Below are 53,345 nucleotides of genomic sequence, written 5' to 3' on the forward strand. Positions count from 1 at the left end.
GATATTTTCAAAGGATACCCTCTAACAATTAACGATGTCCAATCTGTTTTTAATTTTTCAAAAGAATATGAGCGAATGATCGAGGATAGTGTTAATAAAGATGTCGCCGTAAGAAATCAAGAAAGACAAACTCGCATTGCACAAGAACAAGCACGAGAGGCAGAAGTAAGAGCTGAATCTGAAGCAAGAATAAAAATCACTCAAGCAGAAGCATTAGCCAAAGAAAAAACATTACAAGCTGATGCCGAAGCTCATGCAATTCGCGTGAAAGGTGAAGCAGAAGCGGCTAGCGCAAGAGCATTAGCAGAAGCCTTATCCAAAAACCAAGATCTTGTTGCATTAAAAACAGCTGAAAAATGGAACGGAGTATTACCAACCTATATTCCACAAGGTACCGTTATGCCATTTGTGCAATTACCACAGAAATAAGAGGGATAATTATATAGTCGTTTCAATTAGAAATAAGATAAAAAAGTACGGTAAGACTTACTAACGTTAAAGAGAAACGACTATATTATTGAAATACAAAAAGATTAAGCGACACTTTGCTTCTTATATTCTAAGTATAATACCGTTGCGGCAACTCGAGAATGAACATTTAACTTACGTAACAAATTACGGATATGTACTTTTACTGTTTCTTCCGAAATAAATAATTGCCCAGCAATCTGTTTATTTGATAAACCTGTTGCAATTAACTGTAATACATCCATTTCTCGATCTGTAAGAGAATGGATAGGTTCTTTGTCCGGGTGATTTTCCAATAACAAACGTTTAACTGTATCACTTAATACGACTTCGCCTTTAGCAATTTTTTTCAACTGCTCAAGTAAAACATCAGGCTCAGTATCTTTGAGCAAATAACCATCAGCACCTGCTTCAATTAAAGCAAAGATATCCGCTTTCGCATCAGAAACCGTTAAAATAACAATGCGAGCATCAATATTTTCATTACGTAATGCTCTAAGTGTATCTAATCCTGATAATCCTTTCATATTGAGATCAAGGATAATAAGGTCAGGATCTTTTTGTAATGCTAATGTAATGCCTTCATTACCACTACTCGCTTCTCCTACAACACAAAATTCCTCTTCTAAGTTGACTAATTGTTTAACGCCTCGTCGCATAAGAGGATGATCATCAATAATAAGAATTTTTGTTTTATTAAGCATATACTCCACCCTAAATATGTTCTTATAATAGGTTAATCATTAAATATGACCATTAATTATCATCGTTTCAATTTAAGCAACACGCCGAAGACAGTACAAATAGTACGGAGAGGCGTGTCAACAATGTATTTTTTAAAATGGGACGACGATAATATTATAATTAAATTATGTAGATCTAAATTAAACTTAACTATTATATAGCAAATTGACTTAATTGCTATTATAGGACGAATATATTGTTTCAAAACAAAGCCCTCATAACGAGGGCTTTAATTAGTAAAATTTTTGCGATAATCACCGCACTTCTTATTATCGTTTAAAGTAAAACAACGATACTTTAATCAATGATTAAAATTCTTCACCATAATAGGCTTTTGTTAGAATTTCCTCCATATCTTCCACCACAGGTAAACGAGGGTTTGCTGGAGAGCATTGATCTTCAAAAGCAGCTAATGCAATAGTACGACGAGCTGCAAGCCATTCTTGTTCCTCAATTCCCTGCTGTTTAAAGGACATTTTAATTCCCACTTTAGCCGCTAAATCGTGGCAGGCTTTGGCATAAGAGGCAACCCCTTCTTCAGGCGTGGCACAAGGTAAACCCAGCATACGAGCGATTTCTTGATATTTAACGTCTGCTTTATAATAGTTATATTTCGGCCAAGTAGAGGTTTTGGTCGGTTTTGTGCCATTATAACGAATCACATAAGGCATTAAGATAGCATTGGTGCGTCCATGTGGTGTATGGAAACGTCCACCAATTTTATGGGCTAAAGAGTGATTCATACCTAAGAACGCATTAGCAAATGCCATACCAGCAATGGTTGAGGCATTGTGCATTTTTTCTCTCGCCTCAGGATCTTTGTGATTCACTGATAACTCAAGGTACTCAAAGACTAACTTAATGGCTTGTAATGCGAGACCGTCCGTAAAATCATTGGCTAATACTGAAACATAAGCCTCCGTTGCGTGGGTTAATACATCCAAGCCTGTATCCGCCGCCACATGAGCTGGTACGCTCATCACTAAAGCAGGATCAACAATGGCAATGGTTGGCGTTAAAGAATAATCCGCAATTGGATATTTTTTGTCGCCCTCAGTAATTACCGCAAATGGCGTTACCTCTGATCCTGTACCCGATGTAGTTGGAATACCAATAAATTTGGCTTTACGTCCTAATTGTGGGAATTTAAAGGCACGTTTACGAATATCCATAAATTTCTGTACAAGATCGCGGAAATCTACTTCAGGTTGTTCATAGAATAACCACATCACTTTTGCTGCGTCCATGGCGGAACCGCCCCCTAAAGCAATAATGGTGTCAGGTTGATAACTGCGTAATAATTCTACCCCTCGACGTACTGTGGCAATAGAGGGATCTGGCTCAACATCGGCAAAGAGCTGGTAAGTAACATGATTACCTCGTGCGGTAATTTGTTTCGCAATTTTCTCCACAAAACCTAAATCAACCATTGTTCTATCAGTAACAATTACAACCCTTTCTAGCCCTTTCATAGATTGTAAATATTGAATTGAATCACGTTCAAAATAGATTTTTGACGGGACTTTGAACCATTGCATATTATTTCTCCGTCTGCCCACTCGTTTAATATTTAATAAATTCACCGCACTAACATTATTGCCCACTGAGTTTTTACCATAAGAACCACAACCTAGGGTCAATGAAGGTAGGAAAGAATTATAAACATCACCAATCCCCCCGAAAGTAGAAGGCGAATTCCAAATTACCCGAATGGCTTTTACTCGTTCGCCATAAGCCTTTGCGATCTCGGCATCATTGGTATGAATTGCCGCAGAATGCCCTAAACCATGGAAATTCACCATTGCCTCAGATAAAGCAAAGCCTTGCTCTATAGAATGGGATTTTAATAAAGCTAAAACAGGGGATAATTTTTCACGGGTAAGTGGTTCTTTTTCGCCCACTTCAGCACATTCCGCTACCAAAATATTGGTTTTAGCTGGTACAGTAAAACCTGCTTGTTCCGCAATCCACGCAGCAGGTTTGCCCACTACATTGGCATTTAATTTCGCACCAGCACAATTTTTGCTATTTGCTTTAACACCGAAAATAAATTCTTCTAATAGTGCCTTTTCTTTTTTGTTCACAAAATAAACACCATAAGACTTCATTTCTGCTACAAATTCTTGATAAACTTCTTGATCCACGATCGCCGCTTGTTCTGAAGCACAAATCATACCGTTATCAAAGGATTTAGACATCACAATATCATGCACAGCTTGCTTGATATTGGCAGTTTTTTCCACATAAGCAGGCACATTCCCTGCACCAACCCCTAACGCAGGTTTACCACAAGAATATGCCGCCTCAACCATCGCATTGCCACCCGTAGCCAGAATCGTTGCAATACCCGGGTGCTTCATTAATGCGGAAGTTCCTTCCATTGAAGGCTTTTCAATCCATTGAATACAATCTACAGGTGCGCCTGCGGCAACAGCCGCCTCATAAACCACACGAGCCGCATGAGCAGAAGATTGTTGAGCGGAAGGATGAAAAGCAAAAATAATAGGGTTACGGGTTTTTAATGCGATAAGAGATTTAAAAATGGCGGTGGAGGTTGGGTTGGTGGTTGGTGTAATACCGCAAATTACGCCAACAGGATCAGCGATTTCTGTAATGCCTGTTACATCGTCCTCGCTAATAATTCCTACGGTTTTGAGATGCCGCATATTATTGACAACATACTCACAAGCAAACAGGTTTTTGGTCGCTTTATCCTCAAACACCCCTCGTCCTGTTTCTTCATAAGCATGCATAGCTAATACACCATGTTGATCAAGGGCTGCTACTGAAGCCTTAGCCACAATATAATCCACCTGCTCTTGATTAAGCTGGCGAAATGCCTCTAAAGCCACTAAGCCTTTTTCAACCAAAGTATTCACTTCAGCCTGTGCAGGCGAAGGGTTATGATCTAGATTACCCATAGTAATTTCTCCTAAAGTTGTTTAATTTTTAAATTATTTTACTAAGAAAAATTATACCTATTTGGTGTTATAGGTAAAATCATTTTACGGATCAGTGCGAGATAAGATTGATCTAGATCAAAAGTCTAAAAGGCATTCGCATAGGGATTTTATCTTCGTCTTTGCATTATTAAATTAAAAATATTTTTCGTAAAATATCCAAATCACAAAAATCGCCCTTAAGATAGTCCAAAATAGATTGCCGAACTAATGGGCTTCGGGCGGCTTGATTTGGCTTGGAGCAGTATTCATCAAATTCTGCTAGGCTAAGCCATTTACCACCTACTATGTCAGGATCCTGTGGCTTAATTGGCTGGTATTGCGGTAATTCAAGTGCGAAAGTAAATCGTAAAAAATCAAGCCCTGTACGTGGAGCATGCCATTGATAAATTTTGATCAATTTTTGAGGTACTGCTTGAATACCTGTTTCTTCAAATAGCTCTCGACTTGCCCCTTGTAATAAACTTTCTTCTTTTTCTAAATGTCCTGCGGGTTGATTAAGGGTGAGTTTTCCCGCTTCATACTCTTCAACCAATAAAAATTTGCCATGACAATGTACTACGCAAGCTAGGGTGATATTAGGTTTATGCACATTTATATCCTTATTTGCAGAAATTGATATAAGGCTGTCAGTTCTTGTTCTGATAAAAGCCGATACTCACCGCAAGCTAATCCATCTAAACTAAAACACGCCATTTGATAACGTACTAAACGTAAAGTTGGATAACCAATATGGGCAGTCATACGGCGTACTTGCCGATTTTTTCCCTGTTTGATTTTTAGCTCTAACCAGGCGGTGGGGATATTTTTTCTTTGTCGAATAGGAGGAATACGTTGCCATAAATTTGGCGGAGAAATCGACCGCACTTTAGCTGGTAGGGTCATTCCATCTTTTAATTGCACGCCATTCTTGAGCTGGCGTAAGTCTTGTTCTGTCGGAATATTTTCAACCTGTACCCAATATGTTTTCTCTGTTTTAAACTGTGGATCAGCCAATCTGTGCTGGATTTCACCGTTATTCGTTAGAATTAATAGCCCTTCACTATCACGATCTAGTCGTCCCGCAGGATAAATATTCGGGATAGGAATGAAATCTTTTAAGGTCAAGCGTCCAGCTTCATCAGTAAACTGACTTAATACATCAAAAGGTTTGTTAAATAATACGACTTTTGTTTGTTGCCTATTCAGAATATGAGGCTTAATTTGGGTATTTTGTTTTTTGTATCCCTTTGCTCGCCTTGTTTTATTAACAAGATGATGAAATGATTTTTTTGGTATCATTCTCATTCCCTATTGGTTAAACCCACGCCAAATAAAAAACCCAGCAAAGGTAAATAAAACGCCACCGAAAAGGTGTAACACAATAACCAGAAGTGCAGCTCCATATTTTTGATTCAGCAAATCTTGCACTATTTCCGCAGAAAAAGAAGAAAAGGTTGTAAAACTGCCTAAAAACCCTGTCAGAAAAAAGAATTTCCATTCTGAAGATAATTGAGGGAATTGTATCATTACAGCAAGCATGATCCCCATCAATAAACAACCAAGATAATTCACTGATAATGTGCCAAGTTGTAAAATATGAACAATGGGGTTTAGTAATAAAGTTAATCCCCAACGTCCTGTGGCACCAAGAATTGCTCCTAGGCATAGATACACAAAATTCATCATTATCTCATTGCCGATAAAAGAGAAGGGTACCTTTCGATACCCTTCTTACATTGCTTGTTACAATCAATTATTTGATAATTTTAGCAACAACACCCGCACCTACTGTACGACCACCTTCACGAATCGCAAAGCGTAAACCTTGGTCCATCGCGATTGGGTGAATTAGACTTACTGTCATTTTGATGTTATCGCCTGGCATTACCATTTCCACGCCTTCTGGTAACTCGATTGTACCTGTTACGTCAGTAGTACGGAAATAGAATTGTGGACGGTAACCTTTGAAGAATGGAGTATGACGACCACCTTCTTCTTTTGATAATACGTAAACTTCTGATTCGAAGTCTGTGTGTGGTGTGATTGAACCTGGTTTCGCTAATACTTGACCACGTTCGATCTCTTCACGTTTAGTACCACGTAATAACGCACCAATGTTCTCACCCGCACGACCTTCGTCTAATAATTTACGGAACATTTCAACACCTGTTACGGTTGTTTTGGTGGTTGGTTTGATACCAACGATTTCCACTTCATCACCAGTGCGGATAATACCACGCTCTACACGACCTGTTACTACGGTACCACGACCTGAAATTGAGAACACGTCTTCAATTGGTAATAAGAATGGTTGATCGATTGCACGCTCTGGCTCTGGGATATAGCTGTCTAAGTGACCTGCTAATTCAAGAATTTTTTCTTCCCACGCTGCATCGCCTTCTAAGGCTTTTAATGCTGAACCGCGTACGATTGGGGTATCATCACCTGGGAAATCATATTGAGAAAGAAGCTCACGCACTTCCATTTCAACTAATTCTAATAATTCTTCATCATCAACCATATCACATTTGTTTAAGAATACGATGATGTATGGTACACCTACTTGGCGACCTAAAAGGATATGCTCACGAGTTTGTGGCATAGGACCGTCTGTTGCTGCTACCACTAAGATAGCGCCGTCCATTTGTGCCGCACCAGTGATCATGTTTTTAACATAGTCCGCGTGTCCTGGGCAGTCAACGTGTGCATAGTGACGAGTTGGGGTATCATATTCTACGTGTGAAGTATTGATAGTAATACCACGTGCTTTTTCTTCTGGTGCATTATCAATTTGATCGAATGCACGAGCAGCACCACCATAATGTTTCGCTAATACTGTGGTAATTGCTGCGGTTAAAGTTGTTTTACCATGGTCAACGTGGCCGATTGTACCAACGTTTACATGGGGTTTGGTACGTTCAAATTTTTCTTTAGACATTGCTAAATTCCTTTGTAAGATAACCATAGCATAAATAATGCTATGGTTTTGTTAAAAAATTATTTTTTACGTGCTTCAATAACTGCTGCCGCTACATTAGCTGGCGCTTCAGCATACTTCAATGGTTCCATTGAGTATGATGCACGACCTTGAGTTTGTGAACGTAAATCAGTAGCATAACCAAACATTTCTGATAATGGCACTTCAGCACTGATCATAGTAACAAACTCATTACTTTCTTGACCGTTCACGATAGCACGACGACGGCTCAAGTCACCAATTACATCACCTACATATTCAGGTGGCGTTTCTACTTCAACTTTCATAATTGGCTCAAGTAACACTGGGTTTGCTTTCGCAAAGGCAGCTTTAAAGGCGATAGAAGCTGCTAATTTAAACGCTAACTCAGAAGAGTCAACATCATGGTAAGAACCGAAGTGTAAACGAATACCGATATCAACCACTGGATAACCTGCTAAAGGACCAGATTTAAGTTGTTCTTGGATACCTTTATCTACCGCAGGGATATATTCACCAGGGATAACACCACCTTTAATTTCGTTCACAAACTCATAGCCTGGACCTTCTGGATCTAATGGATACATATCAATAACCACATGACCATATTGACCACGACCACCTGATTGTTTAGCGTGTTTACCTTCAACATCTTTAACGGTACTACGGATAGTTTCACGATAAGATACTTGTGGTTTACCGATGTTCGCTTCTACTTTAAATTCACGTTTCATACGGTCAACGATAATATCTAAGTGTAACTCACCCATACCAGAGATAATGGTTTCTCCAGACTCTTCGTCAGTATGTACACGGAATGAAGGGTCTTCCTGAGCTAAACGACCTAATGCAAGACCCATTTTCTCTTGGTCTGCTTTAGTTTTAGGTTCTACCGCAACAGAAATTACTGGCTCAGGGAATTCCATACGCTCAAGAATGATTGGTGCATCTACTGCACATAATGAATCACCTGTACCTACATCTTTCAAACCAATAGCTGCCGCAATATCACCCGCACGAACTTCTTTGATTTCTTCACGTTTATTCGCGTGCATTTGTACAATACGACCAAAACGTTCACGTTTTTGTTTGGTTGAGTTAACTACGGTATCACCAGAATTAATCACCCCAGAATAAACACGGAAGAAGGTTAAGTTACCCACAAACGGGTCAGTAGCAATTTTAAATGCTAATGCAGCAAATGGCTCATCATCACTTGCATGACGCTCACCTTCTGTTTCATCTGGTAAAATACCTTTAATCGCAGGAATATCTGTTGGTGCTGGTAAATATTCGATAACCGCATCAAGCATTGCTTGTACACCTTTATTTTTGAAAGCTGAACCGCAAGTCACCAGAATGATTTCATTTTCTAATACACGTTGACGTAAGGCTGATTTAATTTCTTCTTCGGTTAACTCTTCGCCACCTAAGTATTTTTCCATTAATTCTTCAGAAGATTCCGCTGCTGCTTCGATCAGGTTATTACGCCATTCTTCACAGGCTTCAAGCATATCTGCTGGAATATCTTCATAAGTAAATGTCATACCTTGATCAGCTTCATTCCAGTTGATTGCTTTCATTTTAATTAAATCAACAACACCTTTGAAATTTTCTTCCGCACCAATTGGTAATTGTAAAGGTACAGCATTACCCCCTAAACGTGTTTTAATTTGTTCAACAACACGTAAGAAGTTTGCACCAGTACGGTCCATTTTATTAACAAAAGCGATACGAGGTACTTTATATTTATTTGCTTGACGCCATACAGTTTCAGATTGCGGTTGAACGCCACCTACCGCACAATAAACCATTACGGCACCATCAAGTACACGCATTGAACGCTCTACTTCAATAGTAAAGTCAACGTGTCCCGGGGTATCAATCACGTTAATACGGTGTTGTTCAAATTGTTGCGACATACCGCTCCAGAAAGCCGTTGTTGCCGCAGAAGTAATTGTAATACCACGCTCTTGCTCTTGTTCCATCCAGTCCATAGTGGCGGCACCATCATGCACCTCACCAATTTTATGACTTACACCAGTATAGAACAAGATACGCTCAGTAGTAGTGGTTTTACCCGCATCAATATGCGCACTAATACCGATATTACGATAGCGTGAAATAGGAGTTGTACGAGCCATTATTATTTCCTTGTTTGGAATCTAAATGTGAAATTTTAATATGCGTAAGGCTTTATCCATTTTGTTCACACAAAGATGAGATAAAGCCTATAAAACGTTGCTAAAAGCTGATTACCAACGGTAGTGAGCAAACGCTTTGTTAGCTTCAGCCATACGGTGAACGTCTTCACGTTTTTTCACCGCTGCACCTTTGTTATCTACTGCATCAGATAATTCGTTAGCTAAACGTAATGCCATAGATTTGTCACCACGCTTACGCGCAGCTTCCACAATCCAACGCATACCTAACGCATTACGACGTACTGGGCGTACTTCAACAGGTACTTGGTAAGTAGAACCACCAACACGACGAGATTTAACCTCTACGGTTGGACGAACATTTTCTAATGCCGCTTCAAAGGCATCTAAATGCTCTTTACCTGTACGTTGTGCTAACGTATCTAAAGCGTTATAAACGATTTTTTCAGCGATAGATTTTTTACCATCTACCATTAAAACATTGATAAATTTAGCAAGTAACTCTGATCCGAACTTTGGATCTGGAAGGATCTTGCGTTGACCAACAACACGACGACGTGGCATGGTATTTCTCCGTATATAAAAATAATCTTCAGGATATCCAAAACTCTTGTATAACATACCGCACTTTGGGCGGTATTGATTTTTTACTGGAGTTTATGGTTAATTAATTTACTAATTAGCGTTTGGCCTTACTTAACGGAGTTCCATTAAGCTTTAGGACGTTTAACGCCGTATTTAGAACGGCCTTGTTTACGATCTTTCACGCCTGCACAGTCAAGTGCACCACGAACGGTGTGATAACGCACACCCGGTAAATCTTTAACACGACCACCACGGATAAGCACAACACTGTGCTCTTGAAGGTTATGACCTTCGCCGCCGATATAAGAGGTTACTTCGTAACCATTAGTTAAACGAATACGGCATACTTTACGTAATGCTGAGTTCGGTTTTTTAGGTGTAGTTGTGTACACACGAGTACACACGCCACGTTTCTGCGGGCAAGCCTCTAATGCAGGAACGTTGCTTTTTACAACCTTTTTAACACGCGGTTTGCGTACTAGCTGGTTGATAGTTGCCATTAAATAAGCTCCAGTTTTTAATGATTATATAAAACACATATTTCTTGTTTACTATCCGATATACAGATAGACACGCAATTCTAGACCTCAAAATGCAAGCTGTCAAGAAATAAGCAGAGATCTTCGTCATTTAAGTAAGGAAATTTATCGTTGTTTCAATTTAAAACTAAGACAACAATAAAAAATTATAAACTCAGTTGTGGATAATATTGTTCTGTTAAGTGAACAAGATCCATCAGCGAAACCAACCGCACTTTTGGGGGTAATAACTCAAGGATATTGCGTGCTTGAGCGTCAATATCCAATACATAACAATCCGCCAATAACTGAGGATATTTGAGTGCCAATAAAACACCGTCTTGCCACAATAATACGGCATCTTTTTCGCCACATTGTGCCAAATAATATTGAAGTTGTTGGGCAGAATAATCTGCCTTTGCAAAGGTATAAAGCATGATATTTAAAAAGTTAAAATTTTTTCAGCTTGAGCCAATGTTTGAAAAATGTCATTTTCATTTAGCCTTATCACAGGTAAACTTGGTGATAAATGGCTTAATCCCAGGGTTTGCCAAGAGTGCTGGCAGAGATAACATTGCTCAATATCATATAATGTTAGTAATTTTAAACTGGCGGCAACATCTTTTTGTAAAATAAGCGCTGACTGTTGATTGGGTAATAAATTGAGTACCCCATCTTCAAGAAAAAAAACTGCAATCTGATCTTCTTCACAAAAAGCACTCGCCGCTAATAATGCGTCAAGCCCTTCTCGTATCGCGGCGGATCCATAAGGTGCCGAGCGAAAAACAAAAGCCAATTTAATCATAATGTGATCACCCTATCGGCAGTGAGCAAGGCTTGACTAAACTCGCCTAAGCCCGCTAATTGAAAACCTGTTGCAAGATTAGCTTGTTGAGTATTCCATGCACTATTTTCATCAACCACACCTCGCCGTTGGGCGGCGGCAATACACAAATGTAGCGGAACTTGATATTGTTGGCTTAATTGCTGCCAAGCCTGGGTTAAATTAAATTCATCATTGGCAGGATAAACGAAACCATTGCCATGACTCACGCCCTCTTGATAAAAAAAGATTTGGCTAATTTGATGTTTCGCAAGTAATAAGGCTTGAGCAAATTGATAGGCAAGAAATGCCCCCTGAGATCCATATACTGGCTGTCTGACGACTAAAACATATTTCATTATTTTGCCTCGTCTTGTTTAATTTGACGAATATACAAATAAACCGTATGACGAGAGATATTTAAACGCTCAGCCACTTGATTAATGGCATCTTTAATATCAAAAATCCCTTTTTCAAACAGGGACACTACAATTTGCCGATTTTTATTATTATTGGCGACAAATCGATCGGTTGTCACTTCTTCAATAGTATGTTCTAAGGTTTGTGAAACCAATTCCTCAACAGAACTTGCAAAATTCACTGGAGAGGTTTCTTGTTGTTGCACGGTTGGCATAAAACTCTGCAAAAACTGTGAAACAGGCACATCTAAGTTAATATTAATACATAATAAACCAATAATACGTTGTTGCGGATTACGGATAGCAATGGTAATAGACTTCATTAAACCACTGCCCTTTGCTCTGGTAAAATAAGGCTTAGACACATTCTCTGATCTCATATTATGCAAAGATTTTAAGGCAAAATCAGTAATGGGTGAGCCAACATTACGCTTGGTATTATGCCCATTGGCAATGCAAATCGCAGAATGTTCAATATCCGCCAAAGAATGTAACACGATTTCACAATGTTCACCAATAAGCAAAGCGAGTCCCTCTACAACCGCTTGATAAGATTTTAGAATATTGTGATCTTGCTCAGTAAAAGGACGTTTATCCGTTAACATAGTTATACTCATTATTTATTTAAAACGCACCGCACTTCTCTATACAAAAGTGCGGTCGTATTTTTCATTATTTTTCAGCAGGTTTCACATCTAACAATTCAATATCAAAAATTAACGTAGAATTTGGTGGAAGCTGCCAGCCCGCTTGATCGCCATAACCTAATTCAGGCGGTAGCACTAATTCAATTTTTCCTCCTTTCTTGATTAATTGTAATCCTTCAATCCACCCAGGGATTAGTTGATCCAATTTAAATTCAACAGGTTGTCCACGTTTTACTGAACTATCAAATTCTGTGCCATCCACTAATTTACCAACATAATGTACTTCAACTGTATCTTCTGGTTTTGGTGATACTCCTTCACCTTCTTTTTCAATTTTATATAAAAGACCAGAAGATGTTTGTTTTACCCCTGCCTGTTTCGCATAATTCGCACGAAACTCATCGCCTTGTTTTTTCGCTTCTTCGCCAGCTTTTTCCAATTCCGCTTTCTCAATTTCAGCCAATTTTGTGCTTAAGGCTTGTAAACGCTCACCAATTTCTTGATCAGATAAAGTCACCTTACCTTGCAAGCTATCCTCTACCCCGGCTAAAATGCGTGATGTGTTAAATTGAATCACCTCTTTTTGTGAAGCAACCATATCTTCAAGCTGTTTGCCCATAGCAACCCCTAAAGCATAAGAGGTGTCATCAATAAAGGTCTTGTCAGTAATTTGCTCTGCCATAACATGAGCAGAAAATAAAGAGGTAACGAGTAAAGCGACTGATGATAATTTTTTCATAAAAATATCCTTGTTATAGTTAATAAAAAAGAAATCTCCCCTTTCCTATTTATCATAGAATAGGTTAAAGTGTCTTAGCAACAATTTATAACACTTATTTGGAATAATATATGGACAATATGCAAAATTTTAAACGGCAGATCCAAGAATTAGAAATGAAAGTGACTTTTCAAGAAGGTATCATTGAAGATCTCAATCAATCTTTAGTGGAACAACAATTTCTTTTAGATAAAATTCAACGTCAATTACGCCATCTCGCTAATAAACTCAAGGATTTACAACCAACCAATATCGCAAGCCAAAGCGAAGAAACACCACCGCCCCATTATTAATCAATCAACAGAGGTTCATTATGCAAGCGTATCAACTCGCACAATATATCGATCATACGGCACTGAGTGCAGAAAAAACTGAACAAGATATTCTCACCCTCTGCGATGAAGCCATAGATTATGGCTTTTACGCCATTTGTATTAATCCTTGCCATATTCCTTTAGCCAAAGAGAAATTAAAAGGCAGTCATATTAAAATTTGTACCGTTATCGGCTTTCCTTTAGGGGCAAATGCAACAGCTGTTAAAGCCTTTGAAGCTCAACAAGCCATTGAGGCGGGGGCTAATGAAATTGATATGGTAATCAATATTGGTTGGCTCAAATCAGGACTTTGGGCAAAGGTTGAACAAGATATAGCTCAAGTGAAACAGATCTGTGATAATATTCCTTTAAAAGTGATATTAGAAACTTGCCTATTAAGCCCCGAAGAAATTACACAAGCCTGTGAGATTTGCAAACAGTTAAAGGTCGCTTTTGTTAAAACCTCAACGGGATTCAACAAAGGTGGAGCAACCCTTGAAGATGTCAAACTTATGCATTCTTTGGTCGCCAATAGCACAGAAGTAAAAGCCTCTGGAGGGATAAGAGATACCGATACAGCACTCGCAATGATTAATGCGGGAGCAACAAGAATAGGAACAAGCTCTGGCGTTGCCATTATTCATAATTTAGTTTCTCAAACACAAGAATATTAAAACTTTTTTATTTCTGACCGCACTTTATTGGTGTAATGAACATAATCTTTATTATGTCCATTACACCTATTTTGAAGTAATCATTTAAACTATCGGGCGTTGTCGATAAAACAACAAGCCTGGTAACGCTAAACCAAATACTAAAGCCCCTAAAATAAAACCCGTTTTCACGAAATTTTCTAATACTTGCGAAAGTAATTCTTGGCTATATCCATAATAATTAATTTGCACGATTGCAATCATCGCTTTATAGGCATATATGCCAGGAATCATGGGAATGATCGCCGCCACAGTAAATACTTTAGGATGAGCAAGATAATGATGAGAAAGTTTTACACCAATAAATCCAACGAATGCAGCAGCAACAAAGGTGGCGGGGACAAGATTAAGACCAAAGAAAGTCAATAATAACGTACGAGAAAGATGACCTAACGCCCCAAGTACCGCACAATACTTTAATGCCGTCACTGGAACATTAAATAATAATGCAAATCCTACCGCCGGCAAGGCTGAAAGTATTGCATCTTCCAACAAACTGAAGAATATCATCAATACCCTCCCCATTGATGAATATTGAGCAAAGATAAAGCTGCAACAATCCCTATACAAGCACCAAGGGTTAAAACAGTAGCCATCGCCCAACGTCCAATTCCCATATTAACGTGTCCCTTTAACACATCGGCAAGTGCATTAATTAGTTGTTACCAACCACCTAAAATGAGAAATTAGGGATTATGTGGGAATAAACGGAATTAAGTGGGATAAAACCAATAAAATCAAGGGTTAGAAAAAATTTTAGGGTTTTGTTTTTCTCAAAGTAAGTGAATGAGAAAAAATAGAAGAATGGGGAAAATTGCGGGTTTTAACCGCTTAAAATGAGAAAGTTAGAAAGCCGTTTAAATGTTGTTTAAATGGCTTTTTAATATTTGTGAACTAGCTAACAAAAAATAATTTAATTTATTGACATTAGTTTGATAACTTTAATATTATCAACGTATTAGGGGGCGATTTAAGGAAAAAACGCCCCTTAGATTGCTATTGCCTTTTGAAAGGTTAAGCTACTTTATAATCCTCAAGTGGCTCGGAGCTCTCTTTTTGTTTATTTATAGCCCTAACAACTAAATCTTCTGCAGTTGATATTAAACTATTTTGTTGTTGTTTATTGCAAAGCCTAAATAAACTAATTAAACGGCTTTCATCGTCATTTAAACCGTTTAATGAGGTTTGTGAATGGGGATTCAGAACAGCAAGCAAATTATTTACTGATTCTTTAACCTGTTTTATTTCTTTCTCTAATTCATCTGTTGACTTCTGTTTGTTTTGTGTATTGGTTGTTGTAGTATCAAAGCCTAATGCTTGCTGGACATCTAGTGGAAGTGATGTGTAGTGATACTCATAAGCAACCCCCTTTTTACCTTGAATTTGTCTTTTTTTCCAATTTTCCTTAGTTGCCTTCCTTGTTACATTAGTCGCTTTATTTGGTAATTTCCCTAAACCTTCTAGCTCAAAAGCCGAGAACCATTCATTTTTCATTTTGGAATTCATAAATCACCTTTGAAATTCACTAAGTGAATTCAAAAAGAATAAAAAATATTTTCAATAAAATCATAAAGATAATATCTATAAAGAAAATTAATTAAAATTCTTTTGAATTCTATTATTGATTTCTGAAAGAGTTCACTATAAGATAAAAATATAGTTAATTAGATTACTTTCATAACGTACTTAAAAAACCAACTTCAAAGGATCGCACATAATGGCAAGAAAAAAAAGAGCTAAAGATATGAGTAACTACGAAATTCGTGGCGAGCTTATGAAAAAGGGGCTTAGTTTGTCTAAATTGAGTACTAATAATGGATTAGCAAAAACGACTTTACGCAATGCATTAGATAAGTCTTACCCAAAAGGAGAACGTATTATTGCTGATGCTCTAGGTTTAGAACCTAAGGATATATGGCCATCACGTTACTAAGGAAACGAGTATGAAAGAATGGTTTACAGCAAAAGAATTATCAGGAATTCAGTCTTTGCCAACTTCACCATCAAATATTACGCGTTTAGCTACAAGTAAAAATTGGGAAAAAAGGCAAGTACAAGGGGTTAGAGGTGTAACTTACCAATACGCTTTCACTTCCCTTCCCCAAGAAGTCCAAACCGAGCTGTTACTAAAACACGCCCAAACCACAGCGGTTGAGCTAGCTGATAAGGGGAAATCCTCAAAAAAAGCCAAAGCATTAAATTATCTGCCTGATGTAATTTGGGCGGGATTTGATAAAGCAACCGAGCAACAACGGCAAAAAGCCAAAGAAAAGTTGGCATTAATTGTTGCGGTGGCGGACTTGGTGGAGAACGGTGCTGCCATTATGGACGCCATCAATTTGGTGGCAAAACAGCATAACGAAGCCGTTGGTTCGTTGAAACGGTGGTACTACAAAGTGCGGTCGTTTGAGCGTTCGGATTGGCTTCCTTTGTTGCTAGGTAAACAGGGCAAAAATCGTCAAGCCTATTGTGCGGAATTTACCCCCGCCGCATGGGAATTTTTTAAAGCGGATTATTTTCGCAATGAAGAGCCTCAATTTGCGGTGTGTTATCAGCGGTTAAAACGGGCTGCGGTCAAAAATAATTGGCAGATCCCAAGCCCTTCCAGCGTAAAACGCAAAATACAGCGGGAAATTCCGATGGTGCAACAGGTGTATTTACGCAAAGGCGAACACGCTTTAAGTCAATATTACCCAAGCCAACGCCGTAGTGTGGCGGATTTAGAGGCGTTTGAATGGGTAAATGGAGACGGTTATCAACATAACGTGTTTGTGAAGTGGCATAACGGCGAGATTGTGCGACCTAAGACGTGGATTTGGCAAGATGTTCGCACTAGAAAGATCCTTGCTTATCGCACTGATATTAGCGAAAACAGCGACAGTATTCGCCTTTCCTTAATGGACTTGGTTTACAAATACGGTATACCAAGAAACATCACGCTCGACAATACCCGAGCGGCAGCTAACAAATGGCTAACGGGCGGTGTGCCGAACCGTTATCGCTTTAAGGTAAAAGAGGATGATGTAAAAGGGATTATTCCGCTTTTAGGGATAAAACTGCACTGGACGAGCATTCAATTTGGCAAGGGGCATGGACAAGCTAAACCCATTGAGCGCGCCTTTTCCCATGGTGGTTTAGGCGAGTTAGTGGATAAGCACCCAAGTTTAGCGGGTTTTTATACGGGCGACAATGTGTATAACAAGCCTGATAACTATAACGGCGGACAAGCTGGGGTCGATTATGCCACCTTTATTTTAGCCCTAGAGCAAGGTATTCAAACCTTTAATGCCAAACAAAAACGGCATACCGAGCTTTGTCAAGGGGTTTACAGCTTTGATCAGGTGTTTGAACGAGATTATCAACAAACGGCAATCCGCCAAGCCAGTATGGAACAACTGCGTATTTTAATGCTAATGAGTGAAGCGGTATCCATTAAGAAAGACGGCACCTTTGAGCTGTCTTGTGGCGGTAAGGTGAATGGGCGTCAGAATCGTTATTTAGCCATCGATTTGATCGGCTCACATTATAAAAAAGTGGTTGTGAGATTTGATCCTCAACAACTGCATAGCGACGTATGGGTATATAGCCTTGAGGGCGAATTTTTAGCTCAAGCTATTTGCCAAGAAGCTATCGCCTTTGGAGATAAAGCAACGGGACGGGAACACGACAGATTGCGTAAGCAATTTACCAGAGAGAATAAAAAGGCAGCACAATCACAAATTAAGATGGATACATTAGAAGTCAGTCGGTTGATGCCAGAGGTGGAGTTAGAGGAAGAGCCGACAGAGCCGAAAATTATTGAGCTGGTCAAAATGGGCAATACGGTGCGGAAAGTAACCGTTGATAAAGAGGAAGAAACAATGAATGAATTTGAGCAAAGTCTGCAAAGAGGGCTTACCCGAATTAAATAACAGGAGCTAATTATGACATTAATTCAACAAATACAAAGCATTATTGATCGTGGCGAAATGAGCCAAGTGGAAATCGCCAAAAAGATGGGGTTCACTGCCAGCGTATTAAGTACCTATCTAAAGGGAAAATATAAGGGCAATAATCAAGCGGTAGAACAGGCTATTATCAATTTCTTGCAATCGCGTGAGAAAAAAGCCAAGCAATTTATTGAAGGACCGAGCTTTATTGAAACCGCCACCGCCCAAAAAGTCTTTAATTCATTAGATATGGCAAAAATCCTTGGCACGATGGTAACGGTTTATGGGGCAAGTGGCGTGGGGAAAACCAAAGCCTGCCAAGAATATAAACGGGTAAATGCCAATGTATGGCTTATCACAGCAAGCCCTGCTCGGGCAACCTTATCCAGTATTTTATATGAGTTAGCCCTTGAATTAGGTATTAACGATGCCCCTAGACGTAAAGATCGTTTATCACGCTTAATCACGAAGAAATTACTGAATACACAGGGTTTAGTGATTATTGATGAAAGTGATCATCTGCCTTATGACGCCCTTGAAGAAATTCGCATTATTCAAGAGGAAGCCAATGTGGGGTTTGCGTTAATTGGGAATGACAAGGTTTATACCCGTTTACAAGGTGGCGTCAACCAAGCCCATGAATATGCCAGACTTTGGTCAAGAATAGGTAATCATTGCCACGTCAAAGCCTCAACAAAAAAAGATATTCAGGCGATTGCACAGGCTTGGGACATCAATATTGAAGATAAAGATTTTATGACGGTTCTATACGATATTGGCACGAAAGCAGGCGGTTTACGCGCCTTAACCCAGTATTTGCGTTTAGCAGGTATTGCCGCCAAAGGTAACGGCACGTTGATTACCTTGGATTTAGTGTTACAAGCCCAAGCACAAATGCGAGGGGCTTAAGATGAAAAAATATTTAACTCTAATCATACCGCTTTTGTTATCAGCCTGTCAGCAAGCGGAACAAGACGTCTGCGATCAATCCTGCTGGCAAGAAAAGGCAAGGCAAGAATGGAAAGCCGAACACGGTAAATTTCAGCCGAATTTAACACCCGAGCAGGAAGAATATATCCAAGACTGGCTGATTAAGCATTACCCGAATACGGATTTTTATAACTACATAGGAGAATAAAACGTGCTGGAAATAGGAAAAATATATCTGATTACCCGAAAAGACCCTTTATTTATTAAATATTGTGTTTTATGGGGAGAAGAAAACCGCAACAACCCTAATCAACTTATTGATGTGCTGGTACATGGGATTAGCCATTTTGAAGTTTTAGTGAAAAAAAGATCAATAAAAGTTGTCGCAATTTTAAATGAAAACAAGGAGTCATTATGAGCAAAACTGTCATTGAAGGCAAAACTTACTGGAAAGACGCGAAAGGGCATTTAACCCCCGATGAGTTAGTGCGGGAAATAGATAAAGAGCGTGATGCCCTAGTGCGTGATTTTGTTGAAAAGGCAATGAATGTACAACAGGCAATGAAAGCCTTTAAGCAACAAGTTTTTAATGATGTTGGGGCATTTGTTGACCTGTCTTCCGAAAAATACGGGGTAAAAATGGGTGGGCGTAAAGGGAATTTAACCCTATTTACCTATGACGGTAAATATAAATTACAGGTGGCGGTATCTGACCATATTCGGTTTGATGAGCGTATTCACGCCGCCAAAACCTTGATTGATGAATGTTTGCATGAATGGTCAGTTGAAGCACGTCCTGAACTGCGCTCATTAATTGATAACGCTTTCCAAGTGGATAAGGAAGGTAACTTAAGTACTGCTCGCATTTTCTCATTAAGAAAGGTGGATATTCAAGATGAACGTTGGCTAAAAGCGATGCAAGCCATTTCGGACAGTATGCAGGTGATCAGCAGTAAAGATTATATCCGTTTTTATGAACGCGATGAGCAAGGTAAATATCAGCCAGTGAGTTTGGATATGGCGGGGGTTTAAATGGAAATCTTACTTTACATTGTTATGGGCGCATTTTTAATTCCTCTTGCATTTGGTTTAGGTTGTATATGCATTATATGTATTCTTAACTTAATAGGATAAATAGTTTAAAGCCCATTTAAACGCCTTTTAACGTGCTTTTAAGAGGCGTTTGGAATGTGTTTTAACCACGCAAATAAGGAGAAAAGATGAAACACAATTTTAAACAATTAAGCCAACTGGCGGCGGAAGTAGAAAAGGCTGGCGACTTGAGTTATGCCGCAGAGTTATGGCGAAAATCGGCAAGTTTAGCAAGAAATCCGCAAAACCAAGACTATTGCTTAAACCGTATGGCGTTTTGTTTGCATTATAAAAAAGGAGCGGAGAATGGACGTTAATAGCAAGTTGGATTTAAAAGAGCAGATGAATATCAGTATTAACCTAATGATTGATAGCCTGCATATGCTGGATTGTGATGATATTGGGGCGGCGTTGCAGATGTGGCAGGTTGCGATTAATAAAGCAAAAGAAACGAAAATTAGAATGGTAAGCGTGGCGAATAGCCTTAATCAATAAGGAGTAAATTATGGAGCTTGAGCTTGGAAAAGTATTACTAACCCTTGAAATTGAGTTAGACGAAAATAGCGCCAGTGAGTTGGTCTTTTCAAAGAATACAGAGGTATTAGGCGGCAAAGTCTTACAAGTTAATTGGGAAGGTAGCTTATTTGGAGAAGTTAATTGGTACCGAGCGTTGTTAGATGGCAAAACTATGGCTTTTTTGGCTATGAGAGATATTCCTGATGAACGATTAAAGCGTGCTTTCTCTAAGGCATTAAATGAATTAGTGGCGGAAATCAAAGAGGAAGAAGCTGAACAAGATAAGGACGAGTTGCCGTATTAACCTTTATTTAGGACATTTTGATAACAAATTTTATTTATAACAAGGTAAAAAATAATGGAAAAAAGAGAGGATAAGCTATTAGCTAAGATTCATAAATTACTTGCATTATCAAAATCAGCTAATCCCTATGAAGCGGCAAAAGCCTTAGAAATGGCACAAAAATTGATGGAAAAACACAATATACATCAAGACGATGTGGAAATGAGTGAACATCAGTCTGAGGTATTATTTGCCAAGCGTACGCCTGTTTATGTGCATAATTTGGCATCTATTATCCAAAAATGTTTTGGTGTTGAATGTTATTTCAATGAAGGTATCAAAACAAAAGCGGTATTTTTAGGCGAAAATGAGCGTCCTAAAATTGCCAGCTATTGCTTTGATGTTCTCTATCGGCAATTAGCAAAAGCACGCAAAGAATTTACGGCAACACAAAGTAAACGATTAAAACGTAGTACGTTAATTGCACGAGCAGATGCTTTTTGTGAGGGCTGGACTGCAGGGGTATATCAGAATGTTAAAGATTTCGCAATGCCCCCTGAAGAAAAAGAAAAACTTGAACGCCATTATAATCGGATTCAGCAACAAAAAAACTTCATTCAAGGTAGTACAAGAAAAGTTGGAAATACCAGAGAAAGTGAGGGTAATAATGCGAGATATAAAGGCTTTCAAGTGGGTAAAAAAGTGACTTTAAACCATGGCGTTAATGGTAAAGAGTCTTTGAAATTAGGGCATGGGAATTAAAGTCTATTTACAGCCCATTAGTTAATGTTAGTCAGTAGACTGGATAATGAATACTTAACCGATATGCTGAAAAAACAATTAAGTGAGGACAGGAAAAATGATTGAACTAAACACAATAGGAAAACAATTAATAACAATCAGCACTGATGATTGGTGCGATGTTGAAGCTGAAATTAAAGTCGTGATTGATTTTGAACATCCAAAATTTAAAGAGGCTTTAATTACTATGTCAGCCTTTTGGTATGGTTGCCCATCCGAAAATGCGAGTATAGAAGAACATTTAGAATTTTTCCTGCCAATATTAGGTAGCCGTATTTATTATCTCGCACAAGATTATGGACAAAATCAAATTATAGACCAAATGAAAGGCGAAGAAGGATATTATCCTCTTGATGGTTCTTACGGTATTTTATTTCATAGTTATTCTGTTCCTGATATTGATTCAGATGATTTTGAAATAGTTGAAATGAAGCCTTTTCTGGATAAGGATTAAATCAAAATCAATATTAAAGCCTATTTACAGCCCATTGATAGTGGGCTGAATAATGGGTTTTAAGGAGTAACACAATGAAATGCAAATGCCCTGCTTGTGGTGCGGTGAATTCTTTAGATAGCTTAGTGGCAAATGAAAAAGCCCGCGAGGCGTTACAGTTAGCCTTAGCAGTGAGTGGTGAGCTAGGTAAAGGCTTAATCGGCTATTTAGGCTTATTTCGCCCAGCTAAAACCTCGCTCTCTTTTGACCGAGTATCCACCTTATTAAGCGAGCTTTTGCCCTATATTGAACAAGGGGAAATCCAACGTGATGGACAAGGTTATCCTGCACCAGTGGAAGCGTGGATTTATGCTATTAACCAGACCTTAGCAAATCGGCATAATCTTAAATTGCCGATGAAAAGCCATGGCTATTTGTTTGAAATTATTAGCCGTTGGAAACCGCAAGCCAGTACACAGGTTGCCGTTTTCGCCGATAAACCAACAGTCAAACAAGGGCAATCAAAAACCTTAGGGGCATTACAACGCTTACAACAAATGAAAGGGGGCTAAATGTGGTTGCAAGATACCATTATTAACGGTTTATCAAGGTTAATTGTGCTACGCCTACAAAATTGCCCGCCTGAAGATGCAGTGGAATTAACGGTAAAAGTGTGGTTAGAGGCGATAACCTTTAAATTCCCCCACCTTGAGGAGAAACTGGATAGAAAACGGATTGAGCAAGCCTTTTTAAAGCTGTGCTGTGAATGTGAACGCTTTCCTACCCCCTCAATGCTTATTGAGCGAATGCCACCAAGAGAGATTATAGCACTGCCTGAACAGGAGTGGACGGAACAAGATAGACAAAAAGCTATTGAAAATATACAAAAATTACAGGGGATTTTAAAAAAATGTACAAAAGCAACCAACGTCAAGCGTTAATCGCGAAGATTCATATCGCCAAACATCAACTAAATATTGATGAAATTACCTATCGGCAAATGTTGATGGAGGCGGTAAAGAAAAATAGCTGTAAAGTGATGACCGTACCAGAGCTTACAAGAGTATTACATCATTTAGAACAACGGGGCTTTAAAGCGCGTCGGGGACGGGCAGGGAAATTTTATTCGCCATCATCAAGCAACGCTAAGGTAAATTCCAATATTGCCTTAAAAATTCGAGCGATTTGGATTGAGATGTATAAACAGGGAATTATTAGAGAGGGGTCAGAACAGGCATTAAATGCTTTTGTAAGAAATATCATTAATCCGTTAAGAGCAAAAGCTGGGTCAAATCTTTTAGTGTTTTCGGTGGCTTCTTTGAAAGATGCGGAAGCCACATTGGTGTTAGAACGGTTGAAAAAATGGCAAGGGAGGTACAATAATGGGTAATGATATTAGTACATTTGAAAATAAAGCGCCAGAAATCTTAGTTGATTTAGCCGAGCATATTAAAATGGCGTTGATGGATAAGCATAAGATGAGCAACGAGCAAGCCATGCAAACGGGGATTGATATTGCGCAAAAAATTGCGAAAGATTGGGGCGGAGAGGTAATTTATATTCCACGTGCCATTTTATTTACCTTAAATGAGCGAGATCTAAAAATCTGGCGGGAGTTTAATGGTTTTAATCATCGTGAACTTGCCCGTAAATATGGCGTATCCATGCAATGGGTTTATCAAATTGTGAAACGGATACAAAAAGAAGAAATAGCTAAACGGCAAGTAGATATGTTTGCTGATGAAGAAAACGCCTGATAAGGCGTTTTTTTATAGCTAACTTAATTCAGTTGGCGTATTATTTATAATGATCTATCAACTATTTAAGGAGAAACTAATGAAAAAAATATTGACTTTAACATTAATATCCTTATTCCTATTAGGATGTAATGAGCAAGATCAAGACGCTCCAAAACAACAAGAAATGGATTCACTCAAACTGGCATTCATACATATTACACCCCAAAATTCAGGCTTAGCCGCACAGTGTGAACAAAAAAAAGTAGGGGAACGTTATTTTGCAGCTTGTAATTTTATGGGGGTAGGAAAACGCTCACAATTAAATTTATTTCTTTATGATAAAACTAAAGATCAAATAAAGCGTTTTTATGCGTTAAACGGAACAGCAATGCAAACTTATGATAGTCACTTAACTCAAGAGCCATTATTAGGAAATTATAAAGATACTTTTGGCTTACCAATGGAAAATGATATTGATTTTGGTAAGCTTCATCAAGCATTTGAAAATATGACAAAATAATGGTTTACATACAATAGTTTCTTTAAACCCCTTTAAAATCAAATTATTTAAATCCCCTTTAAACTCCCTTTAAAGCTATTTTAAAGGGAGTTTTTTATGACCCAAATCAACAAAATTGTGATCCACTGCTCTGCCACGCAAAATGGCAAGCTATTACGCAATAAAACCCTTACTGCCGCACAACGCATTGATGAATGGCACGCCAAAAGAGGCTTTAAACGTCAAACATGGCGAGCGAGTCAATTTAATCCCCATTTAAAACATATCGGCTACCACTATGTGATTGATACCGACGGCACAGTGGAAACAGGTCGAAAAGTAGGCGAAACAGGCGCACACATTAAAGGACACAATCAAGGCTCTATCGGCATTTGTCTGGTAGGCGGTATTAGCATTGACGGTAAAAACTATGGTCGCTATACCGCCAAACAGTGGCAGGCTTTACATCGTTTATTGTGTGAACTGGAAGCCAGTTATCCTCATGCTCGTATTTATGGACACCGTGATTTATCGCCTGATTTAAACGGTGATGGCACTATTACCCCCAATGAATGGGTTAAGGCTTGCCCTTGTTTTGATGTTTGGAGTTGGCTGGATAGTGGCGAAGTGATTAATGTTGATCATTTATTTAAGGATTAAGTATGGAATATTTATTTGCATCCGTTTGTGTTGCCTGCTCGGCTTATTTATTAGGAATGGAAAGTGCTTATTGGGGTTGGTTCTTATTTATGGCATTTCTTGCGGTGGTTTTTTGAGGTATGTATGAAATTATCTGAATTATTTACCAATGATAACGGACGTTTATCAACCACAGGTTTTATCCAGTTTTTCGGTGCCTTGTTAATGGCAGGGATTTTAGTGTTTTGTGTTTGGCTTGATCGGGCTTATGTGCCAGAACTGTTTATGACTTTTGCCATTTTCTGCGGCGGAGGTGTTGCTACTAAAGGCTTTGCTAATGCCTTAAATAAAGGAGCAAAACAATGACAATGTTATTAACAGGAATTTTACTGCTGGGCGGTTTAGCAGGCTTTGCCTATTGGAAAATAGGATCGCTTACTCGCCAACTGCAAAAGCAACAACAAGCCTTAAACCAAATTAAAGCGGAGGCTGCCGCACTCAATAAGGAGTTAAAAAATGCCAAACTTGCGAAAAAAATTGCTCAAACGCACCGCACTTTGTCTGATGACGATATTAATCGCCAGTTGCGAAAGCAAGGTGCATTACGTGATTAGCGGTTGTAGTGCCTTTGGTTTGATTTATGCCAGTGCAAAAGACACGACGGAAACCAAACGGCAGGTATTAAGTCATAACCAACTATACCAAACACTTTGCCAACAGGAGCAAACAGAAAAATGATAGAAATCTGGGAATTTATTCGTAGCCATTTTGCGATTATCTCAACGGTCATTGGCTTGGTGGGGGCGACATTTTGGCTAAAAATGGACAGCAAATATGCCAAAAAAGGTGATGTGGGGGCGTTATCGGACACCATTGAGCATTATGATAAACGCTTAAATCAACTGGAAACCAAGGTAGATAATTTACCCACCGCACAAGATGTAGCACGCCTTGAATTATTGATGACCGAGATCAAAGGCGAAACCAAATCGACCAATGCCCAGATGAAAGCCATTAATCATCAAGTAGGCTTATTAATTGAAGATAAAGTATTAAGAAAGGATTAAGCTATGCGAACCATTTTTACCGAAGACCAACGATTAGTGATATTACGTTCATTGCTTGAGGCGGGCTATGACGCCAATGAGAGTATTTTAGATGATTGCTTAGAGATTTATGGGCATAACGTTAGCCGAGATGTGGTGCGTAATCATTTGCTGTGGTTAGAAGAGCAAGGCTTAGTAACCATTAAACGGCTTACCAATGATTACTTTGTCGCCAGCTTGACCCAACGTGGCGCAGATGTGGCACGTGGGCAAGCCATTGTGGCAGGGGTCAAACGCCCAACGCCACGAGCCTAAGGGGGCGAGAATGGATAAAGCAAAACGTGGGCGTGCCAGCAAAATTGATTTATTGCCACCGAATATCAAAACCCAACTCGCAATGATGTTGCGTGATAAGCAGTTTTCGCAAAGTGAAATTTTAGCCGAAATTAACGATTTAATCCGTGATTGTGGACTGCCTGACAGTGCTTTACTCAGCAAAACAGGGCTAAACCGTTATGCCAACCGTATGGAGCAAATGGCAAGCAAAATCCGCAATGCCCGTGAAGTGGCGGAGATTTGGACAAAGCAGTTTGGCGAAGCGCCCCAGTCCGATATTGGTAAGTTGCTAATGGAGATGGTAAAAAATATCGCCTTTGAAACCTCTATCGGTATGAGCGAAAACGGCACCGATGCGAAAGATTTAGCCTTGCTTGCCAGTGCGGTACAACGATTAGAGCAAGCAGAAAGTTTAAGTTTTAAACGTGAGCAGGCGATTCGCCAAGAAACCATTAAGCGTGCGGCGGAAGCAGTAGAAAATGCAGGCAAGCAAATGGGGGCGAATATGGACGATGTGGCGAAAATGGTTAAGGCAGTCTATGGCATTGAATAATACCCTTCTTTACCCCTATCAGAAACGTTGGCTAAATGATAAAAGCCGTTTTAAAGTGGCTATGTTTGCTCGCCAAACAGGTAAAACCTTTACCACTACCTTGGAAATTGTGTTGGATTGTTTAGAAGCGGAAATGCGTGGCGAGAAAACACGTTGGGTGATTTTATCGCGGGGTGAGCGTCAAGCTAAAGAGGCAATGAATGAGGGAATAAAACGTCATCTTGAGGCAATGGGCGTAGTGTGTGAAGTGCTTGAAGTCCCTTTTAAAGAGGATACCACCATTAATGCCCTTGAGGTGGTTTTTCCTAAGGGGTCAAAAATTACCGCTTTGCCTGCCAATCCTGATACGGCTAGGGGCTTTTCTGCCAATGTGTTTTTAGATGAGTTTGCCTTTCATCAAAATAGCCGAGAGATTTGGAAAGCGCTGTTTCCTGTGATTTCAGCAGGTTGGAAGTTGCGGGTGGTATCTACGCCCAACGGCAAAGGCAATAAGTTTTATGAGCTGATGACGGATGTGAATAACCGTCAATGGTCTCGCCATGAAGTAGATATTTATCAATCGGTGGCAGAGGGTTTGCCTCGTGATATTGAGCAATTACGCCAAGGGCTAAATGATGAAGACGCTTGGGCGCAAGAGTTTGAATTGCAATGGTTAGACGAGGCAAGCAGCTGGCTATCTTATGACTTAATTGATGGGGTGGAACACCCTCAAGCAGGCATTGCCGAGTATTACACAGGCAACCCTTGTTTTGTGGGTATGGATATTGCGGTGCGCGGCGATTTAACGGTGATTTGGGTATTAGAGCTGGTGGGCGATATTTATTGGACGAGGGAAATTCTCTGTCTAAAACGGGTTTCTTTACGGGAACAATTAGCCGAACTAGAGCGAGTATTTGCCTCATATCGGGTTATTCGCTGTTGCCTTGACCAAACAGGTATGGGCGAGAAAATGGTGGAAGATGCCAAGTATCAACACGGCAATAATCGGGTGCAAGGGGTGCTATTTAATCTTGCTACTAAACTCAATATGGCAACCCTTGGTAAGCAAGCCTTTGAAGACCGTCAAATTCGTATTCCTCAAGGGGATCAAGCCCTCAGAGAAGATTTGCATAAATTAAAGAAAGTCACCAGTGCCACAGGGCAAGCCCGTTTTATCGCTGAAAGCGATAGTCAGGGACACGCCGATAGAACTTGGGCGTGCTTTTTAGCCTTATTGGCGGCAGAAGAGTCGGTATTAGTGCCAAGCAAAGCCAGCAGTCGGCGAGAACGTACCAGCCGTGCATTAACAAAAGGATATTAATATGGCAAAAAAACAAGATTTAGTCAGCCTTATCGCCAGTCGAGCCAAAGCCTTTGATTTTTGGTCATTTATGCATTATTTGCCTAATCCTGATCCTGTGTTGAAAAAAATGGGGCGGGATATTTCGGTTTATCGGGAAATTTTAGCCGATAGCCACGTGGGCGGTTGCATTAAACGGCGTAAAGCAGCGATTAAGGGCTTGGAGTGGCGATTAACCACCACAGGCAATGAGCAGGTTGATGAAGCCTTAATGGCATGGTTTGAAACCTTGCCATTAAATACCCTGATCACCCAGATTCTTGATGCGGGCTTATTTGGTTATCAAGTCATGGAAGTGATGTGGCAGAACCAGCAAGGGATTTGGTTGCCTACTGACATTGTGGGTAAACCACAGGAATGGTTTGTCTTTGATGAAGATAATCAGCTTAAATTACGCACTAAAGACAATATTTGGGGCGAGCCTTTACCTGAAATGAAGTTTTTATTAACCACTAACCAAGCTGACTATACCAACCCTTATGGCAAAGCTGATTTAGCTTTATGCTTTTGGGCGGCAACCTTTAAAAAGGGCGGGCTTAAATTTTGGCTAGAGTTTGTGGAAAAATATGCCACGCCGTTTTTAGTGGGAAAACACCCTCGCCAAGCTCAGTATAATGAAATTGATGAGCTACTGGATAGCCTTGAAGCGATGGTGGGTAATGCGGTAGCGGCTATTCCTGATGACAGCAGCATTAGTATTTTGGAAAGTGGCAGTAAAAGCGGTTCTTCTGAAGTCTTTGATGCCTTTTTACGCTATTGTAAATCTGAAATTTCGGTGGCTTTACTGGGGCAAGACCAAACCACAGAAGCAGACAGCAATCGTGCCAGTGCCACTATTGGTTTAGAGGTCACTCGCGCCATTCGTGATGATGATGCCCGTTTGGTGGAGACCACCTTTAACCAGTTATTACAGTGGATTTGCCAACTGAATTATTCTGTCAACCAATTACCAAAATTTGAGTTATATGAGCAAGAAAGCATTGATACCGCCCAAGTAGAGCGTGATGAAAAGCTCTATCAAATGGGGGTACGCTTTAGCCCTCAATATCTGGTGCGAACCTATGGCTTTGAGCAGGGGGATATTGAGCTAGCAAAGGCGGATAAAGAACCAAATCAACAAAGTGCGGTGCTAAAAAGCAGTGATTTTAGTGAGGCTCAGAAGCCGTTATCCATTGCAGATCAACTGGTGGATCAGTTAGCCAATACGGGCGAACCTATGATAGATCAATGGTTGCAGGGGGTTAGGGACAAATTAAGCCAAGCAGAAAGCCTTGAGGATTTTCGTAGCCAATTAGACAGCCTGATTCCCGAGCTTTCCTTTGCCGAGTATTCACAACTATTAGCTCAAACCGCCACCTTAGCGCAATTAGCAGGGCGTGAGTCTGTGCAAGCGGAACAACAAGCCAAAGGCAAAAAATCGGAGCAAAGCAATGGATAACTTTGTTTTTGAAAATCAAGCTCGCTATTTTGCCAAAAAGCTGAATTTACCCACCCATAGCTATTTAGATATTTTAGGCAAAGAGCATGATTATTTTTTTGTGGTGGCAGGGGCGCATCGTAATGAGGTGTTAGGAGCCCTTCGGCAAGCAGTAGATGATGCCATTGAGCAAGGGGAAACCTTAGAAGCCTTTCGCCAACGCTTTGATGAGATTGTGGCAAAAACAGGTTGGCAATACCAAGGCGGTCGCAACTGGCGGACAAGGATTATTTATGACACTAATGTTTATGCCTCTTATAACCGCGGACGGCTTGAGCAGCATTTAGCGTTGGCGGAGGTGTTGCCTTATTGGGAGTATCAACATAATGATAACGCTCACCCACGCCAAGCGCATATTGATTTAGATGGTACCATTTTGCCCGCCACCGATCCCTTTTGGCGGTACTACTACCCCATTAAGGCTTATGGTTGCCATTGTACGGTAGTCGCACACGATGAAGCGGATTTAAAAGCCATGGGCAAAACCTTAAGTGCTTCTCCGCCGATTGAATATGTGGATAAACGGGTGGGCGTTCGTTCTGGCAATCCTCGCTGGGTCAGTGTGCCGAAAGGCTATGATGTGGGCTTTAGCCCCTATGATTTTAATCAGCTCACGGCTAGCCGTGATGCCGATATTGATAAAGTGTTGATGCAAAAGCTAGTAAGCAGTGAGCCTAGATTTGCCGATTTATTATTGCGTGATGTGCTAAAAACCACGTCAGCCACTACTATGCTTAATCAGTCAATGCGGACAATGGTACAACAGGTGTCAACGGAAAAAGTGGCTCGTGGGCAATTAAAATATGTGGGGACGTTACCCCATCAAGTGACAGAGCGTTTAACTCGCTTAGATAGAACCCCACAAACCGCAGTGATTGCGGTGCGTGATCAGGATATTCTGCACGCCCTGCGAGAAAGCAAACAAGCCAAGCAGTTAAGTTTGCCCGAAGCCTTTTGGTATAACCTGCCTGAAAAACTGCAACAGCCCAAAGCGATTTTATTGCAGACCGATCGCTCAGGCAAAGACAATTTACTGTATATTTTTGAGACGGAGCAAGGCAAGGTGGCAGTGAAATTGGATTATGAAGTGAAATTAAAAGATCCATTATCAGGGAAAAAGCTGACACATAAATTGAATTTAGTTAGGACAGGTTCAATAATCAACTCCGATTTAGATTGGATAAACTTGAAAAAATCTTATCAATTATTATGGGGAAGTTTAGATTAGCCACAGTTTGCCTGATTCGAACAGGATAATACGGGCGACAAACCAATCGTAACCTTTCCAGTAGGAAACCCCTGTGGCTGACTAAATCATACGCTTTTATTGTTTTTTAATCAATCATAAACGAGCTAAACCAATGATAAAAATTACCCTTGATGATAAACAAGCTAATCAGCAACTACGGCGTATTGCTAATCAATTAAAAAAACCTCGTTTACTTTATGGTGTATTAGGCGAAACCTTAAAGAAACTGCATAAAGAACGCTTTAAGCAAGAGATCAGCCCCGAGGGTAAAAAGTGGCGAGCCTTATCGCCTGCCACGCTGGCGCAAAAAGGCAAACGAGGCAAAAGCCTGAAAATCCTACGCCAAGATGGTTATTTAAGTGATAAAACCGCCTATAACTATGATGATAAACGCTTGGAGTTTGGTAGCTCTGCCAAATATGCTCGCTTGCATCAATTTGGCGGCAAAGCGGGCAGAGGGCGGAAAGTGCTTATTCCTGCCCGTCCTTGGTTGGGGGTAACTGAACAAGATAAGCAAAGATTATTGCAGAAAGCCACCGCACTTTTACGCCGTCAGTTAAGTCAAAAATGACGCTAATACATAGTGCATTGGCAATGTTGTATCATTGCGATTTTAATCAAATAGCCTAAGCGTTTAGGCTGCCTGAAAAGCCTTGATGACTTTTTGCCGTTTTAAGCTGTTTTTAGCCGTTTTTTGCTTTCAGGTAGCCTTAGGTATTCGTCAAAAAATTTAAACAATCCTTGAGCAATTTAAACGGCATTTAAACGGGTCAGAGGACAGAAGACGGAAGACAGAGGACTGATGTTGACAGTAGTCAGTTAACAGTAATCAGTCTGGATACTGTTTTCAGGTTACTGTTCACTTCTGTCCTCTGTCTTCCGTCCTCTGTCTTCTGCCCTCTGAAATCTTTAAAGCCCTTTAAAAGCCTTTTCTTTTCCCTTTCGCCATAATGTTCCGCATTAAGGAGAACATTATGCCGTTAATTGACATTTTTAGAGCAGGTAAACGCCCTGACCGTTTTGGGCAGGAATACCATTTTACCTGTGCGGATTTGCAGCAGGTCGCTGACAACTATGATCCTGATTTTCACGAAGCCCCTTTGGTAATCGGACATCCTAGCCATAATCACCCTGCTTGGGGCTGGGTCAAAGCCTTGCAAGTAGAGGGCGATATTTTAAAAGCCCAAGTAGCGCAATTAGATCCTGATTTTGCCGAGATGGTGCAAGCGGGACGTTTTAAGAAAGTCTCTGCATCGTTCTATTTGCCTGATAGCCCAGCCAATCCCAAACAAGGGGTATTGATGTTACGCCACGTGGGCTTTTTGGGGGCAATGCCGCCTGCGGTGAAAGGCTTAAAACAAGTGGAATTTAGTGATGATGAGCAAGGGATTGTGGATTTTTGTGATAGCGAGCAAGCCCCTTGTACTCAAGTCCACTCCGAGCAACCTATTTCAACTCAACCCCAACAAGGAGAACCTTTAATGACAGAAGAAGAAATTAAGGCAATGCAAGCGGAAAATGCTTTGTTAAAAGCAGAAAAGCAACGCCTTGAGCAAGAAAAAGCCGAGCAGGCTTTAAACGCCGTCAAACAAGCCAATGCTGATTTTGCCGAAGGCTTAGTGAAAGAAGGCAAACTTGCCCCTGTGGTCAAAGCGCCATTGCTTTCGGCGTTAAATAACTTGGCGGAAATCAGCGCAGGGCGTGAGCCTGAGTTTAATGAGGGCGAAGATATTTTAAGCCAATTTAAAACCGCACTGGCGGCAAGCCCTGTGCTTTTAGAGTTTGGCGAAGTGGCGGACAAAGAGAAAGTCGCAAGCCAACAAACGGATTGTGTGGAATATGCAGAAGGCACTGATCCTGCGTCTATTGAGGCAGATAAGGCTATTCGTCAGTATATGACCGAACACAATGTTGATTACACCACAGCGTTTAATGCGTTATACCATTAAGGAGACATTATGACTAAAACCCACGACCTTGCCAAATTACGTGTGCAAGACCCTGTTTTAACCCAATTAGCTCAAGGCTATCGCAACAATGAACTGATTTGTGAAACCTTAATGCCTGTGGTGGAAATTGACAAAGAGGCAGGCAAAATCCCGCAGTTTGGACGTTTAGCTTTCAGGCTGCCTAATACGGTGCGTAGCTTACGTGGTTCCTCAAACCGTTTAGATCCTGAAGATATTAGCGCCATTGATGTGGCATTAGAAGAGCATGATGTGGAATATGCCATTGACTATCGTGAAGAAAATGAAGCCATTTTCTCCTTACGCCAATATGCCTTACAGACCACGCAAGATGTGATTGCCTTAGGGCGTGAAGTGGAAGTCGCCACCTTAGCGCAAAATGACAACAGTTATGATATGACCAATAAAATCGCTTTAAGCGGCACGTCACAATTTAGTGATCCCCAATCTGATCCCTTTAAAGTGATTGCGGATGGGGTGCGAACCATTAAACGTACCATTGGGCGTAAGCCGAATGTTTGTGTGATTGCAGGCGATGTCTGGCAGGTACTTAAAGAGCATCCAAAAGTCATCGAGAAAATCAAATATGTGCAAGTGGGCATTATTACCCCTGAAATCTTTGCCAAATTAATCAATGTGGAACAAGTGAAAATTGGTGAGGCAGTGAAAGAGGAAAGCAATGTGCTCAAAGATATTTGGAGCAAAACCATTGTACTGGCTTATGTGGCACCTCGCTCCACAGAGAAAAAAGGCACAGTCTATGAGCCTTCTTATGGTTACACCGTACGCCGTAAACAAGGCTTGTTTGTGGATACCTATAAAGAGCAAGGCGGTAAATTAGAGGTGATTCGTTGTACCGATATTCATAAACCGCATTTAGTGGGCAAAGCGGCAGGCTATTTGATTAAGGACTGTATTGCCTGATTTAAAGGTGCATTAAACCGCATTTAAAGCCCCTTTAAGTGCGGTCAAATTGACGAAAAATTTTTAAGGAGTAAACAATGAAAAACTATATTGTGACCGCTTCAATGGCCATTTTACATAATGGCAAACGCTATGAGCAAGGCGATCAGATTGAGCTTACCCCGCAACAGGCTGACAAGCTGGCGTTATATGTTGAGCTTGATCAGGAAGCAGAAAAAGCGCAACAAGCGGAAGCTAAACGTCTTGAAGCAGAGCGTAAAGCCAAAGAAAAAGTGGAAAAACAAGCTCAAACAAAGAAAAATGCCACAAAACAGGCGAATGCCACAGAGGATAAACAATAATGTATATCTCGGTACAGGATATAAAGGAAATCGTTAGCGAACCCACTTTAATTAGTCTCTCTAATGATACGTCACGCGCGACGGCGGTGGATGAAAGCGTGGTTGAACGAGCTTGTCAATATGCCAGTGAAATGGTGGATGGCTATTTACGTTCACGTTATCCCTTACCTTTAGTCCAAGTACCGACGATTGTGCGCCATATTTGCTTGTACTTAGCCCGATTTTGGCTTTATTCACGCCGTCCTGATGGCAAAGGCTTTCCAGACAATGTCAAGCAAACCTATGAGCAAGCCTTAAAAGATTTAGAGCGTATTCAAGCGGGTAAGTTGCATTTGGGCATTGCCGAGCAAAGGGAAGCTAGCCAGCCTACTAGCCTAAAATTTAAAGCCAAAGCCCCAGCCAAACTGGATTTATCAGGATATTAACCATGAGCCAAACCTTAACCATTTTAGACAGTATCAGGCAACGGCTATGGGATAAAACCCAATCCTTTAGCGTAGAGCTCTTTCCTGATGATTTAGCCCATTATCATTTAACCGATGAATATGGGGCGATTTTGGTGCAATACGCAGGCTCTGAGTTCGATAGCCTTGATAGTAGCGATATTATTCAGCAACGGCGAAAAATACAGGTGGCATTAACGGTCATTGCCCGTAGTCAACATCAAGATAATGGTGCATTAGCGGTATTAGATCAGATTAGGCTTGCCATTGTGGGCTTTAAGCCAACCCATTGCACCCCTTGTCATTTAATTAGCGAAGCCTTTGCGGGCGAGGAAGATGGGCTATGGCAATATCAACTGATGATCCAAACAGAAACCTGGCAAGTGGAGCAAATAGAGCAAGCCAGTTTAACCGCATTAAATACCATTCATATTCAGAAAAAAACATAGGAGACAACTTATGGCATTTCATCATGGCACCAAAACGGTGCGCGAAACAGGGGGCTCTGTCGCGGTAGAAACCGTTGATGGGGCAATTATTGGCATTGTTGGAACGGCACCCCTTGGGGCAGTCAATGAATTAACCTTATGCCAGACCAGCAAAGATTTTGCCCAATTTGGCACGATTATCAATCAAGGCTTTAGCTTGCCCGATGCTTTTGATATTTTAGCCCGTTATGCAGCAGGTAAGGTTTATGTGGTGAATGTGCTTGATCCCACCAAGCATAAAACGGAAATTACCGATGAAGTATTGACACAAGATAATGCCACATTGACCGCTTATACTACACAAAAAGCCTTGTTATCATTAACATTAAAGTCAGGAAGTGATGCACTCGTTGAAAATACTGACTATGTTGTGAACTTGCTGACGGGCGAAATTCAATTCAATAAAATTCATAACGATTTAAAAGCGACTTATCATTATGCTGATGCAAATAAAGTCACTGAGGACGAAATCAAGGGCGGAATTGACTCGGTAACAGGTAAGCGTAAAGGCTTTGAATTATTACGAGATGGTTTTAACTTATTTGGAGCAGACGCTAAGATCTTGCTTTGTCCTGATTATGATAATACCGCCAGTTGTGCGGCAGCCCTTGCGACCCTTGCCGAACAATTAAAAGCGGTGGCTTATATTCAGTTACCTAAAGGCACGAGCTTATCACAAGCGATTTCTGGACGGGGTCCACTCGGCACCATTAACGCTTCTGCCAGTTCAGAGCGGGTTCGCCACTTTTTCCCTTATGTGCAGGGTTCCCACAATACCCTTGAGAATTTAGCGGTACACGCCGCAGGTTTGCGGATGAAAGTGGATACCGAGCAAGGCTATTGGTTCTCTACTTCTAACCGTGCGTTACAAGGGGTGATTGGCTTAGAGATTCCGTTAACCGCCCGAGTAGATGATGAGCAATCAGAAACGAATTTACTCAATGCGGTGGGTATTACTACGGTGTTTAATAGCTTTGGTACAGGCTTTAGATTATGGGGTAACCGCTCTTCTAACTACCCTACAGTTACCCATATTATTAACTTTGAAACGGCATTGCGTACAGGGGATTTAATTGATGAAAGCATTCGTCGTTCGGAGTTGCAATATATTGACCGCCCAATTGATGAGGCGTTAATTGACAGCCTGATTGAAACGGTAGATACCTATTTACGTGCCTTGCCTTCTATTGTGGGTTATTCAGTCAGCCTTGATTATGACTACGATTTAGTCGATGCCTTTAGTAAAGGACAGGTGCCATTAAAATACGACTATACCCCGAAAATCCCTGCGGAGTTGATTACCAATAAATCGGTGATGACCCGTAAATATTTAGCCAATTTAGTCTCAAGTCGCTAGGAGGAAAAATGAGTACACAGATTAATCAGATTGTGAATGCCAATGTGTATATTGATGGCAATTCGCTATTGGGTAAGGCGAAAGAGTTTAAATTGCCTGATATTGAATTTGAATTTATTGAGCATAAAGGCTTAGGTTTACATGGTACCTTAAAACTGCCCGCGGGGATTAATGCACTTGAGGGAGAAGTGACTTGGGATAGTTTCTATCCTGAAGTGCGGATTAAAACCACGAATCCTTATAAGAATGTGCAGTTAATGGCACGTTCTAATTTACAGGTGTTTGATGCCCGTGGTTTGGTGGCAGAAGAGCCAATGGTTACCATTATGAATGTGAGTTTTAGCAAAACCACAGGCGGTAGCTTAAAGAACAAGGAAGCCACCGAGCATAATGATGCTTTCCAGATTTATTCTATTAAGCAAAGCGTGGCAGGCAGAGAAGTGTTCTTTGTGGATGTGTTTGCCAATATCTTCCGTATCAATGGCGAAGATGTGTTAGCCAAATACCGCACCAATATTGGGCAATAATCTTTAAAGTCCTTTAAAAGCCTTTTTTAAGCTGTTTGAGTAAACTCCTTGATGATGTTAATGATTAACCTATTCAAGGAGTTTTTTTATGGCAAATACCGCTCAACAAGTATTAAACAACCTACGTGTTCAAACCACTTATCAGTTGAAATACCCTATCCATCAGCCTGATGGTTCAGTCATTGAATCTTTACAAATCCGCCGTATAAAAGGCAGAGATTTACGAGATTTTGAAAGCCAACAATTTGATACAGAAAAAGACAACATTAAAATGGCGAATTTCTATATTTGCCGATTAACCAATATTTTACCTGAAGATTTAGATGAAATGGATAATGAAGATATACAGGCAATGACCGAAATTATCACTAAATTATTAACGGCGGGAAAGTCGGAAAATTAGCCGATTTGCAAGAAATCTTTGCGGATTTAGCATGGTGGTTCGGCTGGTCGCCCACAGAACTGATGGAATTAGATTTAGAGGATATTCCTAATTGGGTAGAACAGATGAACCGCCAAGTGAAAGCGGGTTATGTACGTTTATAAAGTCCGTAACCCCATTCCATAATTATTGCAAAGAGAAAAGATAAGGCGGCAACCACATAGCCAAGGGTTACGCCAAGTAATCCCACAACCAATGCCCAAATAAAGGTATAAATAAAGGCAAAAATGGACAGAGTCAGCATAGAGGCATCTACGGGTAATGCGGTCATAAGATAAAAAGCAAACCACAGAGCAAAGCCACCTACTGCACAGAAATATGTGGTTTTTGCAATAAGTTGAATGCGATCCATGTTCATTTTTTTCATCTGAATTTTCCCACCTTTATGAATTTCCTTTACTTTAACCTGAGAACGAATAAATGGCAAATGAATTAGCAATTGGATTAGTCATTGGCGCAGCAATTCAAGGTTCATTCCAAGCTGCTTTTGGTAAAGCCCAACAAACTGTGGAGCGGTTAGGGAAGTCCTTGCATTCTGCCCATCAGCGTAATAATAAATTAAATAACCAAATAGAACGCTCACAACGTCGTCAGCGTGAGTTATGGCTAAAAATTTATCAGGCACAGCGTAATAATGCTCCAAATTTAGACCAATTAAAACGTCGTTATGAGCAAATTAAAAAGTCTTTAGCTGCGGCTCGGCAAGAACAGTTACGATTTAATGCGGCAATTGTTCAATCAGAAAAAAGTCAACAACGCTTAAGTAAAGCCATTTCTCGTCAACAAGAACATTTACAAAAACGTCAGGCGCTACGTGGCAGTATGGTTGAAACAGGTGCGCATGGTATGGCGGTGGCAATGCCAATTTGGAAGTCTGTGAAAACCTTTATTGAGCAAGAAGAAAGTGCTAATAACTTAAAAATTGCCATGATGAAAGCCGATGGTACTTTTGGTGAGTTTGAACAAATAGCAAAAATTGCGGGGGATTTAGGGCGTGATTTGCCTGGGACGAGAAAAGATTTTTATGATTTAGCACGAGCATTAAAAAATCAAGGTATTCGTGATGACACCTTACTTAATGGCGGATTACAGACTTCAGCTAAGCTCAATGTATTACTGGATATGGATCAAGCCTCTGGTGGGGAGTTTTTTGCCAAGATGCTTGAAGCTCATGATTTATCGGAAAAAGATATTGACTTGGTAGCTGATGATTTGCAAAAAGCCATGTTTGCGGCTGGTATGAATAAAGAGCAAATGTATGGGGCAATGTCTTATTATGCCTCTAATGTGCGTTCAATGAAGCTTACTGGACGAGAGAATACGCAAAAAATCTTTGCCATTGAAGGCTTAGCTGCCCAACAAGGTATGGAGGGGACTTCATTCGGTACGGGCTTTTCTACCATGTTAGATCGTATGAATAAAGGTCCTAAAATGTTAGCTGAAGCGAAAAAGGGAATGAAAGCGGAAGCCGCAGATATTATGGACAAAAGTGGGGTCGCCTTTGAGTTTTGGGATAAAAAAGGCAACTTCAAAGGCATCAATGGCATGATGGCGGAGTTAGAAAAGTTAGATATTATCCGCCAAAAATTTGGCGATGAAGGGGCTGGCTTAGTCGCTGAAGGGCTATTTGGGGTTGAAGGAAAACGGCTGGCATTGCTTTTAGCTGAAAAAGGACAAAAAGGGCTTGATGAATTTTTAGCAAAAATGCAAGAACAAGCCACTTTAGAAGAGCGTATCGCCCAAAAAACCTCAACCTTAGCTTCTGCATTAGAACAACTCGGAGGGGTATGGGAAAGTACCGTTGGTAGTTTTGGCTCAGCTTTTGCCCAGGATATTAAACGCTTTGCTAATGAAGCACAGGTATTTATTGAAAACCGTCTTACACCTTGGATAGAACAAAATAAAGGGCTGATTAAAACTGTTGCTGGCGTTATTGGGGGCTTGCTGGCAATGAAATTGGGCATTTTAGGTATTGGCTATGCTGTCAATTTAGCCATATCACCGTTTATTTCATTATGGACCATTGGCTCTAAAATTAATGCAGTGTTTAATTTAATGCGTTTAGCTCATGCTTCAGGGCAATTTGCTAAAGTAAGTAAAGCCGCACTATTTTTATCAAAGGGAATTGGTTTAGTTAAAGTCGCTGTTGTGGCGTTAGGACGTGCGTTAATGACGAACCCCATTGGCTTAGTAATCACCGCCATTGGTATTGCCGCTTTTGTTATCTACCAATACTGGGAACCCATTAAAGGCTTTTTTAGCCAACTGTGGGAAAAAGTAAAAAATATCTTTAGCCAATTCTGGCAGTTTGCTTGCAATCTTTGGAATGGGATTACAGGCATCTGGTCGGCAGTTTGGGATGGGGTCAGCAATTATTTTTCAGGCATTTGGCAAACTATTCAGGCGTTATTTAGTGGCAATTTCTCGGTGTTAGGGGATTTGATTTTAGCCTTTAATCCCTTGAGTTTGTTTACTACGGTTTTTTCCAGTGTGTTGTCCTATTTTGGCATTAATTTACCCAATGAATTTACCAACTTTGGTAAAAACATTATTGATGGTTTAGTGAATGGGATTAAAAATACTTGGGAATCCGCAAAAAATGTTGTTGCTGAATTGGGTTCTGGCATTAAAAACTGGTTTGCCGAAAAGCTCGGCATTCATTCGCCAAGTCGAGTATTTATGGGCTTTGGGGAAAATACGGTGCAGGGGCTTGCGATTGGGCTTAGCCAAACAGCAGGACAGGCAATAGGTGTGGTTGATAAGCTCAGTGATAATATGCAATCGGCAATCAGTACACCAATCATTGCCCCAGCTTTGGAGATGACACAACTTGCGAGTAAAGCCATTGAGCCAGCCTTAAAACCTATGCCGCCAACGGTACCCGCTAAAATCACACAGACGCGTCCGTCTAAAGCCACGAAGCGCTTACCGCAGGTCGTGGAGGCTCAACCTGTATTTAGTACCAATATGGCAATGACGGCTCCACAATCAGGCGGTTTTTGGTCAAACCTTTGGCAAAAAACCAAAGACTTTGGCAAGTCATTGGTAGATTGGTTTCGCCCAACACAAACTTTAGCAAGAACACAAGATTGGCGAACGCCGAGTTTTAATCCTAAAGGCAGTGAAACTTCACAAGGGCATTATCGTTCCTTACGCCAGCAATATCAGCAACGGCAAGCCAATTCTGCAGGGCAACAAGGGATTACTATTCATTTTAACCCCACTATTCAGCTGAATGGCAATCAGGATAAGGCAGGGATTTTAAACGACCTTCAACAGGGCTTAAATTTGAGTTTAAGGGAGCTTGAAGAGCTGATTATCCGTACCATGAACCATTATCAAGATGGACGCAGACGGAGGGCATATTAATGTATTGTCTATTAGGTAACATTGCCTTTGAACCCATTGATCTCACAGAGTTTAGCGAAACCCATGGGGCAAATTTTGCAGAACATCAAGTGCTGGAGGGAAAGCCCCGTCTGCAAGCCATGGGTGAGCAATTAATTGAATTAAGTTTTGCTTTGCGGCTACATTATAAAATTGGCGGGGTGGAAAGCCGTTATCAAGCCTTGTTGAAAGCACAAAGCCAACAGCAAGCCCTCGCGTTAATTTGGGGGCGAGGCAAATATAAGGGCAACTTTGTGATCACCAGCATTACCTCCACTACCCTTTATACTGACGCACGAGGCAATGCCTTATGCCGTGAGTTAAAAATTCAGCTTAAAGAATTTGTTGGTGACCCTCAACAGAGCCTGTTAGGCGAGGCATTAAATTTGGGCGGAAAATCCTTGCTAGGGTCTATTTTACCTGAAAGCGTGACCAATGCGTTATCAGAGGTAAAAAGTGCGGTCAATAAAGGGGTAGAAATTTATCAGCAAGGCAAACGCTTAGTCAATGAAGCACAGAATACCTTAGCCATCGCCAAACAAATGGTCAATGATCCAAGTTTAGCTTTGGCTTATTTGCCCAGTGCATTAAATAGTCTGGGTGGTGCCTTGGGGGGCTTTGGCGAGGTAACAGGTATGGGCGGTATTTTTGAGGGGATTGCAGAGGTTTTACCTGCGGTGAGCGGTTTTGTGCAAGAGGTGGGCGAGATTTATAGCGACGTTTCCCAAGTTTATCAAGAAGTCAATCAGGTGGTGAGCAGTGCAAAGCAAGATTGGCATCGCCTATTTGATAGCACTGAAACTCACTTTAATCAGATCAACCATCGTTTTGAGGTTATCGCCCCTAAAGTGGCGGAGATGACCGCTTGGATAGTCATTCGTGCTGATGAGGAAGATGATGACACAACAAACCTTACTTAAACATATTGTCAAACAAGGCGAGCGTTGGGATTTACTCAGTTATCAATATTATGGCAATGCCTTTGATTATAACCGTATTATTGATGCCAATCCGCATATTAGCTTTTGTGAAGTGTTGCCCACAGGGGCGGTGATTTATATTCCTGTGTTAAATGTGAAACCGACCCATAATGCGAATATGCCCCCTTGGTTACGAGGAGTAAACCATGATTAAGGTCGCCAAACCTGATTTTTCGTTATTTTATGAAAAAACCAATATTACCGCAGAGATTGAGCCTTATTTGATTGAGCTGAGTTATACCGATTATTTAGAGGGGCAATCTGATGAATTAACGGTCAAATTTGAAGATATTGCAGGTAAATGGATTCGTGCTTGGTTTCCGACCCAAGGGGATAAATTGCTGGCAGCAATTGGCTATCAAGGACAGCAGCTTGTGGAGATTGGGGCGTTTGAAATTGATGAGGTGGAATATTATTACAAGCCTACTTATCTTTGCTTGAAGGCGTTAAGTACAGGGATTAGTCGGGCTAATCGCACCTTAAAACCGAAAGCCTATGAGAACACGACCCTTGCACAGATTGTGGCAAAGGTGGCGGCAAATTTAAAGCTCAAGGTGGTGGGAACCATTAAGCCTATTCCGATTAAACGCATTACCCAATATCAAGAGCGTGATGTGGAATTTTTAACCCGTCTTGCCCGAGAATATCATCATAGCTTTAAAATTGTCGGCGATCAGTTAGTGTTTACCGATAAAAATGCGTTGGGGCAAAGTGAAGCGGTGCTGATTTTAGAAGAGCAGGATACGATTTCTCTGCGTTTGCGTGATCGGATTAAAGATACCGCGAAAAGCGTGAATATTAGTGGTTTTGATACAAATGGTAAAAAATTATTGAAAAAAACGCAAAAAACCACCGCACTTCGTCCTGATATGCCCCAAGCCACGCCCGCCAGTGGCGATGAGTTAGTGGTAGTAGCTCGTGGCGAGAGTGTAGAGCAAATTGAAGCACGTGGGCAATCCGCTTTAGCTGAGCAAAATGAAGATCAATGTGCAGGCGAGATTAAGTTAGTGGGCAATCCCGAGCTGGTGGCAGGGGCAACCATTGTCCTGCGTAACCTTGGCGTGTTTTCAGGGAAATATTTGATTAAGTCTTCCAGACATACCCTTAGCCGAGGACAGGGTTATACCACAGATATTGAGATCAGAATGATTGAATTTATTCCCGATGATTTACAAGCGGAAGAGGATTTGGCAGAAGAGGAGATAGACGATGAAAACCCATAATTTTACCGCGACGTTTCAGCAAGGGTTAGTGAGTGCGGTGGACGCCGCCAATCATCGGGTGCGTTGTACACTGCCCGCCCTTGAGGATTTAGAAACCGACTGGCTCCCCTTTTTAACGCCCAATGCTGGGGGAAATCAATTTTATTGCTTGCCTGATGTGGGGGAGCTAGTGGCGATTTTATTGGATGCACAAGGAGAAAGCGGTTGTGTATTGGGGACGATTTATAATGCGCAAGATCCAACCCCTGCTGCCAGTGGCGATATTTGGATGAAAAAATTTCGCAATGGTACGGTAATTTCTCACGACAGACGCACAGGCGATATTTTAATTCAAGCCACAGGGAAAATTACACTGGTTTCGCCTACCTTAGTCACCATTGATAGCCCTGACACCAAAACCACAGGCAATTTGTTGGTAGAAGGTTCATTAACCTATATGCAAGGTATGACAGGCAACGGCGGAGCAAATGGGGCAACGGCAGTCATTAATGGCGCTTTACAAACCCATGGCGGCGATATTAAAGCCGATAATATCAGTTTGAAAGCTCATAAACACCGAGAGCAGGGCGATGGTAACCTGACTTCTGATGCTCAACCTTAAAATCTTTAAACCCCTTTAAAATCAATTCCATTCATAGCCCGTTATGCTAAGGGCTATGAACACACAAACATTAATCAGTACACACTGGCAACTTGCCCCTAGCTCTGAACATCAATCGGTGGTAGCGGGCATTGATGATATTCATTTATGTATTGCCAACATTCTCAACACCCTAAAAGGGAGCGATATTTTACGCCCAGATTTCGGCAGCGATCATTTCCAATATCTTGACTACCCAGAAGATATTGCCATTCCTCATTTTGTGCGTGAAATCACTATGGCATTACAGCAATGGGAAAAACGGATTAAGGTGGATGAAGTGTTGGTATCAGGGCAAGCCCCGCATTTTGTGTTTAGCATTAAATGGTCATTAACCGAAGATGTTTACCGCGAAATCTATCAAACGCAGGTGGAGGTAAGATGAAACGTGAAGAAGTCAAAATCGTTGCTGAAGAGGTGAAAACGATTTTAGCGGATGCCATCGCCGATTATGAACAACGCACAGGCAAAACCCTACAACCTGCCCATATTGAGCGGTCTATTATTCAAACCTATGCCTATCGTGAACTGCTGGTGCGAAAAGGCATTAATGAAGCCTTTCTACAAACCTTTCCCCAGTTTGCCACAGGACTCGCCTTGGATTTATGTGGCGAGACTATGGGCTGTTACCGATTGCAAAATACCCCTGCTCGTTGTGTTTTAAAGTTTAGTGTAAAAGGCGAGCATAGTGCCATTGTTATTCCTAAAGGCACAGTAGTGGCGGTCAATGAGAATTTATTTTTTCAAACGTTAAATGATGATGTGATCACCCCTTTGATTTCCTATGTGGAGATCGAGGCGGAATGTAATCAAACAGGGCGTGAGGGCAATGGTTGGGAAGTAGGGCGAGTGAAACAGCTTAAAACTGCCCTGAATACACAAAGCAGCGTTGAGGTGAGCAATATTGATATTACCAGCGGCGGTTTAACCACAGAAAGCGATGACGATTACCGCCAACGCATTTTAGCCGCACCCGAAGCCTTTAGTACGTGCGGCTCTATTGCCGCTTATGATTACCACGTCCGAGCGGTTTCGCAAGCCATTGCCGATGTGAATGTGGCAACTCCTAAAGGGGGATTGGTGCGGATCACTGTATTAACCAAACAGGGGCAACCTGATGATCGTCTGTTGAAAGAGATTGCTCAATATGTCAGTGCGGAAAAACGCCGACCATTATGCGACAGTGTTGAGGTGGTGGCTCCTGTTAAAAAGGACTATCGCATTCACGCCCAATTAACCTTATTTGAGGGCTTTAGAGAGGATATTGTCAAAACTAAAGCCCGTGATGCCCTGCAACAATTTTTAGCAGAAAAAACCAAAAAATTAGGGTTAGATGTAGTACCCAGTGCCATTATTTCTGCTTTGCGGGTTGAGGGAGTTTACGACGTGGCTTTATTAAGCCCAGCCAAAATGATTATTGAGGAAAATCAGTGGGCAAACTGTAGTGCGATTACCATTGATGTACTGGAGGAAAGAACTCGTGGCTAAACTCACTTATCCGTCCATTATCGCTGCTGACTCAAAATACACCGCATTGGCGGAATTGGGCAAACGCCTTAATTTACCGCAGAAACGGCAGATTATGACTAATTTAGTGGAGTTATTAGACGATAAATTTATTGATATTTTAGCGGAAAAATGGAGCGTAACAGGCTATGACGGTTTATTGGTGGCGGAAAGTAATAGCACTAAAACCAGTTTAATTCGTCACGCGGTACAGTTACACCGTTTTAAAGGCACGCCTTGGAGCATTAGGGAAATATTGCGTACTTTGGGCTTTGGCGATATTGAAATTGATGAGGGGTTAAAAGCGAGGGATTACACTTCCAATCAGGTGGTCGCCAAAATTCCTAAAGAGGAGCATTGGGCTTGTTATGCTATTCGCTTATCGCAACCTATTACCAATGATCAGGCAAGCCATATTCGTAAAACCTTAATCAATTTCGCCCCCGCACGTTGTATTTTGGCGGTGTTAGATTACAAGGCGGTGCCAATTCGTTACAACAATAAGGTGAAATACGACGGCAAATATAATCATGGCTCAGCTTAGTGGAGAGACTTTATGGCAAATTTAAAAGAGCAAAATAAATGGGAGACAGGGATTTATCGGATAGAAGAATCTGATCCTGTGCTAGGTGGTGAAAATGGCGTCAGTAATAAGCCATTAAAGCAATTGGCGAATCGAACTTTTTATCTTAATGAAATCGCCAAAGCGATTGTAGCAAGAGCGATTACCGCAGGCAACGGTTTAACGGGTGGCGGTACATTGGGAGCCAGTCGTACCATTAGCTTAGGCACGCCTTCCAAAATTACCGCAACTTCTACCAATGTTGCTGGCGGAAATACTCATACCCATGAAATAGACAAGGCAAGTACCTCTGTAGCGGGAGTTGTAAAGTTAAACGATAGCTTAACCAGTAATGCTAACAACGAGGCATTAACCGCCCGTCAAGGAAAATTATTAAACGAGAATAAAGCGGAAAAAACCGAAGTAATGCCACTCCAACAAGCCTCATTATCGGCAACCGATGATTTAAATGATTTTCGTCAAGATGGTGTTTTTCGACAAACCTCTTCGGCTCGTGCCTCTGTAGAGAGAAATTATCCCGAAGCGGCGGCTGGGATATTAGAAGTTCTCTATGGCGGTTATTATCAGCGTTATACCCTTGCGGTGAGCAGTGTTTGTTATCACCGTTGTCATCGTAGTGGTTCTTGGCAGGCGTGGCAGCGAGTAGATGGCTTGGATAAAGTGAATCGTGCGGGGGATACCATAACAGGAAACTTAACGGTTAATGCTAACTTGTCCGCTAATAACCTCGCTTTGAATTTTACTACAACTAATTGGAATGGGGTGTTTTTTAATCTTTATGATAACGGTTCAACCCACCAAGGTGGACAGTGGCGAATGGAATTTAACCCTAAATCCAGTGAGGACACTCGATTAAACATTGTTTATAAGCCGAAAGTGGGCGAGCAGAAATATATCGCCTTTCCGACGCTAAATTCAAACCGTGAAACGGTAGCTTATCAGAGTTGGGTGTCGGAGCAGGCGAAAATTATTCAAGAAAGATCCATTACCGCAGGCAACGGTTTAACGGGCGGCGGTACATTGGGAGCCAGTCGCACCATTAGCTTAGGCACGCCTTCCAAAATTACCGCAACTTCTACCAATGTTGCTGGCGGAAATACCCATACCCATGAAATAGACAAGGCAAGTACCTCTGTAGCGGGAGTTGTAAAGTTAAACGATAGCTTAACCAGTAATGCCAACAATGAAGCTCTCACCGCTCGTCAAGGAAAATTATTAAACGAGAATAAAGCGGAAAAAGCTGAAGTGATGCCACTTCAGCAAGTCTCATTGTCGGCAACCGATGATTTAAATGATTTTCGTCAAGATGGCATTTTTCGACAAACCTCTTCAGCTCGTGCCTCTGTGGAGAGAAATTATCCCGAGGCAGCGGCTGGGATATTAGAAGTTCTCTATGGCGGTTATTATCAGCGTTATACCCTTGCGGTGAGCAGTGTTTGTTATCACCGTTGTCATCGTAGTGGTTCTTGGCAGGCGTGGCAGCGAGTAGATGGCTTAGATAAAGTGAATCGTTCAGGGGATACCATTACTGGGGATTTAAAAGTTAATAAAACCCTTGAAAGTGGCTACCGTATTCAAATTGTGCGTAATGAAGAACGTTTTGTGCCTTATATGAATGTACGCAATGAAGCCATTGAGGCGGATAGCAATACCACTGACCGCCATATGACGGATTTTAATATGCAATGCTTGCGAGGAGGGGCAGAGAAAACAAAAGCGTTGATCCGTTCTTATTTGTTATCGGATAAAACATCAAGAGTACATTTTATGGCATCAAATGCCAGTGACCAATATCAAAATAATATGGTGATTCATGGCACAGGTAACAGTTCTTTTGGGACGGCGACAGATAATAATACCGACCGTTTACAAGTAAATGGCTCAATAGGGGCAAATACGTTAAATCTTTATGCCAAAGGTAATGAATGGTTAAATGCAAAGTTTAATTTATCCAATGGGGGAAATTGGCGGCTTGAAGTCAATCCAAATTCGGAAACAGATCCAAGGATAAATTTTGTTTATACCAAAACGGATAAATCTACCAAATATATTGCTTTTCCTACGGTCAATTTAGGTCGTGAGACAGTGGCTTATCAAAGCTGGGTTGAAGAACAAATCAAGAAATCCTTGCCTTTGGGGTCTATTGTTGGTTTTCCGAAAGAAATTACCAATCCAGCAGGATTTTTAAAATGTGATGGCTCAATTTTTGCTCAAGCCTCTTATCCTGATTTGTATAAAGCGATGGGCAATAAAAATACTTTGCCAAATCTTAATGGGGAAATTGGGCAAGTTGCCCCTTTTGCGGTAAATAATTTACCTGAAGGCTGGATATGGTTTGATGAAATTAGCAGTAAAGTAAAGCAAACCAACCACCCTGAGCTGTATCGCTTGCTTATTGCTCAATATGGTTCACTTGCCAAAGTGCCTAAATTGGGCGATCGTTTTATTCGCAATATTGGTAGCAATTTGACGATCGGACAGTTACAAGATGATGAAATTAAACGGCATCGCCATTTAAGTAACTGGGGAGAACATAATAGTTCATCTCAAGATATTGAACGAGATACTTCAAAAACGATTAAAGGGGCGCATGGTAGCGACAACGATAACGCAAATTACTATACCTCTTATACAGGTGGCGATGAGACACGCCCTAAAGCGATTGCTTTCAAATTCGCCATCAAGGCAACCAATGCAGTTAATTATTGGATTAAGGCGTATGGAGAAGTTATCAATACTGGCTCTTTAGATGCCGCTAACTTAGCTTTAGCTCTTCAAGGGAAAGCCGATAAAAATCACACTCACACTTTTTCTGACATTATCAATTTTAGTCAAGGGGTAGCAAATTCCATTAGCAGCTCAAAAACTGAAAATGGCTGGTGCAAACTCCCAAATGGATTAATTATGATGTGGGGAAACTTCAAAACAGGAAGGATAGGCAATGAGATAAAAGGAGATGTCATTTTTCCGATTGCTTTTCCAAATATGGCTTTCTCTGTCACATTGAGCGGAGCTCATGGCACTATAAGTAGTGGTGGAGCAAGTTGGGAAGGTTTTTCAATAAGTGAATTAACAAACGCTAAATTTCAATGGCATTCAAGTTGGCAATCAAGAAGCACTGAACAAGGCGAGTCTAAAATATATTGGTTTGCCGTCGGTTATTAGGTAGGTGGAGTAAAATGATGAAAGTTTTTTATAAAAACGGTTTTTATTTACAAGGTATTCATTCAATCCCTGAAAGTGCGGTGGAAATTTCAAAAGAAATTTATGATGAATTGATGAAAGGGCAATCACAAGGCAAAACCATTATTGCCGATGAAAACGGCTCGCCAATTTTAATTGAGCCACAGCCTAGCCCTTGCCATATTTTAAAGGGGAGTGAATGGGTCATTGATGAAAACAAGCAGCAAGCCTATCTCGCCAGTCTTCGGCAACAATTAAGCAATGACATTGATAATAAAGCCGCGGATATTTCTACTTATTGGACTCGTTTTATCAATGAATATCAAGAACGAGAGGCTGCGGCATTAGCGTTTAAACAGGCTGATTACCAAGGCGAGCCGAGTGTTTATATCACAAGTTTTTCAAGCGTAGCGGGCTTAGATAATCAAGCCGCAGTTGAACTGATTTTAAAACAAGCAGCAGAGTTGAGATCCTTGCAAGAACAGCTTGCCATACAACGAATGCGAAAATATGAGTTGAAAAATGAGGCACTTGATGAATCGCAACTGCAAGCAATCTATCAAGATATTATTAACAAAATGAATGAACTGGCGGAGAAAGCATCATGAAAACACAAGTCTATTTAGCCTTTTATAAAGGCAGAAAACAAGGTTGGCTGCCGAAAGCTGTGATTGCACGATTAAGCGATTGGCTGACTAGAAAACTCACAAAGGGTATTTATTCCCATTGTGAAATTGCGATAAGAGCAGAGGGAGAAGACCAGTATCAATGCTATTCCTCAAGTATTCGTGATGGCGGTGTACGGCAGAAAAGGATGTTACTGGATAGCGATAAATGGGATTTGATTGAGCTGGTTGGCGTTAATGAAGCCCAAATTATTCGGTACTTTAATCAAACTCAAGGCAGTCGCTATGATTGGTTTGGGGCGATAGGTGTCGTGTTCGGCATTCCGCACGCACGTTCAAAATTCTTTTGTTCGGAATGGTGTGCAAATGCGATAAATGGCGGTACTGAGGGCTGGCGGTTTAGTCCGAATGATTTGGCAGTGATTTTAGAGTAAAGCAAAATGAAAAGGGTAAAGCTAACTGAGTTTGGCAAAGCAGTTCGTAAAGCAAGAGTGGATGCCAATGAAACTTTGTACAGTATGGCAAAAGCTATTGGTACAAGTCCCTCATTTTTAAGTGGGATGGAAACGGGACGCAAGAAAATTACAGTTAAATGGGTAGTAAAAATTGTAGTATTTTTTCAAGAAAGAAATATACAGACTGATAATTTTCAAATGTTAGCGGAAGTGTCTAATCATGCTATATCGGTAAAAGGCTTGCCATTACAACAACAGATACTTATCGCAGAATTGGCTAAATCTGTGATGACGATAGAACAATTAAAAACACTTGCAATTTTGGTTAAACAAGTCAATCAAGGAGTATAACAAAATGATTTTATAATGTGAGAATTAAGGAAGAAGACGGTATCGTTAGCTGTTGCGAGCAACTAACGATAGCCTAAGCAGACGTAGCCTGCATAAGCCCGAGACCGTCCTGTCTGACCAGACGGGCGGATCTTAACATAAAACCGCTTAAAATGGGAAAATTATGCAGATAAAGGAATATCGTTGTCGTTGCTGTAAAAAGCTACTAGCACGAGCGAAAAATGCACAAAGTTTAGAGATAAAATGCGTGCGTTGTAAGAAAATCAACAATTTCAATTAACTTAGAGTGTCGGAGCGTCAAGGAACGCCAGAACGCCATAATAAAAAGGACATTATTATGGCAAATAAAACAAAATCTTTACATTTCACTCAAGCCCCACTGCCGTTTGTAGGTCAAAAAAGGCTGTTTTTAAATCAGTTTAAAGCCTTGTTAAATCAGCATTTAACCGATGATGGCGAGGGCTGGACGATTGTTGATGTGTTTGGCGGGAGTGGGTTATTAAGCCACGTCGCTAAGCAAATCAAACCTAAAGCAAGGGTTATTTATAACGATTATGACGGTTATGCCGAGCGGTTACAGCATATTGATGATATAAATCGTCTGCGGGCAAAACTTTGGCAGCTGCTTGAGGGTAAGGTTGAAAGCAAGAAACGATTACCGCCAGCACTGAAACAGCAAGTCATCGCCAAAATTGAAGCCTTTGAGGGCTATAAGGACTTAAATACCTTGGTGGGCTGGTTGTTATTCAGTGGGCAACAGGCTGCCACCTTTGAGGATTTTTATCGGCAAGATTTTTGGTTTCGAGTGCGTAAAACCCCTTATGCCAATGCTGAACATTATTTAGATGGTTTGGAAATTGTGAGCGAAAGTTTTCATCAGTTAATGCCAAAATTTCAGGATAATCCCAAAGCCTTGCTGATTCTTGACCCGCCTTATTTATGCACTCATCAAGCTAGCTATCGTCAAGCCCATTATTTTGATTTAATTGATTTTTTACGCTTGATTAACTTGACAAGACCGCCCTATTTGTTCTTTAGCTCGACCAAATCGGAATTTATTCGTTTTATTGATTATATGATTGAGGATAAGGTGGATAATTGGCAAATTTTTGAGGACTGTCAGCGGATTATTGTTCATACCTCCACCAGTTATACAGGGAAATATGAGGATAATTTAGTCTATAAATTCTAAGGCAATCCCCGCATTTAGCGGGGAAATTCGGATTTTAAGGCGTAAAAATCAGGCGTTGTGCTGTGGTTGGTTAATAAATAAAAACTGACGAGTTTATCCTGTAAGTGGGAACGGCGACCTGTAAAGCGGATAGGCGTAAACGCCAGTTTATAGGTTACCCCCTCAAAGGTATAGGTGTCGTTGCTCATAGTTTCCTCGCCTGTTTTTACAATGCGTAAAGCAAATTCGGTCAGCATTTCGTGGTGGGTTCTGAGTTTTAACATGGTGGTGCTCCTTGATTAAAGTGGTTGTAATGAGGTGTGATGGCTGAGGTAATACCAACGTTGTTCATCAAGGTTAAATAAATAAGCGTATTCTGCCGTACTGGTTTGGAATAACTGACAAAATTGAATATCTGAGTTGAAATAATGGCGTTTAGCGTCGTTATAGTAACGGTTTTGGGTTTTTATGGTTTTGGCTGGCGATGAAAATAACTCTCGGATATCACCAACGGCAAGTAAATTATTGACGTCTTTTGCGTTGTAATAACGCGTTAAAATGTCTCCAGCGTATTCAGGGTAACCGTCTATACCAAGCTGTAATGTATGTACAGCATAACCACCATTTGCGCTTTTTTTCATTGTTCCAATGTAAGCCTGTGTTGCCATAATATTGTCCTCTCCGTGTTATTTCGTTAAGGACAGATTCGCTCGGAATGCAATGGAAGTGAAGTGTTACTATGAATAAAGGAGACTGACTGCGGTTCAAATACGCTGGAGAGGTATGGACGTCTGGTTTAAAGGGGATTTAAATGGCGTTTAAAGAGGGTTTTAATGAAGTTTTTTTAGAAAAGAAAAAACCGCTTAAAATGGGAAAAATACCATAATATAATTTCTCACTTTAAGCGGTTGCGTTTCTCAAAATTCGCGGTCGGCATCATTAGTGGAAAACCTGGAACGAGTAATAAAACACTTGAAGCAATAGCAATTTGAGGATCATTACCTAACTCATACTTCAAACCTAAACCCGCAATAAATGTTGCAACAAAGGCAGTAATGGCAAATACAATGATAGGATTATAATGGCGTGTTGCTAATCTTTGGCGCACAAACATTGCAACCATTGCAGCCAAAAAGGTCAGCATACACACTACAATATCGCCACCTGATAACCGAGCAAAAGAAGCACAAGATAAGCCAACCATCACAACAACTAGCCAACGATGATATTTGAATGGTTCAATTTGGTTAATTTTGCGTTTGACCATCGCTAAATCATAAATTTTATGCTCAGTTGCTAACATAATATGCTGTACTTCTGTAACAACGTGCATATTAATGCCTTTATCTTGGTTCTTACGCGTGGTTGTGATACAGCGATCTTGATAGCGAGTAGTTAAAATAATTGCATTTGGTGTCAAGGCACATTCAACCGAATCCACCCCTAAAGCAAGCCCTAAGCGATCGGCAATTTGCACAATCAATGTACTTTCCGCACCATATTGCAATAATAATAAAGCGACTTGGGCACATACTCTGGTAATATCTTTTTGCCTATCATAAGGCATATCAACTAAGCTCGCCATGATTAACCCCATCATCATAAGAATGAAATTATCGTTGTTTTATCGCCGTTTCAATTTAAGATTTTAAACTGAAACAACGATATTATAGACAAGCCTATGGCAAAATAAAGAGATAACCCCATAAAACAAAAACCCCTGTTACCTAACAACAGGGGTCTCTTCAATTTAATAACCTGGCGGTGACCTACTCTCACATGGGGAGACCCCACACTACCATCGGCGTCACGGCGTTTCAC

At 40.7% G+C, this 53,345-nt stretch carries 73 protein-coding genes and 1 pseudogene (1 of these 74 cut by a window edge); 53 read left to right on the forward strand and 21 right to left on the reverse strand.

What is annotated here, in order from left to right; translation table 11 throughout:
- Positions 1–429, forward strand: the end of a protein-coding gene (locus tag EV694_RS09330; protein WP_243646017.1) for an SPFH domain-containing protein. The gene continues 495 nt to the left of window position 1, outside the view; the window shows 429 of its 924 coding nt (coding positions 496–924); its start codon lies off the left edge, out of view; it ends in the stop codon at positions 427–429.
- Between the two features lie 104 nt (positions 430–533).
- On the opposite strand, the gene narL is transcribed toward EV694_RS09330, so the two are convergent.
- The 14 genes from narL to fkpA all read right to left on the reverse strand — a co-directional run bounded on the left by narL (position 534) and on the right by fkpA (position 13,003).
- Positions 534–1,172, reverse strand: a complete 639-nt coding sequence (gene narL / locus EV694_RS09335; RefSeq protein WP_132691835.1) for a two-component system response regulator NarL — start codon at positions 1,170–1,172, stop codon at positions 534–536.
- A gap of 348 nt (positions 1,173–1,520) precedes the next feature.
- Positions 1,521–4,133, reverse strand: a complete 2,613-nt coding sequence (gene adhE, locus EV694_RS09340) for a bifunctional acetaldehyde-CoA/alcohol dehydrogenase (RefSeq protein ID WP_132691837.1) — start codon at positions 4,131–4,133, stop codon at positions 1,521–1,523.
- A 169-nt stretch (positions 4,134–4,302) separates the two neighbouring features.
- Positions 4,303–4,764 (reverse strand): NUDIX domain-containing protein, encoded by a 462-nt coding sequence (locus EV694_RS09345; RefSeq protein ID WP_132691839.1) that lies wholly within the window; start codon positions 4,762–4,764, stop codon positions 4,303–4,305.
- A 2-nt stretch (positions 4,765–4,766) separates the two neighbouring features.
- Entirely contained in the window at positions 4,767–5,459 is a 693-nt protein-coding gene (locus EV694_RS09350) for a pseudouridine synthase (protein ID WP_424580061.1), read from the reverse strand.
- A 3-nt stretch (positions 5,460–5,462) separates the two neighbouring features.
- Positions 5,463–5,840: a fluoride efflux transporter CrcB gene (gene crcB, locus EV694_RS09355; RefSeq protein ID WP_132691843.1), complete on the reverse strand. Its 378-nt coding sequence runs from the start codon at positions 5,838–5,840 to the stop codon at positions 5,463–5,465.
- A gap of 67 nt (positions 5,841–5,907) precedes the next feature.
- The gene (gene tuf, locus EV694_RS09360; RefSeq protein ID WP_132691845.1) at positions 5,908–7,092 is read right to left on the reverse strand and encodes an elongation factor Tu; all 1,185 of its coding nucleotides are present in this window, start codon (positions 7,090–7,092) and stop codon (positions 5,908–5,910) included.
- Between the two features lie 59 nt (positions 7,093–7,151).
- Positions 7,152–9,254, reverse strand: coding sequence for an elongation factor G (gene fusA / locus EV694_RS09365; RefSeq protein ID WP_132691848.1), 2,103 nt, complete (start codon positions 9,252–9,254; stop codon positions 7,152–7,154).
- Positions 9,255–9,365: 111 nt separating this feature from the next.
- Positions 9,366–9,836, reverse strand: a complete 471-nt coding sequence (gene rpsG / locus EV694_RS09370; protein ID WP_132691849.1) for a 30S ribosomal protein S7 — start codon at positions 9,834–9,836, stop codon at positions 9,366–9,368.
- A gap of 146 nt (positions 9,837–9,982) precedes the next feature.
- Positions 9,983–10,357 carry a 30S ribosomal protein S12 gene (gene rpsL / locus EV694_RS09375; RefSeq protein WP_013745731.1) on the reverse strand — a complete coding sequence of 125 codons (375 nt, stop codon included), beginning with the start codon at positions 10,355–10,357 and terminating at the stop codon, positions 9,983–9,985.
- Between the two features lie 185 nt (positions 10,358–10,542).
- The gene (locus tag EV694_RS09380) at positions 10,543–10,812 is read right to left on the reverse strand and encodes a DsrH/TusB family sulfur relay protein (RefSeq protein ID WP_132691851.1); all 270 of its coding nucleotides are present in this window, start codon (positions 10,810–10,812) and stop codon (positions 10,543–10,545) included.
- Between the two features lie 5 nt (positions 10,813–10,817).
- The gene (gene tusC, locus EV694_RS09385) at positions 10,818–11,180 is read right to left on the reverse strand and encodes a sulfurtransferase complex subunit TusC (RefSeq protein ID WP_132691853.1); all 363 of its coding nucleotides are present in this window, start codon (positions 11,178–11,180) and stop codon (positions 10,818–10,820) included.
- The gene (gene tusD, locus EV694_RS09390) at positions 11,177–11,557 is read right to left on the reverse strand and encodes a sulfurtransferase complex subunit TusD (protein WP_132691855.1); all 381 of its coding nucleotides are present in this window, start codon (positions 11,555–11,557) and stop codon (positions 11,177–11,179) included. Before tusD ends, tusC begins: the two co-directional genes overlap by 4 nt.
- The gene (locus EV694_RS09395; RefSeq protein WP_132691857.1) at positions 11,557–12,222 is read right to left on the reverse strand and encodes a helix-turn-helix transcriptional regulator; all 666 of its coding nucleotides are present in this window, start codon (positions 12,220–12,222) and stop codon (positions 11,557–11,559) included. Before EV694_RS09395 ends, tusD begins: the two co-directional genes overlap by 1 nt.
- A gap of 67 nt (positions 12,223–12,289) precedes the next feature.
- Positions 12,290–13,003 (reverse strand): FKBP-type peptidyl-prolyl cis-trans isomerase, encoded by a 714-nt coding sequence (gene fkpA / locus EV694_RS09400; protein ID WP_165865517.1) that lies wholly within the window; start codon positions 13,001–13,003, stop codon positions 12,290–12,292.
- A gap of 110 nt (positions 13,004–13,113) precedes the next feature.
- On the opposite strand from fkpA, the gene EV694_RS09405 reads away from it, so the two are divergent.
- The gene (locus EV694_RS09405) at positions 13,114–13,335 is read left to right on the forward strand and encodes a SlyX family protein (protein WP_132691861.1); all 222 of its coding nucleotides are present in this window, start codon (positions 13,114–13,116) and stop codon (positions 13,333–13,335) included.
- Between the two features lie 20 nt (positions 13,336–13,355).
- Positions 13,356–14,030 (forward strand): deoxyribose-phosphate aldolase, encoded by a 675-nt coding sequence (gene deoC / locus EV694_RS09410; RefSeq protein ID WP_132691863.1) that lies wholly within the window; start codon positions 13,356–13,358, stop codon positions 14,028–14,030.
- An 84-nt stretch (positions 14,031–14,114) separates the two neighbouring features.
- Here deoC and EV694_RS09415 read toward each other — a convergent pair whose 3' ends face one another.
- From EV694_RS09415 to EV694_RS09425, 3 genes and pseudogenes are all read right to left on the reverse strand, one after another.
- Positions 14,115–14,579, reverse strand: coding sequence for a threonine/serine exporter family protein (locus EV694_RS09415; RefSeq protein WP_132691865.1), 465 nt, complete (start codon positions 14,577–14,579; stop codon positions 14,115–14,117).
- Positions 14,579–14,728: pseudogene (locus EV694_RS10920) on the reverse strand (threonine/serine exporter family protein); the annotation flags it as partial. The pseudogene EV694_RS10920 and the gene EV694_RS09415, both read right to left, overlap by 1 nt.
- Positions 14,729–15,083: 355 nt before the next feature.
- Positions 15,084–15,575 (reverse strand): DNA-binding protein, encoded by a 492-nt coding sequence (locus EV694_RS09425; RefSeq protein ID WP_132691869.1) that lies wholly within the window; start codon positions 15,573–15,575, stop codon positions 15,084–15,086.
- 211 nt (positions 15,576–15,786) lie between these two features.
- Here EV694_RS09425 and EV694_RS09430 point away from each other — a divergent pair, with 211 nt between their 5' ends.
- From EV694_RS09430 to EV694_RS09600, 36 genes are all read left to right on the forward strand, one after another.
- Complete coding sequence (locus EV694_RS09430; protein ID WP_132691871.1) at positions 15,787–16,002, forward strand: helix-turn-helix domain-containing protein; 216 nt, start codon at positions 15,787–15,789, stop codon at positions 16,000–16,002.
- 10 nt (positions 16,003–16,012) lie between these two features.
- Entirely contained in the window at positions 16,013–17,980 is a 1,968-nt protein-coding gene (locus EV694_RS09435; RefSeq protein WP_132691873.1) for a transposase domain-containing protein, read from the forward strand.
- A gap of 12 nt (positions 17,981–17,992) precedes the next feature.
- The gene (locus tag EV694_RS09440) at positions 17,993–18,907 is read left to right on the forward strand and encodes an AAA family ATPase (protein WP_132691875.1); all 915 of its coding nucleotides are present in this window, start codon (positions 17,993–17,995) and stop codon (positions 18,905–18,907) included.
- A gap of 1 nt (position 18,908) precedes the next feature.
- The gene (locus tag EV694_RS09445) at positions 18,909–19,136 is read left to right on the forward strand and encodes a hypothetical protein (RefSeq protein ID WP_132691877.1); all 228 of its coding nucleotides are present in this window, start codon (positions 18,909–18,911) and stop codon (positions 19,134–19,136) included.
- Between the two features lie 3 nt (positions 19,137–19,139).
- Positions 19,140–19,346, forward strand: coding sequence for a hypothetical protein (locus EV694_RS09450; RefSeq protein WP_132691879.1), 207 nt, complete (start codon positions 19,140–19,142; stop codon positions 19,344–19,346).
- Entirely contained in the window at positions 19,343–19,960 is a 618-nt protein-coding gene (locus tag EV694_RS09455) for a DUF3164 family protein (protein ID WP_132691881.1), read from the forward strand. The genes EV694_RS09450 and EV694_RS09455 overlap by 4 nt, the downstream gene beginning before the upstream one ends.
- Positions 19,961–20,148: 188 nt before the next feature.
- On the forward strand, positions 20,149–20,337 hold the full coding sequence (locus tag EV694_RS09460) for an ANR family transcriptional regulator (protein ID WP_132691883.1): 189 nt from the start codon (positions 20,149–20,151) through the stop codon (positions 20,335–20,337).
- Positions 20,327–20,515: a hypothetical protein gene (locus tag EV694_RS09465; RefSeq protein WP_132691885.1), complete on the forward strand. Its 189-nt coding sequence runs from the start codon at positions 20,327–20,329 to the stop codon at positions 20,513–20,515. Before EV694_RS09460 ends, EV694_RS09465 begins: the two co-directional genes overlap by 11 nt.
- A 10-nt stretch (positions 20,516–20,525) precedes the next feature.
- Positions 20,526–20,840 (forward strand): hypothetical protein, encoded by a 315-nt coding sequence (locus EV694_RS09470; protein ID WP_132691887.1) that lies wholly within the window; start codon positions 20,526–20,528, stop codon positions 20,838–20,840.
- A gap of 54 nt (positions 20,841–20,894) precedes the next feature.
- Positions 20,895–21,581 (forward strand): DUF2786 domain-containing protein, encoded by a 687-nt coding sequence (locus EV694_RS09475; protein WP_132691889.1) that lies wholly within the window; start codon positions 20,895–20,897, stop codon positions 21,579–21,581.
- Between the two features lie 97 nt (positions 21,582–21,678).
- A complete protein-coding gene (locus tag EV694_RS09480) occupies positions 21,679–22,074 on the forward strand; it encodes a DUF2528 family protein (RefSeq protein WP_132691891.1) in 396 nt (131 codons plus the stop codon).
- 74 nt (positions 22,075–22,148) lie between these two features.
- Entirely contained in the window at positions 22,149–22,625 is a 477-nt protein-coding gene (locus EV694_RS09485; RefSeq protein ID WP_132691893.1) for a hypothetical protein, read from the forward strand.
- The gene (locus EV694_RS09490) at positions 22,626–22,994 is read left to right on the forward strand and encodes a hypothetical protein (protein WP_132691895.1); all 369 of its coding nucleotides are present in this window, start codon (positions 22,626–22,628) and stop codon (positions 22,992–22,994) included.
- Positions 22,964–23,443, forward strand: a complete 480-nt coding sequence (locus EV694_RS09495; protein ID WP_132691897.1) for a gp16 family protein — start codon at positions 22,964–22,966, stop codon at positions 23,441–23,443. Before EV694_RS09490 ends, EV694_RS09495 begins: the two co-directional genes overlap by 31 nt.
- Complete coding sequence (locus EV694_RS09500) at positions 23,436–23,810, forward strand: Mor transcription activator family protein (RefSeq protein ID WP_132691899.1); 375 nt, start codon at positions 23,436–23,438, stop codon at positions 23,808–23,810. The genes EV694_RS09495 and EV694_RS09500 overlap by 8 nt, the downstream gene beginning before the upstream one ends.
- 79 nt (positions 23,811–23,889) lie before the next feature.
- Positions 23,890–24,312, forward strand: coding sequence for a hypothetical protein (locus EV694_RS09505; protein WP_132691901.1), 423 nt, complete (start codon positions 23,890–23,892; stop codon positions 24,310–24,312).
- Positions 24,313–24,408: 96 nt separating this feature from the next.
- Positions 24,409–24,951, forward strand: a complete 543-nt coding sequence (locus EV694_RS09510; RefSeq protein ID WP_132691903.1) for an N-acetylmuramoyl-L-alanine amidase — start codon at positions 24,409–24,411, stop codon at positions 24,949–24,951.
- 123 nt (positions 24,952–25,074) lie between these two features.
- On the forward strand, positions 25,075–25,296 hold the full coding sequence (locus tag EV694_RS09515; protein ID WP_132691905.1) for a DUF2644 domain-containing protein: 222 nt from the start codon (positions 25,075–25,077) through the stop codon (positions 25,294–25,296).
- Positions 25,293–25,544, forward strand: coding sequence for a DUF2681 domain-containing protein (locus EV694_RS09520; protein WP_132691907.1), 252 nt, complete (start codon positions 25,293–25,295; stop codon positions 25,542–25,544). The genes EV694_RS09515 and EV694_RS09520 overlap by 4 nt, the downstream gene beginning before the upstream one ends.
- On the forward strand, positions 25,537–25,668 hold the full coding sequence (locus tag EV694_RS11060; protein ID WP_279386855.1) for a hypothetical protein: 132 nt from the start codon (positions 25,537–25,539) through the stop codon (positions 25,666–25,668). Before EV694_RS09520 ends, EV694_RS11060 begins: the two co-directional genes overlap by 8 nt.
- Positions 25,665–25,997, forward strand: coding sequence for a DUF2730 domain-containing protein (locus EV694_RS09525; RefSeq protein WP_132691909.1), 333 nt, complete (start codon positions 25,665–25,667; stop codon positions 25,995–25,997). The genes EV694_RS11060 and EV694_RS09525 overlap by 4 nt, the downstream gene beginning before the upstream one ends.
- A gap of 3 nt (positions 25,998–26,000) precedes the next feature.
- Positions 26,001–26,291 (forward strand): VpaChn25_0724 family phage protein, encoded by a 291-nt coding sequence (locus tag EV694_RS09530; RefSeq protein WP_132691911.1) that lies wholly within the window; start codon positions 26,001–26,003, stop codon positions 26,289–26,291.
- 10 nt (positions 26,292–26,301) lie between these two features.
- Positions 26,302–26,865, forward strand: coding sequence for a DUF3486 family protein (locus EV694_RS09535; protein ID WP_132691913.1), 564 nt, complete (start codon positions 26,302–26,304; stop codon positions 26,863–26,865).
- The gene (locus tag EV694_RS09540) at positions 26,792–28,165 is read left to right on the forward strand and encodes a terminase large subunit domain-containing protein (protein WP_243646018.1); all 1,374 of its coding nucleotides are present in this window, start codon (positions 26,792–26,794) and stop codon (positions 28,163–28,165) included. The genes EV694_RS09535 and EV694_RS09540 overlap by 74 nt, the downstream gene beginning before the upstream one ends.
- 1 nt (position 28,166) lies before the next feature.
- Entirely contained in the window at positions 28,167–29,642 is a 1,476-nt protein-coding gene (locus EV694_RS09545) for a DUF935 domain-containing protein (RefSeq protein WP_132691915.1), read from the forward strand.
- Positions 29,635–30,909 carry a phage head morphogenesis protein gene (locus EV694_RS09550; RefSeq protein WP_132691917.1) on the forward strand — a complete coding sequence of 425 codons (1,275 nt, stop codon included), beginning with the start codon at positions 29,635–29,637 and terminating at the stop codon, positions 30,907–30,909. Before EV694_RS09545 ends, EV694_RS09550 begins: the two co-directional genes overlap by 8 nt.
- A 133-nt stretch (positions 30,910–31,042) precedes the next feature.
- The gene (locus tag EV694_RS09555; RefSeq protein ID WP_132691919.1) at positions 31,043–31,501 is read left to right on the forward strand and encodes a phage virion morphogenesis protein; all 459 of its coding nucleotides are present in this window, start codon (positions 31,043–31,045) and stop codon (positions 31,499–31,501) included.
- A 403-nt stretch (positions 31,502–31,904) separates the two neighbouring features.
- Positions 31,905–32,879: a peptidase gene (locus EV694_RS09560; RefSeq protein WP_132691921.1), complete on the forward strand. Its 975-nt coding sequence runs from the start codon at positions 31,905–31,907 to the stop codon at positions 32,877–32,879.
- Positions 32,880–32,888: 9 nt separating this feature from the next.
- Positions 32,889–33,821, forward strand: coding sequence for a major capsid protein (locus tag EV694_RS09565; RefSeq protein ID WP_132691923.1), 933 nt, complete (start codon positions 32,889–32,891; stop codon positions 33,819–33,821).
- Between the two features lie 77 nt (positions 33,822–33,898).
- Positions 33,899–34,162, forward strand: coding sequence for a DUF7210 family protein (locus EV694_RS09570; RefSeq protein ID WP_132691925.1), 264 nt, complete (start codon positions 33,899–33,901; stop codon positions 34,160–34,162).
- On the forward strand, positions 34,162–34,587 hold the full coding sequence (locus EV694_RS09575; protein ID WP_132691927.1) for a DUF1320 domain-containing protein: 426 nt from the start codon (positions 34,162–34,164) through the stop codon (positions 34,585–34,587). Before EV694_RS09570 ends, EV694_RS09575 begins: the two co-directional genes overlap by 1 nt.
- Before the next feature lie 2 nt (positions 34,588–34,589).
- On the forward strand, positions 34,590–35,054 hold the full coding sequence (locus EV694_RS09580) for a Gp37 family protein (protein ID WP_132691929.1): 465 nt from the start codon (positions 34,590–34,592) through the stop codon (positions 35,052–35,054).
- A 10-nt stretch (positions 35,055–35,064) separates the two neighbouring features.
- A complete protein-coding gene (locus EV694_RS09585; RefSeq protein WP_132691931.1) occupies positions 35,065–36,450 on the forward strand; it encodes a phage tail sheath family protein in 1,386 nt (461 codons plus the stop codon).
- A gap of 8 nt (positions 36,451–36,458) precedes the next feature.
- Entirely contained in the window at positions 36,459–36,977 is a 519-nt protein-coding gene (locus tag EV694_RS09590; protein WP_132691933.1) for a phage major tail tube protein, read from the forward strand.
- An 88-nt stretch (positions 36,978–37,065) separates the two neighbouring features.
- Positions 37,066–37,380 carry a phage tail assembly protein gene (locus tag EV694_RS09595; RefSeq protein WP_132691935.1) on the forward strand — a complete coding sequence of 105 codons (315 nt, stop codon included), beginning with the start codon at positions 37,066–37,068 and terminating at the stop codon, positions 37,378–37,380.
- A 5-nt stretch (positions 37,381–37,385) separates the two neighbouring features.
- The gene (locus EV694_RS09600; protein WP_243646019.1) at positions 37,386–37,523 is read left to right on the forward strand and encodes a GpE family phage tail protein; all 138 of its coding nucleotides are present in this window, start codon (positions 37,386–37,388) and stop codon (positions 37,521–37,523) included.
- Here EV694_RS09600 and EV694_RS09605 read toward each other — a convergent pair.
- Complete coding sequence (locus tag EV694_RS09605) at positions 37,508–37,786, reverse strand: hypothetical protein (RefSeq protein WP_132691937.1); 279 nt, start codon at positions 37,784–37,786, stop codon at positions 37,508–37,510. The two genes, EV694_RS09600 and EV694_RS09605, sit on opposite strands and share 16 nt — an antisense overlap.
- A 53-nt stretch (positions 37,787–37,839) precedes the next feature.
- Here EV694_RS09605 and EV694_RS09610 point away from each other — a divergent pair, with 53 nt between their 5' ends.
- The 14 genes from EV694_RS09610 (at position 37,840) to EV694_RS09675 (ending at position 51,545) form a co-directional block, all read left to right on the forward strand.
- A complete protein-coding gene (locus tag EV694_RS09610) occupies positions 37,840–40,788 on the forward strand; it encodes a phage tail tape measure protein (RefSeq protein ID WP_132691939.1) in 2,949 nt (982 codons plus the stop codon).
- Complete coding sequence (locus EV694_RS09615) at positions 40,788–41,726, forward strand: phage tail protein (protein WP_132691941.1); 939 nt, start codon at positions 40,788–40,790, stop codon at positions 41,724–41,726. Before EV694_RS09610 ends, EV694_RS09615 begins: the two co-directional genes overlap by 1 nt.
- Positions 41,704–41,940, forward strand: a complete 237-nt coding sequence (locus EV694_RS09620) for a tail protein X (RefSeq protein ID WP_132691985.1) — start codon at positions 41,704–41,706, stop codon at positions 41,938–41,940. Before EV694_RS09615 ends, EV694_RS09620 begins: the two co-directional genes overlap by 23 nt.
- Positions 41,933–43,009 carry a phage late control D family protein gene (locus EV694_RS09625; protein ID WP_132691943.1) on the forward strand — a complete coding sequence of 359 codons (1,077 nt, stop codon included), beginning with the start codon at positions 41,933–41,935 and terminating at the stop codon, positions 43,007–43,009. Before EV694_RS09620 ends, EV694_RS09625 begins: the two co-directional genes overlap by 8 nt.
- Positions 42,996–43,610 carry a phage baseplate assembly protein V gene (locus tag EV694_RS09630; protein ID WP_132691945.1) on the forward strand — a complete coding sequence of 205 codons (615 nt, stop codon included), beginning with the start codon at positions 42,996–42,998 and terminating at the stop codon, positions 43,608–43,610. The genes EV694_RS09625 and EV694_RS09630 overlap by 14 nt, the downstream gene beginning before the upstream one ends.
- Before the next feature lie 55 nt (positions 43,611–43,665).
- Entirely contained in the window at positions 43,666–44,034 is a 369-nt protein-coding gene (locus EV694_RS09635; protein ID WP_132691947.1) for a GPW/gp25 family protein, read from the forward strand.
- Positions 44,031–45,137 (forward strand): baseplate assembly protein, encoded by a 1,107-nt coding sequence (locus EV694_RS09640; RefSeq protein ID WP_132691949.1) that lies wholly within the window; start codon positions 44,031–44,033, stop codon positions 45,135–45,137. The genes EV694_RS09635 and EV694_RS09640 overlap by 4 nt, the downstream gene beginning before the upstream one ends.
- On the forward strand, positions 45,130–45,699 hold the full coding sequence (locus tag EV694_RS09645) for a phage tail protein (RefSeq protein ID WP_132691951.1): 570 nt from the start codon (positions 45,130–45,132) through the stop codon (positions 45,697–45,699). The genes EV694_RS09640 and EV694_RS09645 overlap by 8 nt, the downstream gene beginning before the upstream one ends.
- Before the next feature lie 12 nt (positions 45,700–45,711).
- Positions 45,712–48,903 (forward strand): gp53-like domain-containing protein, encoded by a 3,192-nt coding sequence (locus EV694_RS09650; RefSeq protein ID WP_132691953.1) that lies wholly within the window; start codon positions 45,712–45,714, stop codon positions 48,901–48,903.
- A 17-nt stretch (positions 48,904–48,920) separates the two neighbouring features.
- Positions 48,921–49,529: a tail fiber assembly protein gene (locus EV694_RS09655; protein ID WP_132691987.1), complete on the forward strand. Its 609-nt coding sequence runs from the start codon at positions 48,921–48,923 to the stop codon at positions 49,527–49,529.
- Complete coding sequence (locus tag EV694_RS09660) at positions 49,523–49,981, forward strand: enoyl-CoA hydratase (protein WP_132691955.1); 459 nt, start codon at positions 49,523–49,525, stop codon at positions 49,979–49,981. Before EV694_RS09655 ends, EV694_RS09660 begins: the two co-directional genes overlap by 7 nt.
- A gap of 6 nt (positions 49,982–49,987) precedes the next feature.
- Positions 49,988–50,353, forward strand: coding sequence for a helix-turn-helix domain-containing protein (locus tag EV694_RS09665; protein ID WP_132691957.1), 366 nt, complete (start codon positions 49,988–49,990; stop codon positions 50,351–50,353).
- A gap of 163 nt (positions 50,354–50,516) precedes the next feature.
- On the forward strand, positions 50,517–50,633 hold the full coding sequence (locus EV694_RS11135) for a Com family DNA-binding transcriptional regulator (RefSeq protein WP_132691959.1): 117 nt from the start codon (positions 50,517–50,519) through the stop codon (positions 50,631–50,633).
- A gap of 57 nt (positions 50,634–50,690) precedes the next feature.
- Positions 50,691–51,545 (forward strand): DNA adenine methylase, encoded by an 855-nt coding sequence (locus tag EV694_RS09675; protein WP_132691961.1) that lies wholly within the window; start codon positions 50,691–50,693, stop codon positions 51,543–51,545.
- A 14-nt stretch (positions 51,546–51,559) separates the two neighbouring features.
- Here the strand turns inward: EV694_RS09675 and EV694_RS09680 are convergent, their stop codons facing one another.
- The 3 genes from EV694_RS09680 to EV694_RS09690 all read right to left on the reverse strand — a co-directional run bounded on the left by EV694_RS09680 (position 51,560) and on the right by EV694_RS09690 (position 53,109).
- Entirely contained in the window at positions 51,560–51,808 is a 249-nt protein-coding gene (locus EV694_RS09680) for a hypothetical protein (protein WP_132691963.1), read from the reverse strand.
- Positions 51,809–51,823: 15 nt separating this feature from the next.
- Positions 51,824–52,192 carry a hypothetical protein gene (locus tag EV694_RS09685; RefSeq protein WP_132691965.1) on the reverse strand — a complete coding sequence of 123 codons (369 nt, stop codon included), beginning with the start codon at positions 52,190–52,192 and terminating at the stop codon, positions 51,824–51,826.
- A 227-nt stretch (positions 52,193–52,419) separates the two neighbouring features.
- Entirely contained in the window at positions 52,420–53,109 is a 690-nt protein-coding gene (locus EV694_RS09690) for a threonine/serine exporter family protein (RefSeq protein ID WP_243646021.1), read from the reverse strand.
- Between the last annotated feature and the right edge of the window lie 236 nt (positions 53,110–53,345).

The sequence above is a fragment of the Volucribacter psittacicida genome (genome assembly GCF_004339025.1).
Taxonomy (GTDB): domain Bacteria; phylum Pseudomonadota; class Gammaproteobacteria; order Enterobacterales; family Pasteurellaceae; genus Volucribacter; species Volucribacter psittacicida.

What these genes read in the sequence shown, in the direction of transcription:
- narL (WP_132691835.1), bottom strand. Translation starts at nt 1,172, where the DNA reads ATGCTTAATAAAACAAAAATTCTTATTATTGATGATCATCCTCTTATG.
- adhE (WP_132691837.1), bottom strand. Translation starts at nt 4,133, where the DNA reads ATGGGTAATCTAGATCATAACCCTTCGCCTGCACAGGCTGAAGTGAAT.
- EV694_RS09350 (WP_424580061.1), bottom strand. Translation starts at nt 5,459, where the DNA reads ATGAGAATGATACCAAAAAAATCATTTCATCATCTTGTTAATAAAACA.
- crcB (WP_132691843.1), bottom strand. Translation starts at nt 5,840, where the DNA reads ATGATGAATTTTGTGTATCTATGCCTAGGAGCAATTCTTGGTGCCACA.
- tuf (WP_132691845.1), bottom strand. Translation starts at nt 7,092, where the DNA reads ATGTCTAAAGAAAAATTTGAACGTACCAAACCCCATGTAAACGTTGGT.
- fusA (WP_132691848.1), bottom strand. Translation starts at nt 9,254, where the DNA reads ATGGCTCGTACAACTCCTATTTCACGCTATCGTAATATCGGTATTAGT.
- rpsG (WP_132691849.1), bottom strand. Translation starts at nt 9,836, where the DNA reads ATGCCACGTCGTCGTGTTGTTGGTCAACGCAAGATCCTTCCAGATCCA.
- rpsL (WP_013745731.1), bottom strand. Translation starts at nt 10,357, where the DNA reads ATGGCAACTATCAACCAGCTAGTACGCAAACCGCGTGTTAAAAAGGTT.
- EV694_RS09380 (WP_132691851.1), bottom strand. Translation starts at nt 10,812, where the DNA reads ATGCTTTATACCTTTGCAAAGGCAGATTATTCTGCCCAACAACTTCAA.
- tusC (WP_132691853.1), bottom strand. Translation starts at nt 11,180, where the DNA reads ATGATTAAATTGGCTTTTGTTTTTCGCTCGGCACCTTATGGATCCGCC.
- tusD (WP_132691855.1), bottom strand. Translation starts at nt 11,557, where the DNA reads ATGAAATATGTTTTAGTCGTCAGACAGCCAGTATATGGATCTCAGGGG.
- EV694_RS09395 (WP_132691857.1), bottom strand. Translation starts at nt 12,222, where the DNA reads ATGTTAACGGATAAACGTCCTTTTACTGAGCAAGATCACAATATTCTA.
- fkpA (WP_165865517.1), bottom strand. Translation starts at nt 13,003, where the DNA reads ATGAAAAAATTATCATCAGTCGCTTTACTCGTTACCTCTTTATTTTCT.
- EV694_RS09405 (WP_132691861.1), top strand. Translation starts at nt 13,114, where the DNA reads ATGGACAATATGCAAAATTTTAAACGGCAGATCCAAGAATTAGAAATG.
- deoC (WP_132691863.1), top strand. Translation starts at nt 13,356, where the DNA reads ATGCAAGCGTATCAACTCGCACAATATATCGATCATACGGCACTGAGT.
- EV694_RS09415 (WP_132691865.1), bottom strand. Translation starts at nt 14,579, where the DNA reads ATGATATTCTTCAGTTTGTTGGAAGATGCAATACTTTCAGCCTTGCCG.
- EV694_RS09425 (WP_132691869.1), bottom strand. Translation starts at nt 15,575, where the DNA reads ATGAATTCCAAAATGAAAAATGAATGGTTCTCGGCTTTTGAGCTAGAA.
- EV694_RS09430 (WP_132691871.1), top strand. Translation starts at nt 15,787, where the DNA reads ATGGCAAGAAAAAAAAGAGCTAAAGATATGAGTAACTACGAAATTCGT.
- EV694_RS09435 (WP_132691873.1), top strand. Translation starts at nt 16,013, where the DNA reads ATGAAAGAATGGTTTACAGCAAAAGAATTATCAGGAATTCAGTCTTTG.
- EV694_RS09440 (WP_132691875.1), top strand. Translation starts at nt 17,993, where the DNA reads ATGACATTAATTCAACAAATACAAAGCATTATTGATCGTGGCGAAATG.
- EV694_RS09445 (WP_132691877.1), top strand. Translation starts at nt 18,909, where the DNA reads ATGAAAAAATATTTAACTCTAATCATACCGCTTTTGTTATCAGCCTGT.
- EV694_RS09455 (WP_132691881.1), top strand. Translation starts at nt 19,343, where the DNA reads ATGAGCAAAACTGTCATTGAAGGCAAAACTTACTGGAAAGACGCGAAA.
- EV694_RS09460 (WP_132691883.1), top strand. Translation starts at nt 20,149, where the DNA reads ATGAAACACAATTTTAAACAATTAAGCCAACTGGCGGCGGAAGTAGAA.
- EV694_RS09465 (WP_132691885.1), top strand. Translation starts at nt 20,327, where the DNA reads ATGGACGTTAATAGCAAGTTGGATTTAAAAGAGCAGATGAATATCAGT.
- EV694_RS09470 (WP_132691887.1), top strand. Translation starts at nt 20,526, where the DNA reads ATGGAGCTTGAGCTTGGAAAAGTATTACTAACCCTTGAAATTGAGTTA.
- EV694_RS09475 (WP_132691889.1), top strand. Translation starts at nt 20,895, where the DNA reads ATGGAAAAAAGAGAGGATAAGCTATTAGCTAAGATTCATAAATTACTT.
- EV694_RS09480 (WP_132691891.1), top strand. Translation starts at nt 21,679, where the DNA reads ATGATTGAACTAAACACAATAGGAAAACAATTAATAACAATCAGCACT.
- EV694_RS09485 (WP_132691893.1), top strand. Translation starts at nt 22,149, where the DNA reads ATGAAATGCAAATGCCCTGCTTGTGGTGCGGTGAATTCTTTAGATAGC.
- EV694_RS09490 (WP_132691895.1), top strand. Translation starts at nt 22,626, where the DNA reads ATGTGGTTGCAAGATACCATTATTAACGGTTTATCAAGGTTAATTGTG.
- EV694_RS09495 (WP_132691897.1), top strand. Translation starts at nt 22,964, where the DNA reads ATGTACAAAAGCAACCAACGTCAAGCGTTAATCGCGAAGATTCATATC.
- EV694_RS09500 (WP_132691899.1), top strand. Translation starts at nt 23,436, where the DNA reads ATGGGTAATGATATTAGTACATTTGAAAATAAAGCGCCAGAAATCTTA.
- EV694_RS09505 (WP_132691901.1), top strand. Translation starts at nt 23,890, where the DNA reads ATGAAAAAAATATTGACTTTAACATTAATATCCTTATTCCTATTAGGA.
- EV694_RS09510 (WP_132691903.1), top strand. Translation starts at nt 24,409, where the DNA reads ATGACCCAAATCAACAAAATTGTGATCCACTGCTCTGCCACGCAAAAT.
- EV694_RS09515 (WP_132691905.1), top strand. Translation starts at nt 25,075, where the DNA reads ATGAAATTATCTGAATTATTTACCAATGATAACGGACGTTTATCAACC.
- EV694_RS09520 (WP_132691907.1), top strand. Translation starts at nt 25,293, where the DNA reads ATGACAATGTTATTAACAGGAATTTTACTGCTGGGCGGTTTAGCAGGC.
- EV694_RS09525 (WP_132691909.1), top strand. Translation starts at nt 25,665, where the DNA reads ATGATAGAAATCTGGGAATTTATTCGTAGCCATTTTGCGATTATCTCA.
- EV694_RS09530 (WP_132691911.1), top strand. Translation starts at nt 26,001, where the DNA reads ATGCGAACCATTTTTACCGAAGACCAACGATTAGTGATATTACGTTCA.
- EV694_RS09535 (WP_132691913.1), top strand. Translation starts at nt 26,302, where the DNA reads ATGGATAAAGCAAAACGTGGGCGTGCCAGCAAAATTGATTTATTGCCA.
- EV694_RS09540 (WP_243646018.1), top strand. Translation starts at nt 26,792, where the DNA reads ATGCAGGCAAGCAAATGGGGGCGAATATGGACGATGTGGCGAAAATGG.
- EV694_RS09545 (WP_132691915.1), top strand. Translation starts at nt 28,167, where the DNA reads ATGGCAAAAAAACAAGATTTAGTCAGCCTTATCGCCAGTCGAGCCAAA.
- EV694_RS09550 (WP_132691917.1), top strand. Translation starts at nt 29,635, where the DNA reads ATGGATAACTTTGTTTTTGAAAATCAAGCTCGCTATTTTGCCAAAAAG.
- EV694_RS09555 (WP_132691919.1), top strand. Translation starts at nt 31,043, where the DNA reads ATGATAAAAATTACCCTTGATGATAAACAAGCTAATCAGCAACTACGG.
- EV694_RS09560 (WP_132691921.1), top strand. Translation starts at nt 31,905, where the DNA reads ATGCCGTTAATTGACATTTTTAGAGCAGGTAAACGCCCTGACCGTTTT.
- EV694_RS09565 (WP_132691923.1), top strand. Translation starts at nt 32,889, where the DNA reads ATGACTAAAACCCACGACCTTGCCAAATTACGTGTGCAAGACCCTGTT.
- EV694_RS09570 (WP_132691925.1), top strand. Translation starts at nt 33,899, where the DNA reads ATGAAAAACTATATTGTGACCGCTTCAATGGCCATTTTACATAATGGC.
- EV694_RS09575 (WP_132691927.1), top strand. Translation starts at nt 34,162, where the DNA reads ATGTATATCTCGGTACAGGATATAAAGGAAATCGTTAGCGAACCCACT.
- EV694_RS09580 (WP_132691929.1), top strand. Translation starts at nt 34,590, where the DNA reads ATGAGCCAAACCTTAACCATTTTAGACAGTATCAGGCAACGGCTATGG.
- EV694_RS09585 (WP_132691931.1), top strand. Translation starts at nt 35,065, where the DNA reads ATGGCATTTCATCATGGCACCAAAACGGTGCGCGAAACAGGGGGCTCT.
- EV694_RS09590 (WP_132691933.1), top strand. Translation starts at nt 36,459, where the DNA reads ATGAGTACACAGATTAATCAGATTGTGAATGCCAATGTGTATATTGAT.
- EV694_RS09595 (WP_132691935.1), top strand. Translation starts at nt 37,066, where the DNA reads ATGGCAAATACCGCTCAACAAGTATTAAACAACCTACGTGTTCAAACC.
- EV694_RS09605 (WP_132691937.1), bottom strand. Translation starts at nt 37,786, where the DNA reads ATGAAAAAAATGAACATGGATCGCATTCAACTTATTGCAAAAACCACA.
- EV694_RS09610 (WP_132691939.1), top strand. Translation starts at nt 37,840, where the DNA reads ATGGCAAATGAATTAGCAATTGGATTAGTCATTGGCGCAGCAATTCAA.
- EV694_RS09615 (WP_132691941.1), top strand. Translation starts at nt 40,788, where the DNA reads ATGTATTGTCTATTAGGTAACATTGCCTTTGAACCCATTGATCTCACA.
- EV694_RS09620 (WP_132691985.1), top strand. Translation starts at nt 41,704, where the DNA reads ATGACACAACAAACCTTACTTAAACATATTGTCAAACAAGGCGAGCGT.
- EV694_RS09625 (WP_132691943.1), top strand. Translation starts at nt 41,933, where the DNA reads ATGATTAAGGTCGCCAAACCTGATTTTTCGTTATTTTATGAAAAAACC.
- EV694_RS09630 (WP_132691945.1), top strand. Translation starts at nt 42,996, where the DNA reads ATGAAAACCCATAATTTTACCGCGACGTTTCAGCAAGGGTTAGTGAGT.
- EV694_RS09635 (WP_132691947.1), top strand. Translation starts at nt 43,666, where the DNA reads ATGAACACACAAACATTAATCAGTACACACTGGCAACTTGCCCCTAGC.
- EV694_RS09640 (WP_132691949.1), top strand. Translation starts at nt 44,031, where the DNA reads ATGAAACGTGAAGAAGTCAAAATCGTTGCTGAAGAGGTGAAAACGATT.
- EV694_RS09650 (WP_132691953.1), top strand. Translation starts at nt 45,712, where the DNA reads ATGGCAAATTTAAAAGAGCAAAATAAATGGGAGACAGGGATTTATCGG.
- EV694_RS09655 (WP_132691987.1), top strand. Translation starts at nt 48,921, where the DNA reads ATGAAAGTTTTTTATAAAAACGGTTTTTATTTACAAGGTATTCATTCA.
- EV694_RS09665 (WP_132691957.1), top strand. Translation starts at nt 49,988, where the DNA reads ATGAAAAGGGTAAAGCTAACTGAGTTTGGCAAAGCAGTTCGTAAAGCA.
- EV694_RS11135 (WP_132691959.1), top strand. Translation starts at nt 50,517, where the DNA reads ATGCAGATAAAGGAATATCGTTGTCGTTGCTGTAAAAAGCTACTAGCA.
- EV694_RS09675 (WP_132691961.1), top strand. Translation starts at nt 50,691, where the DNA reads ATGGCAAATAAAACAAAATCTTTACATTTCACTCAAGCCCCACTGCCG.
- EV694_RS09680 (WP_132691963.1), bottom strand. Translation starts at nt 51,808, where the DNA reads ATGTTAAAACTCAGAACCCACCACGAAATGCTGACCGAATTTGCTTTA.
- EV694_RS09685 (WP_132691965.1), bottom strand. Translation starts at nt 52,192, where the DNA reads ATGGCAACACAGGCTTACATTGGAACAATGAAAAAAAGCGCAAATGGT.
- EV694_RS09690 (WP_243646021.1), bottom strand. Translation starts at nt 53,109, where the DNA reads ATGGCGAGCTTAGTTGATATGCCTTATGATAGGCAAAAAGATATTACC.